Origin of the sequence: Micromonospora sp. NPDC047134 (assembly GCF_040643455.1) — a bacterium.
Lineage (GTDB): Bacteria > Actinomycetota > Actinomycetes > Mycobacteriales > Micromonosporaceae > Micromonospora.
Genome location: NZ_JBEYUI010000012.1, coordinates 1 through 54817 on the forward strand (window position 1 = coordinate 1; position 54817 = coordinate 54817).

57 protein-coding genes are annotated in these 54817 nt (G+C 71.3%); 39 read left to right on the top strand and 18 right to left on the bottom strand.

Going from position 1 to position 54817, the window contains the following annotated elements; all coding sequences use genetic code 11:
• Window positions 1-139: 139 nt before the first annotated feature.
• Complete coding sequence (locus ABZ795_RS16070) at window positions 140-781, bottom strand: class I SAM-dependent methyltransferase (RefSeq protein ID WP_357530890.1); 642 nt, start codon at window positions 779-781, stop codon at window positions 140-142.
• Window positions 782-955: 174 nt separating this feature from the next.
• Here ABZ795_RS16070 and ABZ795_RS16075 point away from each other — a divergent pair, with 174 nt between their 5' ends.
• A complete protein-coding gene (locus ABZ795_RS16075; RefSeq protein ID WP_357530891.1) occupies window positions 956-3106 on the top strand; it encodes a glycogen debranching N-terminal domain-containing protein in 2151 nt (716 codons plus the stop codon).
• Window positions 3107-3169: 63 nt separating this feature from the next.
• Window positions 3170-3496 (top strand): amphi-Trp domain-containing protein, encoded by a 327-nt coding sequence (locus ABZ795_RS16080; protein ID WP_327025281.1) that lies wholly within the window; start codon window positions 3170-3172, stop codon window positions 3494-3496.
• An 81-nt stretch (window positions 3497-3577) separates the two neighbouring features.
• On the opposite strand, the gene ABZ795_RS16085 is transcribed toward ABZ795_RS16080, so the two are convergent.
• Window positions 3578-3964 (bottom strand): hypothetical protein, encoded by a 387-nt coding sequence (locus ABZ795_RS16085; protein ID WP_327025280.1) that lies wholly within the window; start codon window positions 3962-3964, stop codon window positions 3578-3580.
• Window positions 3965-4144: 180 nt separating this feature from the next.
• On the opposite strand from ABZ795_RS16085, the gene ABZ795_RS16090 reads away from it, so the two are divergent.
• From ABZ795_RS16090 to ABZ795_RS16100, 3 genes are all read left to right on the top strand, one after another.
• A complete protein-coding gene (locus ABZ795_RS16090) occupies window positions 4145-4765 on the top strand; it encodes an L-threonylcarbamoyladenylate synthase (protein ID WP_357530892.1) in 621 nt (206 codons plus the stop codon).
• Between the two features lie 175 nt (window positions 4766-4940).
• Window positions 4941-6083, top strand: a complete 1143-nt coding sequence (locus tag ABZ795_RS16095; RefSeq protein ID WP_327025278.1) for an SPFH domain-containing protein — start codon at window positions 4941-4943, stop codon at window positions 6081-6083.
• Between the two features lie 25 nt (window positions 6084-6108).
• Window positions 6109-7194 carry a hypothetical protein gene (locus ABZ795_RS16100; RefSeq protein WP_357530893.1) on the top strand — a complete coding sequence of 362 codons (1086 nt, stop codon included), beginning with the start codon at window positions 6109-6111 and terminating at the stop codon, window positions 7192-7194.
• A gap of 1 nt (window position 7195) precedes the next feature.
• Here the strand turns inward: ABZ795_RS16100 and ABZ795_RS16105 are convergent, their stop codons facing one another.
• Together ABZ795_RS16105 and ABZ795_RS16110 are read right to left on the bottom strand one after the other, a co-directional pair.
• Entirely contained in the window at window positions 7196-8116 is a 921-nt protein-coding gene (locus tag ABZ795_RS16105) for a DJ-1/PfpI family protein (protein ID WP_357530894.1), read from the bottom strand.
• Window positions 8117-8123: 7 nt separating this feature from the next.
• Window positions 8124-8729: an isochorismatase family protein gene (locus ABZ795_RS16110; protein WP_327025275.1), complete on the bottom strand. Its 606-nt coding sequence runs from the start codon at window positions 8727-8729 to the stop codon at window positions 8124-8126.
• Window positions 8730-8960: 231 nt separating this feature from the next.
• On the opposite strand from ABZ795_RS16110, the gene ABZ795_RS16115 reads away from it, so the two are divergent.
• Both ABZ795_RS16115 and ABZ795_RS16120 read left to right on the top strand, forming a co-directional pair.
• Window positions 8961-10655, top strand: a complete 1695-nt coding sequence (locus ABZ795_RS16115) for an ABC transporter ATP-binding protein (protein ID WP_357530895.1) — start codon at window positions 8961-8963, stop codon at window positions 10653-10655.
• Entirely contained in the window at window positions 10652-12403 is a 1752-nt protein-coding gene (locus ABZ795_RS16120; protein WP_357530896.1) for an ABC transporter ATP-binding protein, read from the top strand. The genes ABZ795_RS16115 and ABZ795_RS16120 overlap by 4 nt, the downstream gene beginning before the upstream one ends.
• 88 nt (window positions 12404-12491) lie before the next feature.
• Here ABZ795_RS16120 and ABZ795_RS16125 read toward each other — a convergent pair whose 3' ends face one another.
• Both ABZ795_RS16125 and ABZ795_RS16130 read right to left on the bottom strand, forming a co-directional pair.
• Window positions 12492-13124: an HNH endonuclease family protein gene (locus ABZ795_RS16125; RefSeq protein WP_327025272.1), complete on the bottom strand. Its 633-nt coding sequence runs from the start codon at window positions 13122-13124 to the stop codon at window positions 12492-12494.
• Window positions 13125-13271: 147 nt separating this feature from the next.
• Complete coding sequence (locus ABZ795_RS16130; RefSeq protein ID WP_357530897.1) at window positions 13272-13937, bottom strand: YceI family protein; 666 nt, start codon at window positions 13935-13937, stop codon at window positions 13272-13274.
• A gap of 215 nt (window positions 13938-14152) precedes the next feature.
• Between ABZ795_RS16130 and ABZ795_RS16135 the strand changes: the two genes are divergently transcribed.
• From ABZ795_RS16135 to ABZ795_RS16155, 5 genes are read left to right on the top strand one after another with little or no spacing between them, the layout of a single operon-like run.
• Complete coding sequence (locus tag ABZ795_RS16135; protein ID WP_327025270.1) at window positions 14153-14692, top strand: RNA polymerase sigma factor; 540 nt, start codon at window positions 14153-14155, stop codon at window positions 14690-14692.
• Window positions 14689-15471: a zf-HC2 domain-containing protein gene (locus ABZ795_RS16140; protein WP_357530898.1), complete on the top strand. Its 783-nt coding sequence runs from the start codon at window positions 14689-14691 to the stop codon at window positions 15469-15471. Before ABZ795_RS16135 ends, ABZ795_RS16140 begins: the two co-directional genes overlap by 4 nt.
• Entirely contained in the window at window positions 15468-16226 is a 759-nt protein-coding gene (locus tag ABZ795_RS16145) for an ABC transporter ATP-binding protein (RefSeq protein ID WP_357530899.1), read from the top strand. Before ABZ795_RS16140 ends, ABZ795_RS16145 begins: the two co-directional genes overlap by 4 nt.
• Window positions 16223-17491: a hypothetical protein gene (locus ABZ795_RS16150; RefSeq protein ID WP_357530900.1), complete on the top strand. Its 1269-nt coding sequence runs from the start codon at window positions 16223-16225 to the stop codon at window positions 17489-17491. Before ABZ795_RS16145 ends, ABZ795_RS16150 begins: the two co-directional genes overlap by 4 nt.
• A gap of 41 nt (window positions 17492-17532) precedes the next feature.
• Window positions 17533-18186: a hypothetical protein gene (locus ABZ795_RS16155; RefSeq protein WP_357531016.1), complete on the top strand. Its 654-nt coding sequence runs from the start codon at window positions 17533-17535 to the stop codon at window positions 18184-18186.
• Here the strand turns inward: ABZ795_RS16155 and ABZ795_RS16160 are convergent.
• The gene (locus ABZ795_RS16160) at window positions 18179-18955 is read right to left on the bottom strand and encodes an IclR family transcriptional regulator (protein ID WP_357530901.1); all 777 of its coding nucleotides are present in this window, start codon (window positions 18953-18955) and stop codon (window positions 18179-18181) included. The two genes, ABZ795_RS16155 and ABZ795_RS16160, sit on opposite strands and share 8 nt — an antisense overlap.
• A 54-nt stretch (window positions 18956-19009) precedes the next feature.
• Between ABZ795_RS16160 and eda the strand changes: the two genes are divergently transcribed.
• On the top strand, window positions 19010-19666 hold the full coding sequence (eda, locus tag ABZ795_RS16165) for a bifunctional 4-hydroxy-2-oxoglutarate aldolase/2-dehydro-3-deoxy-phosphogluconate aldolase (RefSeq protein ID WP_357530902.1): 657 nt from the start codon (window positions 19010-19012) through the stop codon (window positions 19664-19666).
• A 6-nt stretch (window positions 19667-19672) separates the two neighbouring features.
• The gene (locus ABZ795_RS16170; protein WP_327025264.1) at window positions 19673-20773 is read left to right on the top strand and encodes a sugar kinase; all 1101 of its coding nucleotides are present in this window, start codon (window positions 19673-19675) and stop codon (window positions 20771-20773) included.
• Window positions 20774-20842: 69 nt separating this feature from the next.
• Here the strand turns inward: ABZ795_RS16170 and ABZ795_RS16175 are convergent, their stop codons facing one another.
• Window positions 20843-21040 (bottom strand): hypothetical protein, encoded by a 198-nt coding sequence (locus ABZ795_RS16175; RefSeq protein ID WP_357530903.1) that lies wholly within the window; start codon window positions 21038-21040, stop codon window positions 20843-20845.
• 73 nt (window positions 21041-21113) lie between these two features.
• Here ABZ795_RS16175 and ABZ795_RS16180 point away from each other — a divergent pair, with 73 nt between their 5' ends.
• From ABZ795_RS16180 to ABZ795_RS16195, 4 genes are all read left to right on the top strand, one after another.
• Window positions 21114-21671, top strand: coding sequence for a carboxymuconolactone decarboxylase family protein (locus ABZ795_RS16180; RefSeq protein ID WP_357530904.1), 558 nt, complete (start codon window positions 21114-21116; stop codon window positions 21669-21671).
• 96 nt (window positions 21672-21767) lie between these two features.
• A complete protein-coding gene (locus ABZ795_RS16185) occupies window positions 21768-22931 on the top strand; it encodes a M20 family metallopeptidase (RefSeq protein ID WP_327025262.1) in 1164 nt (387 codons plus the stop codon).
• Between the two features lie 47 nt (window positions 22932-22978).
• Complete coding sequence (locus ABZ795_RS16190) at window positions 22979-24130, top strand: glutamate--cysteine ligase (RefSeq protein ID WP_357530905.1); 1152 nt, start codon at window positions 22979-22981, stop codon at window positions 24128-24130.
• A gap of 165 nt (window positions 24131-24295) precedes the next feature.
• On the top strand, window positions 24296-24895 hold the full coding sequence (locus ABZ795_RS16195) for a nitroreductase family protein (RefSeq protein ID WP_327027080.1): 600 nt from the start codon (window positions 24296-24298) through the stop codon (window positions 24893-24895).
• Here ABZ795_RS16195 and ABZ795_RS16200 read toward each other — a convergent pair.
• Window positions 24879-26423, bottom strand: coding sequence for an NAD(P)-binding domain-containing protein (locus ABZ795_RS16200; RefSeq protein WP_357530906.1), 1545 nt, complete (start codon window positions 26421-26423; stop codon window positions 24879-24881). The genes ABZ795_RS16195 and ABZ795_RS16200 overlap by 17 nt on opposite strands.
• A 315-nt stretch (window positions 26424-26738) precedes the next feature.
• On the opposite strand from ABZ795_RS16200, the gene ABZ795_RS16205 reads away from it, so the two are divergent.
• A complete protein-coding gene (locus tag ABZ795_RS16205; protein ID WP_327025259.1) occupies window positions 26739-27323 on the top strand; it encodes a hypothetical protein in 585 nt (194 codons plus the stop codon).
• Window positions 27324-27412: 89 nt separating this feature from the next.
• On the opposite strand, the gene ABZ795_RS16210 is transcribed toward ABZ795_RS16205, so the two are convergent.
• Entirely contained in the window at window positions 27413-28384 is a 972-nt protein-coding gene (locus ABZ795_RS16210) for a hypothetical protein (RefSeq protein WP_327027079.1), read from the bottom strand.
• Window positions 28385-28843: 459 nt separating this feature from the next.
• On the opposite strand from ABZ795_RS16210, the gene ABZ795_RS16215 reads away from it, so the two are divergent.
• Genes ABZ795_RS16215 through ABZ795_RS16230 form a run of 4 tightly spaced genes read left to right on the top strand, consistent with a single transcriptional unit; the run spans window position 28844 to window position 32788 of the window.
• Window positions 28844-30079 (top strand): glycosyltransferase 87 family protein, encoded by a 1236-nt coding sequence (locus tag ABZ795_RS16215; protein WP_357530907.1) that lies wholly within the window; start codon window positions 28844-28846, stop codon window positions 30077-30079.
• Window positions 30076-31119 (top strand): glycosyltransferase, encoded by a 1044-nt coding sequence (locus ABZ795_RS16220; RefSeq protein WP_357530908.1) that lies wholly within the window; start codon window positions 30076-30078, stop codon window positions 31117-31119. The genes ABZ795_RS16215 and ABZ795_RS16220 overlap by 4 nt, the downstream gene beginning before the upstream one ends.
• Window positions 31116-32162 (top strand): lysylphosphatidylglycerol synthase domain-containing protein, encoded by a 1047-nt coding sequence (locus ABZ795_RS16225; protein WP_357530909.1) that lies wholly within the window; start codon window positions 31116-31118, stop codon window positions 32160-32162. Before ABZ795_RS16220 ends, ABZ795_RS16225 begins: the two co-directional genes overlap by 4 nt.
• Window positions 32159-32788, top strand: coding sequence for a class I SAM-dependent methyltransferase (locus tag ABZ795_RS16230; protein ID WP_357530910.1), 630 nt, complete (start codon window positions 32159-32161; stop codon window positions 32786-32788). Before ABZ795_RS16225 ends, ABZ795_RS16230 begins: the two co-directional genes overlap by 4 nt.
• A gap of 39 nt (window positions 32789-32827) precedes the next feature.
• Here the strand turns inward: ABZ795_RS16230 and ABZ795_RS16235 are convergent, their stop codons facing one another.
• The 3 genes from ABZ795_RS16235 to ABZ795_RS16245 form a co-directional block, all read right to left on the bottom strand.
• A complete protein-coding gene (locus ABZ795_RS16235) occupies window positions 32828-33634 on the bottom strand; it encodes an AfsR/SARP family transcriptional regulator (protein WP_327025254.1) in 807 nt (268 codons plus the stop codon).
• A 183-nt stretch (window positions 33635-33817) separates the two neighbouring features.
• On the bottom strand, window positions 33818-34534 hold the full coding sequence (locus tag ABZ795_RS16240; RefSeq protein WP_327025253.1) for a polysaccharide deacetylase family protein: 717 nt from the start codon (window positions 34532-34534) through the stop codon (window positions 33818-33820).
• Window positions 34531-35535: a glycosyltransferase family 2 protein gene (locus tag ABZ795_RS16245; RefSeq protein ID WP_357530911.1), complete on the bottom strand. Its 1005-nt coding sequence runs from the start codon at window positions 35533-35535 to the stop codon at window positions 34531-34533. Before ABZ795_RS16245 ends, ABZ795_RS16240 begins: the two co-directional genes overlap by 4 nt.
• A gap of 275 nt (window positions 35536-35810) precedes the next feature.
• Here ABZ795_RS16245 and ABZ795_RS16250 point away from each other — a divergent pair, with 275 nt between their 5' ends.
• The 10 genes from ABZ795_RS16250 to ABZ795_RS16295 all read left to right on the top strand — a co-directional run bounded on the left by ABZ795_RS16250 (window position 35811) and on the right by ABZ795_RS16295 (window position 46768).
• On the top strand, window positions 35811-37121 hold the full coding sequence (locus tag ABZ795_RS16250) for an aminotransferase class III-fold pyridoxal phosphate-dependent enzyme (protein WP_327027078.1): 1311 nt from the start codon (window positions 35811-35813) through the stop codon (window positions 37119-37121).
• Complete coding sequence (locus ABZ795_RS16255) at window positions 37115-38134, top strand: NAD-dependent epimerase/dehydratase family protein (protein WP_357530912.1); 1020 nt, start codon at window positions 37115-37117, stop codon at window positions 38132-38134. Before ABZ795_RS16250 ends, ABZ795_RS16255 begins: the two co-directional genes overlap by 7 nt.
• A 10-nt stretch (window positions 38135-38144) precedes the next feature.
• Window positions 38145-39113, top strand: a complete 969-nt coding sequence (locus ABZ795_RS16260) for a UbiA prenyltransferase family protein (RefSeq protein ID WP_357530913.1) — start codon at window positions 38145-38147, stop codon at window positions 39111-39113.
• A complete protein-coding gene (locus ABZ795_RS16265) occupies window positions 39110-40123 on the top strand; it encodes a glycosyltransferase (protein WP_357530914.1) in 1014 nt (337 codons plus the stop codon). The genes ABZ795_RS16260 and ABZ795_RS16265 overlap by 4 nt, the downstream gene beginning before the upstream one ends.
• The gene (locus ABZ795_RS16270; RefSeq protein WP_357530915.1) at window positions 40120-41157 is read left to right on the top strand and encodes a glycosyltransferase family A protein; all 1038 of its coding nucleotides are present in this window, start codon (window positions 40120-40122) and stop codon (window positions 41155-41157) included. The genes ABZ795_RS16265 and ABZ795_RS16270 overlap by 4 nt, the downstream gene beginning before the upstream one ends.
• Window positions 41154-42254 (top strand): endonuclease/exonuclease/phosphatase family protein, encoded by a 1101-nt coding sequence (locus ABZ795_RS16275; RefSeq protein ID WP_357530916.1) that lies wholly within the window; start codon window positions 41154-41156, stop codon window positions 42252-42254. Before ABZ795_RS16270 ends, ABZ795_RS16275 begins: the two co-directional genes overlap by 4 nt.
• 136 nt (window positions 42255-42390) lie before the next feature.
• Complete coding sequence (locus ABZ795_RS16280; protein WP_327025246.1) at window positions 42391-42609, top strand: hypothetical protein; 219 nt, start codon at window positions 42391-42393, stop codon at window positions 42607-42609.
• Between the two features lie 176 nt (window positions 42610-42785).
• Window positions 42786-44180 (top strand): DEAD/DEAH box helicase, encoded by a 1395-nt coding sequence (locus tag ABZ795_RS16285; protein ID WP_357530917.1) that lies wholly within the window; start codon window positions 42786-42788, stop codon window positions 44178-44180.
• Window positions 44181-44347: 167 nt separating this feature from the next.
• A complete protein-coding gene (locus ABZ795_RS16290) occupies window positions 44348-45340 on the top strand; it encodes a PaaX family transcriptional regulator C-terminal domain-containing protein (protein WP_357530918.1) in 993 nt (330 codons plus the stop codon).
• A 195-nt stretch (window positions 45341-45535) separates the two neighbouring features.
• Window positions 45536-46768, top strand: a complete 1233-nt coding sequence (locus ABZ795_RS16295) for a cellulose binding domain-containing protein (protein ID WP_357530919.1) — start codon at window positions 45536-45538, stop codon at window positions 46766-46768.
• Window positions 46769-46943: 175 nt separating this feature from the next.
• On the opposite strand, the gene ABZ795_RS16300 is transcribed toward ABZ795_RS16295, so the two are convergent.
• Window positions 46944-48362, bottom strand: a complete 1419-nt coding sequence (locus ABZ795_RS16300) for an MBL fold metallo-hydrolase (protein WP_357530920.1) — start codon at window positions 48360-48362, stop codon at window positions 46944-46946.
• Window positions 48363-48552: 190 nt separating this feature from the next.
• Between ABZ795_RS16300 and ABZ795_RS16305 the strand changes: the two genes are divergently transcribed.
• The 5 genes from ABZ795_RS16305 to ABZ795_RS16325 all read left to right on the top strand — a co-directional run bounded on the left by ABZ795_RS16305 (window position 48553) and on the right by ABZ795_RS16325 (window position 52252).
• Window positions 48553-49272: a thioredoxin domain-containing protein gene (locus ABZ795_RS16305; protein WP_357530921.1), complete on the top strand. Its 720-nt coding sequence runs from the start codon at window positions 48553-48555 to the stop codon at window positions 49270-49272.
• Window positions 49269-50222 (top strand): cytochrome c biogenesis CcdA family protein, encoded by a 954-nt coding sequence (locus ABZ795_RS16310; protein ID WP_357530922.1) that lies wholly within the window; start codon window positions 49269-49271, stop codon window positions 50220-50222. Before ABZ795_RS16305 ends, ABZ795_RS16310 begins: the two co-directional genes overlap by 4 nt.
• Window positions 50219-50614, top strand: a complete 396-nt coding sequence (locus ABZ795_RS16315) for a BlaI/MecI/CopY family transcriptional regulator (protein ID WP_357530923.1) — start codon at window positions 50219-50221, stop codon at window positions 50612-50614. The genes ABZ795_RS16310 and ABZ795_RS16315 overlap by 4 nt, the downstream gene beginning before the upstream one ends.
• A complete protein-coding gene (locus ABZ795_RS16320) occupies window positions 50611-51576 on the top strand; it encodes a M56 family metallopeptidase (protein ID WP_357530924.1) in 966 nt (321 codons plus the stop codon). Before ABZ795_RS16315 ends, ABZ795_RS16320 begins: the two co-directional genes overlap by 4 nt.
• Before the next feature lie 91 nt (window positions 51577-51667).
• Window positions 51668-52252 carry a TetR/AcrR family transcriptional regulator gene (locus ABZ795_RS16325; RefSeq protein WP_357530925.1) on the top strand — a complete coding sequence of 195 codons (585 nt, stop codon included), beginning with the start codon at window positions 51668-51670 and terminating at the stop codon, window positions 52250-52252.
• Here ABZ795_RS16325 and ABZ795_RS16330 read toward each other — a convergent pair.
• From ABZ795_RS16330 to ABZ795_RS16340, 3 genes are all read right to left on the bottom strand, one after another.
• A complete protein-coding gene (locus ABZ795_RS16330; RefSeq protein WP_357530926.1) occupies window positions 52236-52775 on the bottom strand; it encodes a hypothetical protein in 540 nt (179 codons plus the stop codon). The two genes, ABZ795_RS16325 and ABZ795_RS16330, sit on opposite strands and share 17 nt — an antisense overlap.
• A gap of 64 nt (window positions 52776-52839) precedes the next feature.
• Complete coding sequence (locus ABZ795_RS16335) at window positions 52840-53097, bottom strand: DUF4386 domain-containing protein (protein WP_357530927.1); 258 nt, start codon at window positions 53095-53097, stop codon at window positions 52840-52842.
• Window positions 53098-53109: 12 nt separating this feature from the next.
• Window positions 53110-53241, bottom strand: coding sequence for a hypothetical protein (locus ABZ795_RS16340; RefSeq protein ID WP_327025233.1), 132 nt, complete (start codon window positions 53239-53241; stop codon window positions 53110-53112).
• A 292-nt stretch (window positions 53242-53533) separates the two neighbouring features.
• Here ABZ795_RS16340 and ABZ795_RS16345 point away from each other — a divergent pair, with 292 nt between their 5' ends.
• Window positions 53534-54466, top strand: a complete 933-nt coding sequence (locus tag ABZ795_RS16345) for a hypothetical protein (RefSeq protein WP_327025232.1) — start codon at window positions 53534-53536, stop codon at window positions 54464-54466.
• Between the two features lie 128 nt (window positions 54467-54594).
• On the opposite strand, the gene ABZ795_RS16350 is transcribed toward ABZ795_RS16345, so the two are convergent.
• Window positions 54595-54801 carry a hypothetical protein gene (locus ABZ795_RS16350; protein ID WP_327025231.1) on the bottom strand — a complete coding sequence of 69 codons (207 nt, stop codon included), beginning with the start codon at window positions 54799-54801 and terminating at the stop codon, window positions 54595-54597.
• Between the last annotated feature and the right edge of the window lie 16 nt (window positions 54802-54817).

Sequence of the window (54817 nt, forward strand, 5' to 3'; positions counted from 1 at the left end):
CAATCCACGCCCGTTCGTCTGGACCAAGACCGCCGAAGAGATCCTCGAATCACTCGCCCGATTTTGTAGGCGAATTTCTGACGCAGGACACTAGCCAGCCGGCGCAATCAGGCGAACGGCCGCTGCCGATGGGGGCCGCTCAAGCCGGTTTCCGCGCGCGGCCCCGGATGTGCGGGGCCGCCGGGCCCACCGGGCCGGTCTCGGGAAAGCGGAACCGGTGCAGTTCCTCCACGGTGAGACCGGCGGCGGTGATCGCCGTGGCGGTGTCGCGGCCGGTGTGGCATCCGCCCAGCAGCAGCGGCCAGACGGTCGCGTCCACCAGCCGCTGGAGGCGACGCAGCCCGGTGCCCGGTGGTGCGGCGACATGTTCGAGGAAGCGCACCTGCGCGCCGGGACGCAGCACCCGGCGCAGTTCGCCGAGGGCGGCGGCCTGGTCGGGCACCGTACAGAGGACCAGGGCCAGGACCCCGGCGTCGAACTCGCCGTCCGCGCCGGGCAGGGCCTCGGCCAGACCCTCGACGACGGTGACCGGGACCGGGGCGCTGCGCGCCGCGGTGACCGCCGCGGCCCGCAGCCGGGGTTCCGGCTCGACGGCGACGACCTCGGTCACCTCGGGCGGATAGTGCCCGAACATCCGCCCGTTGCCGGCACCCACCTCGATCACCCGGCCGGACAGGCCGACCGTCAGGGCCCGGCGGTGCTCGGCGATCCCGGCCCGATCCAGTTGGGCGCTGAACCGCTCGTAGAGCCGGGCGAAGATCGGATGGGACACCCCTGCCACGACCACTCCCCCTGTCCCGCCGCCCGCTCGCACTGGCGTCGCCTGCCGACAGCATCCCCCGCTCGCGCCAGCGGGGTCGAGGCAGGCAGGCGGGCGGGTGTATCGGGGGCGCAGGGGGGTAACAACCGCACCCACCGTCGCTCGCGGCGCCGCACGGGAGGTCAGGGGGTCGGGATGAGCCGGGTGCGGAACCTGCGGGTACGCCCGGACCTGCTCTATGTGGCCAGCGGCTGGAGCACCCTGGTCACGGACGTACGCGGACGCATCACCGGTGTCGGTCCGCAGGGCTTCTTCGCCCGCAACACCCGGGTGCTCAGCGCGGAGCGGATCACCGTAGACGGTGGTGAGCCGGTGCCGTTCAGCACGGCCACCGTGCAGGGGCACGCCCAGTTGTCGTACGCCGAACTGGGGGACGGTGAGGTGCTGCCGTCCCGGGCGGCGTACCTGGCCGTCGAGCGTTTCGTGGCGGCGGGACTGCGTACCCGGCTGACCCTGTTCAGCTACGCCGACCAGCACCTGGACCTGTGCCTGCGGATCGGACTCGACGCCGACTTCGCCGACACGAGCGAGGCGGAGAGGGGCCGCCGCATCCAGTCCGGCACGGTCGAGAGCCGGTGGGACAGCCTCGGGCAGGAACTGCTGTTGACCTACCGGTGCGACGGGCTCGACCGGGCGGTGGCGATCCGGGTCCAGGCGCAGGCCCCGATCCGGTACGCCGACGGCACCCTCACCGTCGAGGTGGCCCTGGCACCCGGCAGCCTCAGCCGGGTCGACCTGGCCGTGGAGCCGATCTTCGACGGCCAGCGGCTGCCGGCTCCACCGGCGGACTTCAAGGACCCGGATGACGCCGCCGGATCGGCACGCCGCCGGCTGACCGCCGAACTGGCCCGGCTGACCAGCAGCAACTTCGACGTCACCGCAGCGTGGCGGTGCGCCCGCGAGGATCTGGCCGGGCTCCCCCTGGGGGAAGCGGCCGGCCCCACCGCGCCGATCGCCGGGCTGCCCATCTACCAGGAGATCTTCGGCCGGGACACGATGACCGCCTCCTGGCAGGCCATGCTGGCCGGGCCCACCATGCTCGCCGACAGCCTCCGGCTCAACGCCCAGCACTTCGGCCGGCGGATCGACGACTGGCGTGACGAGGAGCCCGGTAAACCGCTGCACGAGGCGCGCCGGGGCCCGCTGTCCGAGCTGAATCTCGATCCCTTCGCCCACTACCACGGCGACTGGTCGACCGCCCCGGACTTCCTGATCTTCCTGGGCCAGTACTACGCCTGGACGGCGGACCTGGACACCGTGCGGGAGTTGCTGCCGACCGCCGGCCGGGCCCTGTCCTGGATCGACCGGTACGGCGACCTGGACCATGACGGTTTCCTGGAGTACCACCGCCGGTCCCGGGGCGGTCTGAAGAACCAGGGGTGGAAGGACTCGGACACCGCCGTGGTCGACGAGCAGGGCCGGGTGGTGCCGAATCCGATCGCGACCAGCGAGGTGCAGGCCTACTGGTACTCCGCGCTGCGGCACGCGGCCGGCATCTACGCGGTGACCGGTCATCCTGCCGTGGCCGCCCGGCTGGCCGCTCGGGCCGTCGCCCTGCGTCGCCGGTTCCACCGGGCCTTCTGGCTGCCCGAGCAGGGCTGCTACGCGATGGCCCTGGGCCCGGACCGGCAGCCGGTACGGTCGGTGAACTCCAACGACGGGCACCTGCTGGCCACCGGGATCGTGCCGCCGCGGATCGCCCCCCTGGTCGCCGACCGGCTGCTGGCGCCGGACATGTTCAGCGGCTGGGGGGTCCGGACCCTGTCGGCCGGGCATCCGGCGTACAACCCGTTCAGCTATCACCGGGGCAGTGTCTGGCCGGTCGAGGCCGGCACCATCGGCATCGGGCTGGCCCGGTACGGCTGCTGGGAGCACCTGCACCGGCTGGCCGAAGGCATGTTCGCGGCCTCCGCCCTCTTCGCCGAGCACCGTCTGCCGGAGGTGCTCAGCGGGCTGCCCCGCGACGAGGCCCATCCCCACCCCGGGGTCTATCCGAGCGCCTGCTCCCCGCAGGCCTGGTCGGCCAGCGCGGTCATCGCGTTGATCCAGGCCCTGTTGGCGCTGCGACCCGCCGCACCCCTGCGGACGATCTTCGTAGACCCCCACCTGCCGCCCTGGCTGCCCGACCTGGTGCTGGAGGGGGTACGCCTCGGCGGGTACACGGTCGATCTGATCGTCCGCCGTCGACGGGGCGGCCGCACCTCCGTACGCACCCGGGGCGACCGGATCGCCGTGGTCCGCCGCCCCACCCGTCGGGCGCTCGCCACCGGTCGCCGACGCCGCTGAGGCGCGCGGCATGTTCCGGCACCCTGCCGACGGAGCCCGAGCGGGCAATGCCAGCATGTCGGCATGGATATCTACGAGGACGAGCGCACCGTGTCGCGGACGGATCTGGCGGCCTGGCTGCGGCAGGTGGCCAACCAGCTGGAGACCGGGCAGATCTTCTACGGTGCGGCCGGCACCCTGGCGGTGGCCGACCAGGTGAACTGCGAGTTGGAGATCGAGCAGGAGGGCAAGGACGAGTACTCGGTCGAGATCGAGTTCTCCTGGACCAACCCCAAGGCGACCCCGGAGGCGACCGCCGAGAAGGCCGAGGACAAGCCGGCCAAGGCCGAGGACAAGCCGGTCGAGGAGGACGCGGAGGACGAGGCCGAGGAGCCGGCAGCCGCCGCGTAACCAACCGGTAAGGAAGGGCCCCTTGTTAACGCCTGGCGTGGTGCAGGGGTCCCCTCTTAACAGATGTCACGGCGGCAGGCGTCAGCGCAGCCGGCGCCGGCCGCCGAACCAGTCGCGGGAGGCCCGGGTGTTCAGGGCCCAGAGCACCCAGGCCAGCAGGCCCGCCCCGACGCAGGTGATGGCGCCGAACAGCCCCAGCGAGGCCGCCGCCAGCAGACCCGCCAGGGCGTACGCCGGGAAGGGTGCCCAGGCCCGGCGGGTGGCCAGGGCGGTGGTCACCAGCAGGCAGGCGACCGTCATCACGGCGAAGAAGACCGCCGCGCCCAGCGAGCCGCCCTCGGTCAGCAGGCGATGGACGGTGGCCAGGGCGAACAGCAGCGACAGCAGCCCGAAGACGAGCACGGTGATCCGTACCGGGGTGGGCATGACGGGGTACCGGAGCACCTCCGGGTAGCCACGCGCGCTCATAAGACAACGATGGGTGTCGACCTGCACCGCCGGGGGACACTGTCGGCAAGGCGACAGTTGGGTGCGCCGGATCGCCGAAACGGCGGGGTGCCCGGCGGTGGGACACCGCCGTTTCGGCGGAACAGCGCTGATCACCGGAGGGCCGTCCCGCCCCGCCGCCCGCGCTCTAAGCTTCCGGTCATGGCCAGGTATTTCGACGTGCACCCGGACAACCCGCAGCCCCGGCTCATCGGGCAGGTCGTCGACCTCCTGCGCCGGGACGGGTTGATCGCCTACCCGACGGACTCCTGCTTCGCCCTCGGCAGCCAACTCGGCAACAAGGACGGGATGGACCGCATCCGGGAGATCCGTCACCTGGACAGCGGCCACCACTTCACCCTGGTCTGCCGGGACTTCGCCCAGCTCGGCCAGTTCGTGCAACTGGACAACGCGATCTTCCGGGCGGTGAAGGCGGCCACCCCGGGTCGGTACACCTTCATCCTGCCGGCCACCAAGGAGGTGCCGCGTCGGCTGCTGCACCCCCGCAAGCGCACCGTCGGGGTCCGCATCCCCGACCATCCCGTCACCCAGGCCCTGCTCGACGGGTTGGGTGAGCCCCTGCTGTCCAGCACCCTGCTGCTGCCCGGTGACGAGGAGCCGCTGACCCAGGGCTGGGAGATCAAGGAACGGCTGGACCACGCCGTGGACGCGGTGATCGACGCGGGTGACTGCGGCACGGAACCGACCACGGTGGTCGACTTCTCCGAGGGGGAACCGGAGATCGTGCGGGTCGGAGCGGGCGACCCGGAGCGGTTCGCCTGAGGGGTCCCGAGGAGGGGCGAGGGTACCCGATGATCTTCGCCTCCGATCAGCGACCCCGGTTCCATCGAGCGGGCCCCCGTACCGAGACGGCAGGTGGAACCGCAGCTAGCGCGCGGTTGCTATCGTCGCCGCCACACAGTTGATCTCGGTATGTGGAGGGGACACGATGGGGCTCATGGACCGCCTTAGGGGCGAGTTCGTAGACATCATCGAATGGCTGGACGACAGCCGCGACACGATCGTCTGGCGATTCCCTCGGTTCCAGAACGAGATCAAGATGGGCGCCAAGCTCGTCGTCCGGGAGTCCCAGACGGCGGTCTTCGTCAACGAGGGTCAGGTAGCCGACGTCTACCTGCCGGGCACCCACACCCTCGAAACCCGCAACATGCCGATCCTGTCCACCCTCAAGGGCTGGAAGTACGGCTTCAACTCGCCCTTCAAGGCCGAGGTGTACTTCGTCAACACCCGCCAGTTCACCGAGATGAAGTGGGGCACCCAGAACCCGGTGATCCTGCGCGACCCCGAGTTCGGGGTGGTCCGGGTGCGGGCCTTCGGCGCGTACGCGGCCCGGGTGGTGGACGCCCAGCGGCTGCTGAAGGAGCTGGTCGGCACCGACCCGCAGTTCCGCACCGAGGAGGTGCAGGAGTACCTGCGCCAGCTCATCGTGGGCCGCCTCGGCGGGGCCCTGGCCCGGGCCGGGGTGCCGCTGCTGGACCTGGCCGCCCACCAGGACACCATCGGCCGCCAGTTGGCCGGGGCGCTGACCGAGGAACTCGCCGAGGTCGGCATCGCGATCCCGAAGTTCGTCATCGAGAACGTCTCCGTGCCGCCGGAGGTGGAGCGGGCGCTGGACAAACGCACCGAGATGGGTGCGGTCGGCGACCTGGACCGGTTCACCCGGTACCAGGCGGCCACCGCCCTGGAGGCGGCGGCGAACAACCCGGGCGGCGAGGCCGGTGCCGGGGTCGGCATGGGAATGGGGATGGCCCTGGGGCAGCAGATGGCCCGGGCCATGTCCGGCGAGAGCACCGCACCGCAGGCTCCCGCACAGTACGCCCCCGCACCGCAGGCCGCAGCACCGCCGGCCGCCGCCGAGCCGCCGCCGCTGCCGGGTCAGGCCCAGTGGTTCCTCGGGGTCGCCGGGCAGCGTCAGGGCCCGTACGACCTCGGTGGGTTGGCCGCGCAGGCCGGTGCCGGCGCCTTCGGCCCGGAGACCCTGGTCTGGCGGGCCGGCATGGCGCAGTGGCAGCCGGCCGGGCAGGTGCCGGAGCTGGCGTCCGTGCTGGCCAGCGTCCCGCCGCCGCTGCCGCCGCAGTGACCATCGGGATCGGGAGGGTACACCGATGAGTGAAACCGCTGTCTCGCCCCCGTCGTACGGCTGCGGGGGTTGCGGTGCCCGGGTGGAGCACGCACCCGGCACCACCGCCCTGCAGTGCCCCTACTGCGGGCACCAGCAGCAGATCGCCGCCGCCACCCGGGAGGTGCGCGAGCACTCCTTCGACGGGCTGGCCACCCTGGCCCGCAAGCCGGCCGCCGCCGTGGGGGCGTACGTCTACCGGTGTCCGGGGTGTGGTGCCTCGACCGAGAGCGCGGCCCTGGCCGAGCGGTGCCAGTTCTGCGCCACCCCCCTGGTGCCGCAGCAGGCCGCCGACGAGCTGATCGCCCCGGAGGCGGTGCTGCCGTTCGCGGTGGACCGCAACGGGGTACGCACCGCGCTGAGCACCTGGTGCCGCAGCCGGTGGTTCGCCCCGAGCAGCCTGAAGAAGGTCAGCGAGGCGGAGACCCTCAAGGGCACCTACCTGCCGCACTGGACCTTCGACGCGCGGACCGTCTCGGACTACCAGGGCAAGCGCGGCGAGTACTACTACACCACCGAGACGTACACGGTGACGGTGGACGGCAAGACGGAGACCCGCACCCGGCAGGTCCGGCACACCCGGTGGCACTCGGCCAGCGGCACGGTGCGCCGGGACTTCGACGACGTGCTGGTGCCGGCCACCACACACCTGCCGACGGAGAAGCTCGACGAGTTGGCCCCGTGGCCGCTCAACGAGGCGGTGCCGTACGAGCAGGACTACCTGGCCGGGTACCACGCGCTGCGCTACGACACCGAGCCGGAGGCCGGTCTGGTGGAGGCCAAGGCCCGGATGGCGCCGGTCATCGAGGGGGACTGCCGCTCGGACATCGGCGGCGACGAGCAGCAGGTCGACGCGGTGGACACCAACTACTCCGATGTGACCTACAAGCTGCTGCTGCTGCCGGTGTGGATCGCCGCGTACCTGCACGGCGGGCGGTCGTACCAGGTGCTGGTCAACGCCCGTACCGGTGAGGTCATCGGGGAGCGGCCGTACAGCAAGGCCAAGATCGCCGCGGCGGTGCTGGCCGCCCTGGCGGTGATCGCGATGGTCGTGTTCCTGATGTCCCGATAGTTCAGGTCAGAGAGCGGGTCGAGTGGCGGGCGCGCAGTCGGCGGAGCATCCGGGCGTCGGTGAAGCCGACCGCCCGGGCCGCCGCCTCCACGGCCACCCCGTGGCCGATGAGGTGCTCGGCCCGCTCGACCCGCAGCACCTGCTGGTAGCGCAGCGGGGTCAGGCCGGTGGAGGCGCCGAACAGTCGGGTCAGGGTGCGCTCGCTGACCCGGGCCACACCGGCCAACTCCCCCAGCGGCAAGGTCTCGGTGAACCGTTCGTCGATCAGATCCTGGACCCGGTGCACCACCTCGCTGAGGTGCGAGCGGTAGCGCAGCATGGCGCTGTCCTGCCGCTCGTGTCCGTTGCGCCGGGCGTACACGACCATCTCCCGGGCGATCCGGGCCGCCGGCGCCGGGCCGTGCCGGGTGGCCACCAGGTGCAGGGCCAGGTCGATACCGCTGGCGATGCCGGCCGAGGTGGCCACCCGGTCGTCCACGACGTACAGCCGGTCGCGCAGCACGGTGGCCCTCGGATACCGGTGGGCCAGGTCCTCCTGGAGGTCGTGGTGGGTGGTGCACCGGCGTCCGGCCAGCAGCCCGGCGCGGCCCAGCAGGTAGGCGCCACCGCAGACGCTGACCACCGTGCCGCCCGCGGCGTGGTGCGCGCCGAGCCGGCGCAGCGTGGCGGGCTGCACCGGCTCGGCGCGGGAGGCGGGTGACCGCCAGCCGGGGACGACGACCAGGTCGGCCGGGTCCAGGTCGGGCCAGTCGACATCGGCGCGCACCGGCAGCCCCTGTGCGGACACCACCTCGCTGCTCTCCGCGACGAAGGACTGCCGGTAGTCGAGCCCTTCGTCCTGCGCCGTGGAGAAGACCTGCGCCGGACCGGCCAGATCCAGCAGATGCAGCTGGGGCAGCAGCAGAAAGACGACCCGACTCACGCGGGCCTCAGCGGTCGGCGCCGACCGGCACCAGGGCGGTCACCTCGTCGACCGTACGGATGGTGGCGAACCGACCGGACAGGGCGTACACCGTGCGCTCGATGATCTCCTCGGTGCCCAGGGTGCGGGGATCGGCGAGGATCTCCGTCATCGTCCGGCCGGGCGGGGCCTCCGGGTGCTCGATGGGCATGGTGGCGGTCGCGTCGACGACGAAGGTGACCTCGTAGCCGAGATCGGCGGCGAGCCGGGCGGTGGTCTCGCAGCACTGCTCGGTACGGATACCGCAGACGGTGATCTCCTGGATGCCGCTGGCGGTGAGCAACTGCTGGAGCCGGGTGGTGGTGAAGGCGTTGTGCACGTACTTGGTCAGCACCGGCTCGCCCTCGACCGGCCGCAACCCGTCGATCAGTCGGACGAAGCCGCGCGCCGGGTCGAACACGTCACCGCTGTCCGGCTCGGCGTGCAACACCCACACGACCAGGTCACCCCGGCTGCGGGCGGCCTCGACCAGCCGGTTCACCTGACCCACGATGTCCGGTTGTGAGCAGGCCGTCCAGTTCGCGCGCCGGCGGAAGGACTCCTGTACGTCGATCACGACGAGTGCTGCGGTCATGGGTCAATCCTGGCCCTCCCCGTCCGGGGCGCACCAGCCACGATCCCGCACCGCTGCGGAACGATCCGGTCAGCCGAGTTGGAGATCTTGGACAGTTGTCGTCAGCACATGACGGCAACTGTCCAAGATCTCTCCGGGCCGGCTGGATCCGCCGATGGGCGGGGTTCGAGCCGGTCGATCGGGGTTTCTGGTGGCAGGTTAGCCTGGCCTAACTTGAAGAGTGAGGGCTGGATGACGAAGACCCCTGCGGCGGCGCCGCCGACCGGCCGGTTGATCGGCGGGATGTTCCGACGGCAACGCCGCGACACCGCCCTGTGTGCCGGTTTCTGGTCCCTGCACCAGGTCTGTGAGGCGCTCGTACCGGTGGCCATCGGCCTGGTCATCGACCAGGCGGTGGGGACCGGCTCGACCTCGGCGATGCTCTGGTCGGTGCTGGGCATCTTCGCGCTGTTCCTGGCGCTGACCATGGGCTGGCGATTCGGGTTCTGGTTCCTGTCCCGGGCGGTGGTGCAGGAGTCCCACGACCTGCGGATGCAGGTGGTGCGGCGGGTGCTCACCGGGCGGGGCATCCGGACCAACCGGCAGAACGGTGAGCTGCTGTCGATCGCCACCTCGGACACCCAGGCCGCCGCCGACCTGCTGGAGCTGGGCAGTCGGATGATCTCCGCCTTCCTCGGCCTGACGGTGGCGACCGTGGTGCTGCTGCGCATCGACTGGTCCCTGGGGTTGGGGCTGGTGGTGGGGGTACCCCTGCTGGTGCTCGGGCTCAACGCCCTGGGGCCGATCGTGGAGCGGCACACCTCGGCCCAGCAGCAGGCCATCGGTCGGGCCGCCGCGACCGCCTCGGATCTGCTGCGCGGGCTTCGGCCGTTGCGCGGGTTCGGCGGGGTCGACGAGGCCGCCCGCCGCTACCGGACGGCCAGCCGCACCTCCCTGCGGGCCAACATCGGCGCGGTGCGCGCCGGCGCCACCTTCGTCGGGGTGTCGACCTTCACCACCGGCCTGCTGATCACCGTGGTCGCCGCGTTGGCCGGCTGGTTCGCCCTCCAGGGGCGGATCACCGTCGGTGAACTCATCACCATCGTCGGGCTGGCGACCTTCATCAGCGACCCGGTGCTCAACCTGGCCGACTGTGTCTTCCAGCTGGCGACCGCCCGGGCCAGCGCGGCCCGGGTGGCCGAGGTGCTGGCCGCACCCGAGCAGGCCGGTTCGGGCGACACGGCGGCGCGGCCCGGCCCCCTGGTCCTGGACGAGGTGCACGCTCCCGGTCTGGACGGCGTCAGCCTCACCGTACGGCCCGGGGAACTGCTCGGGGTGGTCACCGAACAGACCCGCACGGCCGACGCCATCACCGACCTGCTGGCCGGGGCACGCTCCCCCGAGCAGGGCGAGGTGCGGTTGGCCGGTACCCCGATGGGCGACCTGGACGTCGCCACACTCCGCCGGGTCGTGCTGGTCGAGCCGCACGCGGTGGACCTGTTCGGCGCCACCCTGCGGGAGGTGCTGCACACCGACCAGGAGCACGACGATCCGGCGCTGCGCCGAAGCATGAGCGCCGCCAGTGTGGACTCACTCACCGCCGGTGACGCCGGGCTGGACCGGGAGCTGCTGGACCGAGGGCTGGACCTCTCCGGTGGCCAGCGACAACGCATCGCCCTGGCCCGGGCCCTGCTGGCCGACCGGCCGGTCACCGTGCTGCGCGATCCGACCACCGCGGTCGACGCGGTCACCGAGCACGCCATCGCCGAGGGGGTACGCGCCTACCGCGCCGAGGGTGACCGGGCCACCGTGCTGGTCACCACGAGCGCTCCCCTGCTGGACCGCTGCGACCGGGTCGTCTTCGTGCACGGCGGTCAGGTCGCGGCCGTCGGACGGCACCGCGAGCTGCTGGCCCGGTCCGCGTACGCCGAGGTGGTGCTGCGATGAGCGACCCGACCTCGACCATCTTGCCGGTCGCCACCGGCCGGGCCGCCCTGGCGGCCTTCTGGCGGGCGCTGCGCCGCCATCCGCTGCTCGGCTGGTCCTCGATCGCGGCGGCCCTGGCGGCCAGTGCCGCCGCGGTCGTCGTACCCCTGCTGCTGGGTCGGCTGGTCGACCTGGTGGTGGCCGGCGGCACCACCCGGTCGCTGCTGCTGACCTCGGCCTGGATCCTGGCTGCCGGGTTCGCCGCCGCGGTGCTGACCGGCGCCTCCCGCTGGCTGGTCACCGAATGGGGCATGCGGGCCTGCGCCGATCTGCGGGAGGAGGTCCTGGACCACGCCCTGCGGATGGACTCGGCCCGGCTGGAGAGCGCGGGCTCCGGGGATGTCGCCTCCCGGGTCACCGACGACGTGGAGCAGGTCACCGACTCGATCCAGTTGGCCGCCGGGGTCTTCACCGCACTGGTCACCCTCGTGGTCACCTTCGCCGGGTTCGCGGCCCTGGACTGGCGCATCGCCGCGGCCTTCCTGGTCGTCTTCCCGGTGTACGCGCTGAGCCTGCGCCGGTTCATCCCGCAGGCCCGGCGGCTCTACGCCGCCGAACGGCAGGCCGCCGCGGTACGCACCCAACGCCTGCTGACCACCTTCGGCGGGGTCCGCACGGTGCACGCGTACGGCATGGAGCAGCGGCAGAGCCAGCGGGTCGACCGGGCCTCCCGCGAGGCGGCCGACGCCCGACTGCGGGCCGTACGCGGGTTCCTGTGGTTCGCGAACATGATGAACCTGGCCGAGGCGATCGGGCTGACCGCCGTCCTGGTGGCCGGGTTCCTGCTGGTGCGCGGCGGGGACAGCAGTGTCGGTGAGGTGACCGCCGCCGCCCTGCTGTTCCACCGTCTCTTCGGCCCGCTGGGGCTGCTGCTGCTGTCGTTCAACGACATCCAGTCGGCCGGGGCGGCCCTGGCCCGGCTGGTCGGGGTCACCGAGGTCGACCTGCCGGCGCGGCGGACCGCCGAGACCCGCGGCCGGGGTCCCGCCGGGATCATCGCCAAGTCGGTGTCCCACCGGTACGCCGGGGGCCCCACGGTCGTGCACGAGGTGTCGATCGAGATCGCCGAGGGTGAGTCGTTGGCGGTGGTGGGGGCCAGCGGCGCCGGCAAGACCACCCTGGCGGCCATCCTCGGCGGGGTGTTCCCGGCCACCGAGGGGGCGGTGTGGCTGGGCGGCCGGCCGATCGAGGACCTGGGCCCCGAGGAGCTGCGCCGCACGGTCGGGGTGGTGACCCAGGAGGTGCATGTCTTCGCCGGCACCCTGGCCGAGGACCTGCGGCTGGCCGCCCCGCACGCCACCGAGGAACAGTTGCACGCCGCGCTGCACCTGGTCGGCGCCGAGGGCTGGGTGACGGCGTTGCCGGAGGGGTTGGCCACCCGGGTCGGCGACGGCGAGCATCCCCTCACCCCCGGCCAGGCCCAGCAGTTGGCGCTGGCCCGGATCGCCCTGCTCGACCCGCCGATCGTCGTGCTGGACGAGGCGAGCGCGGAGGCCGGCAGCGCGGGGGCCCACCAACTGGAACAGGCCAGCCAGGCGGTGATCCGGGGTCGTACCGCCATCGTGGTGGCCCACCGGCTCACCCAGGCGCACGCCTGCGACCGGGTGGCGGTGATGTCCGGTGGTCGGATCGTCGAACTCGGCAGTCCGGAGGACCTGGTCGCCGCCGGTGGCCGGTACGCCGAACTCTGGGCGGCCTGGCGGCGCTGACCCGTCGCCGGGCGGCGCTGACCCATCGCTGGGCGGCGCTGGACCCGGGCCGGGCGGCACCGAGACCGGCGCCGCCCGGTTCAGCGGGTCAGCAGGTGTTCAGCATCGAGGCCAGGGCGGACTTCTCCGCGCTGTCCACGGAGAGGGCGTAGTACCACTTCACCTGGATCCAGGCGCGGGCGTAGGTGCAGTGGAAGGCGGCGCGCGGCGGCTTCCAGGCGGCCGGGTCCTTGTCCCCCTTGGCCTGGTTCACCGTGCTGGTGACCGCCCACAGCTCGGGGCCGCCGAGGTCGTTGGCGTAGGTCTGTCGCCGCGAGGTGGTCCAGGCCCAGGCCCCGGAGCGCCAGGCCTCGGCCAGCGGAACCACATGGTCGATGTCGATCTGGGTGGGGCTGGTCCGGGTCAGCCCGTCGTACGGGCTGTACCAGGAACCGGAGGTCGGGTAGCAGTTGGCGTCGACGGTGACGTTGGTGCCGTCCCGCTTGAGCACCTGCTCCCGGGTGTTGCAGGTGCCGGTGACCGTGCTCCAGTGCGGGAACAGGTCCCGGTTGTAGCTGGACTGGCGGGATTCGGCGGCCACGGTGAGCGAGTTGAGGCGACTCAACGCCGTGGCGTACGAGGGGATGTTGGGCGGGGTGGCATGGGCCGGCTGCGGGACCACCACCAGGGACAGGGCGACGGCGACCACCATGGCGAGGGCGGCCTTGGGTACGCGAGCCACGCGGCGACTCCTGACTGTCGCCTGCCACGGCGGGTGAGGGTGGCCCGCTGAGGGGCGTGACCGGCGACAGTGGGATTGTCGCAGACATCGTGATCTATGAATACGCAGAAGTGCTGGACCTGCCGTTAAATCCGGATGAAGACCGGCCTATGGCTGCCGGATGGCCTCGCCGGCGATCTCGATGCGGACGGTACGGCCGACCAGCACCCCGCCGCTGTCCAGGGCCACATTCCAGACCAGGCCGTAGTCCTCCCGGTTGAGCTCCGCCGTGGCGCTGAACCCGAAGATGTCCTGCCCGTACGGGTCACGGCGGGCACCCCCGAACTCGACCTGGCAGTCCACCGGGCGGGTGATGCCCTTGACGGTCAACTCACCGGAGAGCACGAACCGGGCGGTCACCGGCCGGGTGGGCAGGGCGGGCTCCTCCTCCACCGCCCGGCGACCGAGTCGGTGGTTCCTCAGCTTGGCCCAGAAGAAGATCGGATCGGTCTTGTCCAGGGCGGTGATGCCGGTGCTGCGGTACTCCAGGGTCGGGAACTGCTCCACGTCCAGGAAGTCGGCGCTGCGCAGGTGGGTGTCCCGGTCGACGTTGGCGGTGTCGATGCTGGCCGCCTGGATGCTCGCCACGATCGTGGACTCCAGCGGATCCTCGGCGACCGTGATGCGGGCACTGGCCTCACGGAACTCGCCGCGCACCGGGCTGACCATCATGTGCTTGGCGAGGAACCCGATCCGCTTGTGCCCGGCGTCCAGGTCGTACCTGCCGGGCGCGGGGATGGACATGCCGTTCCAGATGCGCGTGGCGCCGGTCATCGCTCGCCCCTTCCTACCCCGCCTTGTTCCAGGCCCAGCGGCCGGCACCGGACGGCCGGACGATCATCGGCGCTAAGCATAGGGAGGTCAGCGGGGGTTTCCCTCCCTCAGCCAGTGCTGATCGTGAGGACAATCACCAGGTCAGAGACCTTGGATCGGCCGACGGGTCGCGACGGGAGAGAACCGTTTCGGCCGCGGCTGCGTCCTAACCTTGCGTGATGGATTCAGACGACGCGGCATTGCTGCGCCGCGTCGGTGCGGGCGATCGGGGCGCGTTCGACGTGCTCTACGCGCGGCACGCACCCTGGTTGGCGCTGCGGCTGCGTCGCCGGTGCCGCGACCCGGAGTTGGCCCAGGAGTTGCTCCAGGAGACCTTCCTGACCGTGTGGCGGGCGGCGGCCGGCTATCGGGAGGACGGCGCGGTGACCGGCTGGCTCTGGACGGTCGCGTTACGCCGGCTGATCGACGCCCACCGGCGCGTCGCGGCCCGTCCGTCCACGGCCGGGTCGGTGTCGCCGGAGGCGGTGCCGGCCTGGTCGCCCTCGGCCGAGGACGAGGCGTTGGCCGGGTCCTACGACGCGGCTCTGGAACGGGCGCTGCACCGGCTGTCGCCGGAGCTGCGGGCGGTGTTGCAGGCCACCGTCCTCGACGGGTTGACCGTACGGGAGACGGCGACCCTGCTCGGCGTACCGGAGGGAACGGTCAAGACCCGGGCGATGCGGGCCCGCCGGGAATTGCGGGAGGCGCTGTCGTGACCGATTTTCACCTGGACCCCCGGACCCTGGCGGCGTACGCCGATGGTGGTCTGGACGACATCGACGCCTGGTCGGTGGAGGCCCATCTAGACCGGTGCGCCGACTGCCGGGCCCGGCTGGCCCTGGACGATCCGACCCGGCGGCTGGTCGAGGCGGCGGCGGTGGCGTTGGCCGCCCCGCTGCCACCACCGGGCCGGGTACGCCGGGCGACCCGGTGGCGTCGGATCCGGGTCCTGGTGGGTGCCGGCCCGGCCGCCCGCGCCGCGTGGCTGGTGGCGGTGGCCCTGACCGGACTGGCCGCGCTGGGGTTGGCGGTCACTCCGGAGCTGCTGCCACCGTGGCTGCTGTTGTTGGCCGCGCCGATGCTGCCGGCGGTCGGCACGGCCCTGTCGTACGGGTCGTGGTCCGATCCGTTGCACGAGATGGTGGCGGCCACCCCGCTGGGCGGACTGGAGATCATCCTGTGGCGCACCCTCGCGGTGCTCACGGTCACCGCGCCGGTCACCCTCGGCGCGGGTGTGGTGACCGGCGTCGGTACGCCGATGCTGTGGCCGTTGGTCGGTCTCGCTCTCACCGCCCTGACCCTGGCGCTCGGCTCGCTGATCGAGCCCGGCCAGGCGGCGTCGGCGGTGGCCGGTGCCTGGGCGGTGATCGTGCTGGCCCCGATCGGCGAGTGGATGGTGCTGGTGCAGGCCGGGCCGGTGTGGCTGGGAGTCACGGCGGCGGCCGTGCTCGTGGTGTGGACCCGACGGGATCTGGTAGGGAGACGAACCGCGTGAGCGTGACCGTTAGCGTACGGGGGTTGCGGGTCAGCTACGGCCGACGGACCGCCCTCGACGAGTTAAATCTCGACCTGGGTCCGGGGGTGCACGGCCTGCTCGGCCCCAACGGGGCCGGCAAGACGACCCTGATGCGGGTACTGGCCACCGTGCGGCGACCCGACCGGGGGCAGGTACGGCTGCTCGGGCAGCCGCTGTCCGACGCGGCGGGGCTGCGGTCGGCCCGTCGCCAACTGGGTTACCTGCCGCAGTCCTTCGGGTTCTATCCACGGTTCACCGTTCGGGAGTTCGTGGAGTACTTCGCCTGGCTGAAGGAGATGCCGTCGGAGCAGATCCCGTTGGCGGTGGACCGGGCGATCGAGCGGGTCGGGCTGCTGGACCGGGCCGACGACCGGATGAAGCACCTCTCCGGTGGGATGCTCCGCCGGGCCGGTATCGCCCAGGCCATCGTCAACGATCCTCGGCTGCTGCTGTTGGACGAGCCGACCGCCGGGCTGGATCCGGAGCAGCGGGTGGAGTTCCGGGCCCTGCTGCGGGAGTTGGGGCTGGATGCGATCGTGCTGGTCAGCACCCACCTGGTCGAGGACGTGGTGGCCGCCTGCGCCCGGGTCAGCCTGATGGACGCGGGACGGCTGGTGTTCGACGGACTGCCCGAGGAACTCATCGCGGCCGGCGGGGTCGGTGACAGCGGCGACTCCCCGATCGAACGCGGCTACGCCGCCGTGCTGCGCGACGCCCGGGCGGCGGCCCGGTGAGGCGGATCCTGCGTACCGAGCTGCGTCGGGGCACGGCGCCGTTGGCTGCGGCGGCGATGTGCGGGGCCGGGGTGTGGATGCTGGTCGTGCATCCGGAGGACTGGGGTGGTCGGTGGGCCGGGCTGGCCAACTACCTGCGTACCTCGCTGTTGATCCTGTGCGCGCTGATGATCGCGGCGGGGGCCTGGCAGGCCGGCCGGGAGCGGCGGCGCGGCATCGACGAGATGGTGGGTTCCACCTCCCGTCCCGGTTGGCAACCCGTCCTGGTGGCCTGGCTGGCGGTGACCCTGGCCGGCACCCTCGGGGTGCTGCTGGCCTTCGCCGGGGCGGCGGCGCTGGTCGTCCCGGTGGCGACGTACTCCGGGGGTGGCTGGTGGTGGACCCTGCTCGGCGGGGTGCTGGCGTTGGGCGTGGCTACCGCCGGTGGCATGTGTGTCGGGCGGCTGGTGCGGTGGCGCCTGGCCGCACCGGTCGCCGGGTTGGCCGCGTACCTGTTTCTGGGGATCCTGACCTACTGGGACACCGAGGGCGTGGCGTGGCTGATCCCGGTGCAGGACGGTCGGTCCGCCTACCAGGTGGCGCCGGGTCCGGTGGTGGCCGGGCAGGCGGGGTGGCTGCTGGCGTTGACGGTCACCCTGCTCGCGCTCGCCGCCCGGCGCTGGATGGCCGCAGCCCTGGCCGGTGTGCTCGCGATGGGGGTAGCGGTGCCGACCGCCACCGGCCCCGACCCGTACCGGCTGCCCGTCGACCCGGAGGCGGTCGCCCTGGTCTGCACGGACACCGGACCGCAGGTGTGCGTGGCCCGGATCCATGCCTTCCTGCTCGACGACGTGACGCCACTCGTGCAGCCGGTCCTGACCCGGCTCGACGGTATTCCTGGTGCCCCCGACCGGGCGGTCGACGATGCCGCCCGACCGGTCGACCAGCCGCAGGTGCCCGGCGACGGGACGATCTGGCTGCACCTGGACCAGCAGGCCACCGTCCGGGGTGGCCTGGCCAACCAGGACTGGCTGGAGTACGACCTGTGGGCGGTGACGGGGTCGAACTGCCCACACGATGATGACGACCGCGAGGCCGAACGGGCGCACCTCGCCGGCGAGCTGGCCCACGCCTGGCTGTTCGAGGTGCCAGCGAGTCCCGACGTCCCGATCGACTGGCTCTACGCGCTGCCGATGCCGGCGCAGCGGGCCTGGTTCGCCGACTACCTGCGTGCGGCGGCCGACTGTGACCTGCCCACGCTGATCCGGCTCGGGCAGCCTCGGTGAAGGGCAGCACCGCCGACCGGCCTCGGTCGGGCCGCAGCGAGATGGACCGGCCTCGGGGCGCGTGGGCCGGCCGTCGGTTCGCGTTGCATCTGACCGCACGGGGCGGGCATGCCTTCCTGGTCGGCCTGGTGGTGCTCGCGGTGCTGGCCTGGGTAGCGGGGAGTTGGTTGGCCTCCCGCCCCTACTTCGGCGGACCGGTCGCCCGCATCCCGGTGGTCGCCCTGGCTCCCCTGCTGGCCGCCATGCTGCTCGGTCCCAGCCTGGCTGGTGCCGACGAGGAGTTGGAACGCGGCTCCCCGCTGCCCTGGCGGATCTGGCGGGCGGGTCATGTGCTGCTCGCCGCGATCGTCAGCGCGGCCGTGCTCAGCCTGGCCGGGCTGGTCGACCCGCACACCTTCGGCGCGTACGCCCTGGTGCGCAACACCCTCGGGCACACCGGTCTGGTCGCAGGGGCGGCGGTGCTGCTCGGTGCCCGCCTGGCCTGGCTGCCGGCCTTCTGCTACGGCTGCGCGGTCTATGCCGCCGCACCCCGGGGCACCGACCGGGTCACCGCGATCTGGGCCTGGCCGCTGCAGCCCTCGTCGGCCACGCTCTCCTGGCTGGTGGTCGGGGTGCTGTTTCTCGCCGGGACGGCCGCCTACCTCCTGTTCGGTGCCGGCGGCCGGTGGTCGGTCCTCCGCTCCCGGCTCAGCTGACGGTGAGCAGGCCGCGGGCGGCCCGGACCTGGTCGACCGCGTGGCCCAGCGCCGCCACCACCCGCTGCTGCACCTGCTCGTCCAGGCGGGCCGCCGGGATGGAGAGGCTGATCGCGTCCACCGCGGGGGTGTGCAGGGGCACCGCGACGGCGAAGCAGACGATGCCCTCGGTGTTCTCCTCGTGGTCGACGGCGTACCCGCGTTCCCGGCTGGCCGCCAGGTCGGCGTGCAGGGCGGCCAGGTCGGTGATGGTGTGTCGGGTCAACGCCGCCGGGGCGGACCCGATGATCGCCTCGACCGCCTCGGGGGTGCGTTCGGCGAGCAGCACCTTGCCGAGGGCGGTGGCGTGCGCCGGCAGGCGTCGCCCGATGGCGCTGTAGAGCCGCAGCGGATGCGAGGACTCCCGCTTGGCGGTGTAGACCACGTGGGCCCCGTCGAGTCGGCCCAGGTGCACGGTCTCGCCGAACTGCCGGGACAACTCGTCGAGCACCCCGGCCAGCAGCCCGACCGCGTCGTCCGTGTCCAGGTACGCCGCCCCTACCTGGAGGGCGCGTACCCCCAGCCCGAAGCGGGTACCGGTGTCGTCGGTCTCCACCCAGCCGCGCTGCACCATCGTGCGCAGGATGCCGTGCAGGCTGCTCTTCGGGATGCCCAGGTCCCGGGCCAGGTCGCCGAGGGAGCGTCGCCCGCCGGAGGCCGCCAGGGTCTCCAGCACCTCCAGCGTGCGCCCGGCCGACTTGACCGGTGAGAAGCCCTCGGCGGATGTCATGGCGCTCACTGTAGCGGGATTGACATCCCCGGGATCAGCAGTAGGGTCACATATGTGACCACCGTTCATCCTTCTGAACAGCCCGCCGACGTCTCGCAGACCATCGCCGCGGGCCGGATCCTGCCGGTCGTCGTGCTCGACGACGCCCGTGCCGCCGCCCCGCTGGGTGCCGCCCTGGCCGCCGGGGGCCTGCGCAGCGTGGAGGTGACCTTCCGCACCGACGCCGCCGCCGAGTCCATCCGGACCATGTCCGAGGACCCGCAGCTGCTGGTCGGCGCCGGCACCGTGCTCACCCCCGGCCAGGTGGACGAGGCCGTCGCGGCCGGCGCCCGGTTCATCGTCTGCCCCGGCTTCAGTGCCCGGGTGGTGGCCCACTGCCAGCAGGTGGGCGTGCCGGTCTTCCCGGGCGCGGCCACCCCGACCGAGATCCAGATGGCCCTCGACGCCGGGCTGGACACGGTCAAGTTCTTCCCCGCCGAGCAACTCGGCGGCACCACGATGATCAAGGCGCTGGCCGCGCCCTTCCGGTCCGTACGCTTCATCCCGACCGGCGGGGTGAACACCGCCAACCTGCGCGACTACCTGAGCCTGCCCCCGGTCCTCGCCGTCGGCGGGACCTGGATGGTCGCCCCCAGCCTGCTCGCCGAGGGCCGATGGGACGACGTGACCGCCCTGACCGCCGCCGCCGTGACCGCCGCCCGGGAGGCCTGATCCGCCATGTCCGTTCTCGACCTGCGTCCCGCCGAGGACTGCCGCTACGACCTGGTCTCCCTCGGCGAGGTGATGCTGCGCCTGGACCCCGGTGAGGGACGGGTGCGCACCGCCCGCGCCTTCCGGGCCTGGGAGGGGGGCGGTGAGTACAACGTCGCCCGAGGGCTGCGCCGCTGCTTCGGGCTGCGCACCGCCATCGTCACCGCCTTCGCCGACAACGAGGTGGGACGGCTGCTGGAGGACCTGATCCTCCAGGGCGGCGTCGACCCGTCGTTCATCCGCTGGATGCCGTACGACGGCATCGGCCGCAGCGTGCGCAACGGCCTGAACTTCACCGAGCGGGGCTTCGGGGTGCGCGGGGCGGTCGGCACCTCGGACCGGGGCCACACCGCCGCCAGTCAACTGCGCGCCGAGGACGTCGACTGGGACCACCTCTTCGGCGACCTGGGGGTGCGCTGGCTGCACACCGGCGGCATCTACGCCGCCCTGTCGGAGACCACCCCGGAGACCATCGAGGCGGCCATGGCCGCCGCCCGACGCCACGGCACGATCATCTCGTACGACCTGAACTACCGGCCCAGCCTCTGGAAGGCGGTCGGCGGGCAGGCCCGCGCACAGGAGGTCAACCGGCGACTGGCCCGGTACGTCGACGTCATGATCGGCAACGAGGAGGACTTCACCGCCTCCCTCGGCTTCGAGGTGCCCGACACCGACGCCAGCCTGTCCGAACTGGAGGTGACCAACTTCCAGCGGATGATCGAGGAGGTCACCAAGGAGTTCGACAACTTCCGGGTGGTGGCCACCACCCTGCGCACCGTACGCAGCGCCACCGTCAACGACTGGGGGGCGATCGCCTGGGCCGGCGGCCGGTTCGTCGAGGCCACCCACCGCCCTGGCCTGGAGATCATGGACCGGGTGGGCGGCGGGGACAGCTTCGCCTCCGGGCTGATCTACGGCCTGCTGGAGCAGCACGACCTGGCCACCGCGGTGGAGTACGGCGCGGCGCACGGCGCCCTGGCCATGACCACCCCGGGCGACACCTCGATGGCCAACCGCAAGGAGGTCGAGGCGCTGATGCGCGGCGCGGGCGCCCGCGTCCAACGCTGACCTGACTGGCGGGCGGCACTCGTGGGCCCCGCCGGGGTGCGACGCTGACCCGGCGCGGCCGGCGGCCCGTCACGCCGATGCGGGAAGGATCACCTGGTCCAGCAGCATCGCCGGGGTACGCCAGTGCTCCGGGTCGTCGTAGTTGCCGGCGGCTAGGTGGCCGGGCCGCGCCGGCCCGGACAGCGCACGTATGAAGAAGCGCGGCCGGAGATCGGATGTGATCGTGGCTGCGCGGCGTCGCTCACGCCGTCCCGCACGGGCAGCCATCCTCGACAGGGGCCCGCGCCCCTCAGGTGAGCGTCACCCCGTCCGGGCCACAGTGGTGAAGGGCAGGACGAGCATGGCGCACATCGATCTCGGAGCCGATGAGAAGACTTTCCCCGGCATCAGCGGCCTGATGCGTTACCGCCGGGAGACGGCCAAGCCGCTCAGCGAGTTGGCCGAGGTGCTGCTGCGGGCCCCCAACACCCTCCCGGCCGGTGAGCGGGAGCTGATCGCGGCGTACGTGTCCGGGCGCAACGACTGCGACTTCTGCTGCGCCTCGCACTCGGCGTTCGCGGCCGCGCAGCTCGACGAGGGGTACGACCTGGTGGACCAGGTGCGCGCGGACCTGGACAGCGCCCCGATCTCGGCCAAGCTGCGGGCCCTGCTGCGCATCGCCGGTGCGGTGCAGATCAGCGGCCGTGAGGTCACCAGTGAGCTGGTGGACGCCGCGCGCGCCCAGGGCGCCACCGACATGGAGATCCACGACACCGTGCTGATCGCCGCCGCCTTCTGCATGTTCAACCGGTACGTCGACGGGCTGGGCACCTTCGCTCCCCCTGGTCGGGAGGCCTACGCCGAGTCGGCGCGCCGGATCGTCGAGCACGGGTACGGCGCCGCGATTCCGGCTGAATGAGCATGCAGCACGGACAAGGGTGACCCCACCCGGTTCCCTCTGCGAGGGTCGATGGACACGCCTGGCCAGGCCCCTCACCCGAGTTCGGAGGGATCGATGGACCACGCACGTCGTCTGCGCGATGCCGCTGACAAGCTCCAGGCAGACATGGTCGACCAGTTGGCCACCCTGGTCGGGCACGAGTCGGCACCGGGCTCGCTGCCCCACCTGGAGTCCTGTGCCGACCTGCTCGCCGAATGGGGCGAGCAGGTGCTCGGCCGCCCGGCCGAGCGGGTCGTGCTCGACGGTCTGCCGCACCTGCTGTGGCCGGCGGTGGACCAGCGGGTGCTGCTCCTCGGCCACTTCGACACCGTCTTCCCGGTCGGCACGACCCGGATCAGACCCTTCACCGTACGGGGGAACGTGGCCACCGGCCCCGGGGTGTGCGACATGAAGGCCGGCATCGTGCAGATGTTCACCGCCCTGCGCCTGGTCGAGGACACCTCCACGGTGGGGGTGCTGCTCACCTGCGACGAGGAGAGCGGATCGGTAACCTCCCGACCGTTGATCGAACGGGAGGCCCGGCGTTCCGGCGCGGTGCTGGTCTGCGAGGCGGCCACCCCGGAGGGCCAGGTGAAGGTGGCCCGCAAGGGCGGGTCGGTGTACCGCCTGACCGTCCAGGGCCGTGCCGCCCATGCCGGGGTGGAGCCGCAGCGTGGCGTCAACGCCACCGTCGAGGTGGCCCACCAGGTGCTCGCCCTGGGCGCCCTGGGAACGGCGGACAGCGCGGGCACCTCCGTCACCCCCACCCTGCTCTCCGCCGGAACGACGACGAACACCGTGCCGGAGATCGCCAGCCTGGCCGTGGACGTGCGGGCCTGGACCAGGGCCGAGCTGGAGCGCGTCGACCAGGCCATCCGCAAGCTGGAGCCGCACCTGCCCGAGGCGGCCCTGGTCGTACGCGGGGGCATCAACCGCTACCCCATGCCGGCCGAACTCGCCCAGCCCCTGCTGGAGCTGGCCCAGTCGACCGCTGAGGCACTGGAACTGCCGAAGGTCGTCGGGGCGTACGCCGCGGGGGCCTCCGACGGCAACTTCACCGCCGCGCTCGGCGTACCCACCCTGGACGGTCTGGGTGCGGTCGGGGGTGGGGCACACTCCGCCGAGGAGTACGTGTATCTGGACCGGATGCCGGAGCGGACGGCGCTGCTGGCCGGGCTGGTGCAAGAAGTGTCCTCAATGGAGGTTGCGAACCCACAACTGGTCGGCGGAATCCCGTAACCTGCTCAGCGTCGGCGCACGGCCGACAGTGAGAGGTCGGCGGTGGCATGACTACGGGACAGGGTCCAGGATCGGCCATTCCCCGGTTCGGGGTCGAAGAGGAGTTCTTCGTCGTGGACACCGATCGGGGTGCGGTCGTCCCGGAGGCGGCCACCGTCATCGATCGCGCCCGGCCGGTGCTGGGCACCCGGGTGGGCGGCGAGATCACCAAACTGCACGTCGAGACCCGCACCGATCCCTGTCTGCGCCTGGCGGACCTGGGAGCCCAGCTTGCCGAGGGGCGGTGGGCCGTGCAGAGCGCCGCCCGGTCGGCGGGGCTGCGGGTGATCGCCAGCGGTTCCCCGGTGCTCGGTGATGTCGTACCACCGCCGATCACCGAGGGACCCCGCCAGGACCGGGGCAACGCCACCTTCCGGGGCCTGCACGACGACCTGGCGATCTGCGCGGTGCATGTGCACGTGGAGGAGCCCGACCGGGACCGGGCCGTGCTGATCGGCAACCACCTGCGCCCCCACCTGCCGGTGCTGCTGGCCCTGACGGCCAACTCGCCGTACTGGTGCGAGCGGGACACCGGGTACGCGAGCTGGCGCAGCCTGACCTGGGGCCGGTGGCCGGTGGCCGGGCCCCCGCCGTACCTGACCTCCGCCCAGCAGTACGACCGCCACATCGACATGCTGCTGGAGGCGGGCGCCCTGGTCGACCACGGCACGATCTTCTGGGACCTGCGCCTGTCGGTGAACCAGCCCACCCTGGAGGTGCGGGTGGCCGACATGCCGGTCACCGCCGGCGAATCCGAGGCCCTGGCCGCTCTGGTGCGGGCGCTGGTGGTCGTCGCCGGGCAGGCGGTCGACACCGGCGACGAGGGGCCGCAGCCGGCAGCTGAGCTGTTGCGGCTGGCCTACTGGCGGGCGGCCCGCGACGGGATGGGCGGCCAGGGGATCGAGGTGGCGACCGGGCGGCTGCTGCCCGCGGCCACCCTGGCGCAGCGGCTGGTAGAGCTGGCCGGACCGGCCCTGGAGGAGGCCGGCGACCGGCAGCGGGTACAGCAGTGGCTGGCCTGGCTCGGCACGGAGGGCGACGGGGCGACCCGGCAGCGGGCCGTCGCGGCGCGACACGGACGACTTTCCGATGTGGTCGACGAGATGGCCGCGCACACCGCCCCCGGGGTACTGGCGGAGCAACAGGGCACACTTACGTAACGACGACACGCACCCCCCTGGGCAATGCTGGATGAACCGAACGTCGCACGGCCGGCCCGGCCTGTCGGTGACGCCGGTCCACCTGGTTCAGGGAGGCCACAGGTGACCCACACGAAGCTGTTACCGAGGGTTCCGATCCAGCACAGCCGTCGCCGACCGGCGGACATGGTCCGCGAGGCGGAGGCCTTCGCGGAACGGATGGCGCAGCGCCGATCCGTGCGTGACTTCGCTGCCGATCCGGTGCCCGAGGGGGTGATCGAGGCCGCGATCCGGGCGGCCTCGACCGCGCCCAGCGGTGCCAACGTGCAGCCGTGGCGGTTCGTGGTGTTGACCGACCCGACCCGCAAGCGTCGGCTGCGCGAGGCGGCCGAGGCCGAGGAACGCGCCTTCTACGACCACCGGGCCTCAGACCAGTGGCTGGATGCGATCTCCGGGCTCGGCACGGACTGGCGCAAACCCTTCCTGGAGACCGCCCCGGCCGTCATCGTCGTGTTCGAGGTGCACCAGGGGCCGCACAGCCCCAAGCCGTACTACGTCAAGGAGTCCGTCGGCATCGCGGTCGGTGTGCTGATCACCGCCCTGCATCACGCCGGTCTGGTCACCCTGACCCACACCCCCAACCCGATGCGGTTCCTCAACGAGGTGTGCGAGCGACCCCGGGAGGAGCGCCCGTACGTGGTGATGCCGGTCGGCTATCCCGCGCCGGACGCCCTGGTCCCGGAGTTGGCCCGTAAACCGCTGGAGGAGGTCATGATCCGCCGTTGAGGTGCCCGGTGAGGAACCCGGTCAACGGCTCGACATGCCGGTCCGGTCGGCGCCACTCGGCCAGCAGGTCCTCCAGCAGATGCTGCTCGGCGATCAGTTCCCCGCCCCGGTAGCGCCGGATCACCGGGTGGATGAAGGCGCTCTCCCGGGCCCGGTCGGGAGTCGGATGACGCTCGATGGCGAAGACGTCGCCGTACTCGTCACGACCCCACCGCAGCGCCAGGGTGTACCAGTGGGTGGCCTCGGCGAAGCGTTCCACGGCGTAGTCCTCCGGCAGGTCCTCGTAGTGCCGGAAGTCGCCGGTGGCCTCGTCGCGGACGAACACGTCGCACAGGTACTCGAACTGGGTCCACAGCGCCGAACTCCAGTTGACCCGGTCGAGCATCAGCTTGGTCAGGGAGGCCGGGTCGGCCGGGGTGGTCGCGTACGACAACGGCACCTGCTCGTAGCGCTCCCGCAGCAGCCGGGTGAAGGTACGCAGGTTGTACCGGAATCCGTCGATGAAGGGTGAGGAGGCGTGCTTGACGTCGCGGGCCTGGGCGATGGTGCCGGCGAAGTACAGGCCGTCGACGTTCGTGGACTGCCAGTCCGGACGCAGGTCGGGCATCCGGCCCTCGCGCACCATGTCCGGGCGGCAGGTCTCGTCGAACAGGGCGGTGTCCATCTGGAAGCCGGTGCACCGCAGCACCTTGTGGTAGTCGAGCACCGCGGTCTCGCCGTCGGCGTGGGTGTAGGTGATCGACACCTGGAAGCGGCCGTCGACCGGGCGGATCTCGTCGATGGTGCAGTCCAGCACGGAGTGCAGGGTCTTGAACTGGTAGCTGTCCAGGATCGCGCCGTACTGGCCGCGTACGTCGCCGGGGTGTTTGGTGTTCCAGGCCAACTTCAGGGGGTGCCGGCTGGCCAGGTGCACCATCGAGGCCCGGCCGAGGATGGCCGAGGCGGTCTCGAAGGCGGAGTTGCCCTTGCCGATGATCAGGACCCGCTGGCCCTCGTACTCCTCGGGGTCGATGACCATGTCCTCGTACCCGGTCGCGTGCTCGATGCCGGGGATGGCCGGCACGAACGGCCTGCCCCAGCCGGTGGCCACGATCAGGCAGCGCGCCCGCACCTGACCCTGGTCGGTGTCCAGGGTGAACCCCTCCTCGGTCCGGGTGATCCCTTCGACCCGGGTGCCGAAGCGGATGTTGAGCTGGTAGTGCCGCTGGAACTCGGCCAGGTAGCGCACCAGGTCGTCGGCGGCCGGCAGGTACTCCTTGCTGAAGTTCGGGAACAGCAGGTCCGGGGAGTCGTTGAGCAGCGAGTTCCAGTCCCAGCGCAGCCGGATCTCGGGATCGGTGCTGTCGGTGTGCACCTTGTTCAGGGAGATCAGCCGGCGGTGGCGGGGGAACCGGCGGAAGAACCCGCCCGGTGAGTCTTCACTCTCGAGCGTCAGGTAATCGGCGCCGTGCTGCTGGAGGTAGTAGCTCAGCTGAACACCGGCGGGACCCGCCCCGACGATGACGTACCTGTGCTCGTTCCCGACCATCGTATGGCCCTTTCGACGGAGAGCTAGATCTATTGACCATGAGATGCACGAGGGCGTGTGTCAATGCTGGGTGGGCATCAGCCGGCGCTGACACAGTTGCCGGAGTAGGTGAAAGCGTGCTGGAATGGCTCACATCGCCGCAGCGTGGGGGCAACCACGCTGGGAACGGCCAGCACGGGAGCATCGCGTGGGGCAGCGCGCCGGTGGGCGGACGCTGCGCGCCACAGCGCCGGGCCGCTCCCCGACACCGGGCACATCCATCCCTGGGCACGTCCTGCCGACTCGGCAGTATCGGCGACGAGGTGAGAAGCAGTCATGGTTTCCCGAGCAAGTTTCGCGGGGTGGTACCGCAACCGTTACGTGTTGGTCGCGGTGATCCTGCTGACGGTGTCGACCGGCGCGGTCGTTCTGGTCAGGACGGCCGGCTCGGAGGCGAGGCCGACGGATCTGCGTGCACAGATCATGACCCGGATGCGGACCATCCTCGAACAGGCAGACCCGGAACAGCACAACCACGCGGGGCACTACCCCCAGCAGGCGGCCGATGGTGAGCAGGCGAAGCCGGCCGTGATCTGCGGGGTCCACGTCTACGGCTTCGAACCCTCCGAGGCGAGCAGACTCACCGACGTGCAGACGGTCTACGGCTTCCACCTGTGCGGGGTCGCCGAGCAGAAGCGCACCTGGGACTGGGCGGTCAAACTGGCCGGTCCGGTGATCATGGACTTGTCGACCGATCCGCCGGGCATCCAGGTGGTCGAGGCGACCGAGGACGTCATGTTCATCGACCGGCTGCGGCAGATGTTCCCGCCGAAGTACGCCGAGCCGGCGCAGAAGGAGGCCCTGGCCCCCGCGGAGATGGCCGACCTGCGCCGCCGGTACGACGCCGCGGCCGGGCTCTGACCGTCGTCCGTCAGGCATCGGCATCCGTACGCCATTCGACGCCGCATCGGCCCCGGCCAGCTGGCCGGGGCCGATGATTTCACGGACCCCTATGCCGGAGAAATTCCTTCGGCGAAGTCGTAGAGGCTCTTGATGTCGTCGTCGAAGTAGGGGCCGTCGAATTGGCCGTTGCCGGGATTGTCACCGTGGCTCACGACACTGTTGATGAATCCGTACCCGGTGCTGTCGTTGTATTCCTGAAGCCAGGGTCCGCCGCTGGAACCGTAGGTCATGTTGCACCACATCCGGATCTGCTGACCGCCGGCATTCCAGGTGGTGCCCTGGCAGAAGTACTGACTTTCGCCGCCGCCCAGGTTGGACGGGTAACCGAGGGCGGTCACCGAGACGCTGTAGCCGTAGTTCCAGCGCAGGCCGTGACCACCGACGGTGTCGACGACCTTGAGCCCGTAGGAGCCGCCGTTGTTCATGACGGCGATGCCCATGTCCTCGGCGAAGCTGCTGTTGTTGATCCACGCGGTGCGGGTGTTGAGGCTGGACGCCACGAAGGTGCCGAACGGACGGGCCCCGTTGCGGTATCGCGGGACGAACTGCCAGTTGCTGTACCACTGCCCGCCGGCGCCCCCGTGCACGCAGTGGCCCGCGGTCACCACCAGCCGCCGCTTGCCGCTGGCGACCGTGCTGGCCGAACAGGAGGCGGTGCCACCGCCGGGGACGGTGAAGTAGACCTTACCGACGGCCAGCGACTCGTTGACCATGGTCCGGACGTCGTCCGTGCCGGTGATCCTCGGCGCCATCGGCGCCACCGCGCCGGCCGGACCGGTGGGCTTGGGTGCGCGGGCCGGTGACTCGACCGCGCCGCCCGGCCGGGCGAAGGTCAGGTCGACGGCCGAGGCCATCCGCTCCGGCGTCCAGAACTCCGCTACCTCCTTGGCGATCTTGTCGTTGGTGATCGCGCGACCGTCCAGGGTGCGGGCCACGGTGCTGGTGTTGCCGTTGCTCTCGGTGGTGGTGGGATTTGCACTGACGGCCGGTGCGCCCCCCAGGACCAACGCGATCGACATTCCGGTGATCGCGGTCCAGCGCAGGGTCGATTTCAAAGAGGACCTCCCTTGTCCTTCGTACTCCCTATTGGGAGCAGGCACAGCGTATTGATTGACAGACATTGATCGCAATGAACGGGAAGTGACGCGTAGCGGACTAGATGGGAATCGCTTCGGACACAAAAGCGACAGCATTCGCAATCGAAATCGACCACGTACCAGCGCAGTGGCGTGAAGCTGTCACGACTTTGTCGCAATTGGTGTGATCCACAGCCGATAATTGCGACCCGGGCTAGTTGAGGAGATCGCCATTCGCCGGATCACCCCCTTGCGGGGAGGGCGGTTCCCGCCACGACCGGCGCCAGGCCGTGCGCCCGCCCGCTGTCCAGCCCGCCTGCCGTCAGTAATCCAGATCAGTTACAGGAAGCGTTGACGTGTCGATTGTTACCGTCTGCCAACTGACCTTCGAAGGGGGCTGCCGTGACGATAATCGCGCCGCCGGCGGCCCCTCGGGCTGACCGGATTCGCAGGGCGCTGTCGGTCACCGCGCTGCTGCTGCTGGCCGGTGCGGTGGCCGCCGCGGCAGTGGTGGTGCATCGGAGCACCGGCCGGTTCTGGGGGGACCTGGCCGTCTACCGGACGGCCGCGATCGCCGCCGCCGGTGGGGACGGCAGGCTCTACGACGCCACCCACCCGGGCGCCGACGGCGGCGTGCTGGGCTTCACGTACCCGCCGTTCGCCGCACTGGTCCTGCAACCCCTGGCCTACCTCGGCGCCGCGACCGGGATCGGCATCTGGTCGGCGGTCACCGTGCTCGCCCTGGCCGCCGTGGTCCGCATCGCGCTGCGGGCCGCCGGTACGGCTGCCGACCCCGGTGCCGTGTTGCTGGGCACGGTAGCGCTGCTGCCGGTCTTCCCGGTGGCCGGTCACCTCCAGGTCGGTCAGGTGGGCCTGTTTCTGATGCTGCTCGTCCTGCTGGACCTGACCGGTGACCCGGGCAGCCGCTGGCGGGGGTGGGGGGTGGGTGTCGCCGCCGGCCTCAAGCTGACTCCGCTGATCTTCGTGGCGTACCTGCTCTGCCTGCGCCGGTGGCGGGCGGCCGGGGTGGCGACCCTGGCCTTCGGTGCCACCCTCGGGCTCGGTTTCGCCTGGCGGCCGGCCGACTCGCTCCGGTTCTGGGGCGGCGGTCTCTTCGACACCGCCCGGGTCACCGCCGACCCCCGGACGGTGCTCAACCAGTCCCTGCACGGTGCGCTGGCCCGCCTCGGTGACACCGCCGAGGTCACCGCCGTCTGGCTGCCGCTGGCGATCCTCACCGGGGCGGCCGGGCTGGTGGTCGCGGTGCGGTGTGTCCGCGCCGGCGAGGAGTTCATCGGCGTGCTGGCCTGCGCGACGACCGGTCTGCTCGTCTCGCCGATCGCCTGGCACCACCACTGGGTGTGGTGCGTACCCGCCCTGGTGCTGCTGGCGGTGCGCGGCCGGCGCGCGGGTGACCGGGTAGCGGTGGCTGCCGGCGCGCTGCTCTGGGCCGCCCTCGTGGCCAGCGCGGCCTGGACCCTGATCGGGTTGCGCGGCACGGATCTGCACTTCCGGGGCCTGGAGTTGCTGCACACCAACCTGTACGTGCTCGTCGGTCTGCTGGCGCTGGGCTGGCTGGCGCTGCGCCCCCGGGGCGGACGGGCCGACCATGACGACCTCGAGAGGTGGGCCCGGTGAGGGTGTCCGTGGTGGTACCCAACTACAACAAGGAACGGACCCTGCGGGACTGTCTGTCGGCGGTATACGCCCAGACCCCACCGCCGGCAGAGGTGATCGTCGTCGACGACGCGAGCACCGACCGGTCCCGGCAGATCGCGGCCGAGTTCCCCTGCACCCTGCTGGCCTTCGACGCCAACCGGGGGGTCTCGGCGGCCCGTAACGCCGGTGCCGTACGGGCCGGCGGTGAGGTGGTGTTCTTCGTCGACTCGGACATCGCCCTGGCACCCGGGGCCCTGGCCGCGGCCGTACGCACCCTGACGGCGTACCCGGACTGCGGTGTCGTGCAGGGCATCTACGATCTGCGTCCGCTCTACGACGACGGGCCGGTCGAGGCGTACAAGACCTTGTTCGAGCACTTCTGGCGACGCCGGGCCACCGGGCTGACCAGCACCACCATGTTCGCCCTCACCGCCGTACCCAAGGAGGTCTTCGACCTGGTCGGGGGCTTCGACGAGCGGCTGCGCGACGCCGAGGACGTGGAGTTCGGCACCCGGCTGCCGCAGCGGTACACCATCCGGGTCAGCGACGAGATCGTCGGCCGGCACGACGACGTGGATCGGCTGCGGCCGTACCTGTCGGAACTGTTCCGCCGCGCGGTGACCTACGCCGGGGCGGTCGTCGCCACCCGGTGGGAGCGCCCGGCCGCCACTGCGGGCGACGACCGTGCCGACCGGGCGCCACACCAGGTCGACCTCGGCTCGGTGGTCGGCATGGTCTCCAGCGGCCTGACGGTGGCCAGTGTCCCGCTGATCCTGCTGTCACCCTGGTGGGCCGCCCTGCCGGTGGCCCTGATCGGCGCCGCCGTGGTGGCGGACCGGCACCTGCTGGCCTTCGCCCTGCGGCACCGCGGCCCCCGGTTCCTGCTCTACGCCGCCGGTCTGCGGTGGCTGACCCACCTGACGGAGTTCTTCGGCATGGGGATCGGGGTGTCCGGTGCCCTGCTGCGGCGGATCCGGGCGCTGGGGGCCCGACCGGCCACGGTGGAGTCGCGCCGATGAAGGGCCGCTGGTGGCGGTTGGTCAACCGGGCGTTCACGGTCGCCTTCGTGGTGGCCCTGAGCGTCGGTCTGGTGCTGTTCGTCCGCTCCCAGGACTGGACCCCGGTGGCCGCCCTGGCCGGTCAACTGGACCCGTGGCGGGTGGCGGTGGCCGTGACCGGGGCCCTGCTGATCAACGCCGCCGGTCTGCTGCTGGGGATCGTCTCCTGGCGGGCGATCTTCGTCGACCTGGGGGCCCCGGTGGACCGGTGGACGGCGTACCGGCTGTTCTTCGTGGGTTTCCTGACCAAGTTCGTACCGGGCCGCTTCGTCGCCCTGCCGGTCCTGCTGCGGATGGGCAAGGAGATCGAGGTGGGACCGATCCGGCTGGCCGGGGTGTTCCTGCTCAGCTGGGCGGTGGTGGCGATGACCGGGATGACGGTCGCCCTGGCGGCCGGGCCGGCGGTGCTCTCCGGCGCCACCTGGTGGCTGGTGCTCGCCACGGTCCCCCTGGTCGCCCTCGTGGTCCGCCCGGATCTGCTCAACCGGGGGATCGGGCTGGCCGCCCGGCTGCTGCGCCGGCCGCCTCCGCAGGTCGCCGCCTCCGCCTCCGGCCTGCGTCGCGCCGTGGCCGCGCAGACCCTGTCCTGGTTCATCTCCGGGCATCACCTGTGGCTGCTGGCGGTGGCCGCCGGTGCCCCACCGGTGCGGTCGTACCTGATCTGTGTGGCGGGGTTCGCCGCCGCCGCGGTGGCCGGTCTGGCGGTGGTCGTGGCCCCGGACGGGCTGGGGGTACGGGAGGCGGTGCTGATGCTCGGGCTGGCCACCGTACTGCCGGTGACCGTGGCCACTCCGGTGGTGCTGATCAGCCGGCTGGTCTGCGCGCTCAGTGAGGTGGCCGTCGGCGGGGGCGGACTGGCGCTGGCGCAGTACCTGCATCGGCGGCGGCTGCGACTCAGCCAGCCCACCGAGGCCGGGCCGCAGCAGAGTTCCGTCGAGGGGCCGGTCGGCGGCCCGGTGCACACGCAACTGTCCGGCATGAGCCCGGCGGAGAGGGGTCGGTGACGACGGTGTCGAAGCTGAGGATGATCGCGGGGCGGATGGGTGCACCGGTCCGGGCGCTGGTACGACGCAGCCCACGGTTGAACGCGGCACTCTGGGACGCCCAGTACGCCCTGGGTTTCTGGGGCTACCTGGACGAGGCCGGGGGTGGCAGTGTGCCGCTGTCCCTGATCGAGGAATGGGCACCGCACCCGACGATTCTCGACCTGGGCTGCGGCACCAGCGCCAACCTGACCCTCTCCCCCGGCCGCTACCGGCACTACCACGGGGTGGACATCAGTCGGCGAGCGATCCGGACGGCCCGGTCGCTGAATCGCGCGGACGCCTCGTACGCGGTGGCCGACATCCGGGGGTACCTCCCACCGGACCGGTACGACGCCATCCTGCTGCGCGAGGTGATCTACTACCTGTCCGTGGACGAGGCGGCCGAACTGCTGGGTCGGTTGCCGGGGCTGCTCACCCCACGCGGCCGGATCCTCGTGCAGATCTACGACGTGCAGCGGTCCCGGCAGTTCGTGCAGGTGATCCAGGACTGCGGGCTCGACGTGACCACCTGGCAGGCCCCGGGGTCCGGCGAGGACTCCCCGGACGCCTTCTTCGTGCTGACCCCCGCCACGGTCGAATCCTGAACCAGTTGCCGGGTGGTCCGCCCCGGGCCACCCGGGCGGTCAGACCCGCACTCGCCGCTCCCACCACGGGAAGACCGTGACCGGCTCGCTGCGCAGCAGCCGGCGATGCAGGTCCTGGAGCCGGTGGCCGGGTTCCACTCCCAGCCGGTCGGCGAGGGTGGTCCGGGCGTCCTGGAAGGCGGTGAGAGCCTCCGCCCTTCGGGAGGTCTGCCCGAGCGCGACCAGCAGCAGTTCCCACAGCCGTTCCCGCATCGGATGCTCGGCCAGCATCCAGCGCAGCTCGGCGACGACGTTCTCGATGTCGCCGACCAGCAGCCGGACCCCGGTCATCTCCTCCAGCACATCCTGGCGAAGCTCGGCCAGCCGGATCCGTTCCGCCTCGGCCAGCGGGCCGGTGGCCTCGTGCAGGGCCCGCCCGGACCATCGGTCGAGGGCCCGCTGGAACAGGTAGAGGGTCCGGGGCAGATCCTGCTGGGAGCGGGCGGCACGGGCGCTGCGGACATCCTGCTCGAAGCGGACGATGTCCACCGCGTCAGCCGGGATGTCCAGGGTGTAGCCGGGTCGGGTGGAGCGCAGCACCCGGGCCAGGGCGGGCCGGTTGCCGGGGGGTTCCAGGGCACGGCGCAGCCGACCGATGTAGGTGTGCACCATGTTCTCGACCGAGTCGGGCCGCCGGCCCACCCAGATCGCCTCGACGATCTGAGCGACCGACATCACCGTGCCGCTGCGGATCGCCAACACCGCCAGGACCTCCCGTTGCCGGGGCGTGCCCAGATACAGCTGGGTGTCGCCCCGACAGGCCCGCACCGGCCCCAGGAGCTGTATGGACAGTTCATCTTGCGACATCAGTGTCTCCCCCACCCCGCCGGACCGGGGCGTCATGACCCGGATCGGCGATCTTCGGCGGCTCCGTCCTGGCAGCGGACGCCCACGACACTGAGGGCGGCCCGGTCTGACCAGTGAGCCGACTGATTGACGTGTGACTATCCGGCTCCATGCACGGGCAGGCCATGGCAAGGTCCACGGCAGCTACCGCTGGTCCGGGACGGTGACGAAGCGGAGCCCCTGGTCGGCCAGGCGCGGCAGCACCTCGGCCAGGGCCGCGACGGTCTGTGACCGGTCGCCACCGCCGTCGTGGCAGAGCATGATCTGCCCCGGTCTGGTACGCGACAGCGACCGGGCGATCCGGGCGACCCCCGGAGTACGCCAGTCACTGGGGTTCACCGTCCAGTCGACCGGGGTGAGGCCGAGCGCCGCGGTGGTCCGCAGGACCCTCGGCGACCAGTTACCGCCCGGCGCCCGAAACAGCGCGGGGGTGACCCCGACGGCGTCCTCGATCTCGCGTTGGGTGTGCACGATCTGGGCCCGCAGCTCCTGCCGGGTGAGGGCGGCGAAGGGCTGCGGGTGGGACATCGAGTGGTTGCCGATCAGATGACCGGCCTCATGCACCAGGCGGGCCAGGTCCGGTCGTTCCCGTACCCGGTCCCCGATCAGGAAGAAGGTGGCCCGTATCCCGTGCTGGTGCAGCAGGTCCAGCAGCGCAGGGGTCCACTGCGGATGCGGACCGTCGTCGATGGTTAGGGCGATCTCCTCTCCGGCCAGCCCGAAGGCCGGCCAGTGCCGGCCACCGGTGGTGGGACGACGGCGCAACGCCTGCTGCCCGCGGTAGGCGAAGAGCAGATAGTGCAACGTCTGGGCGTGCAGGTGGGCACAGAACCGGGTGAGGGGCCCACGACCGGTACTCATCGGGAGGTCTTCGCCGCGAGGCTGGCCCGGGTCGGTCCGAAGTCGCGATCAAGTAGGTGGCGTACCCCGCCCACCAGTGCTCCACTGACGACGGCCAGTTGGACCAGCAGGTGCACCCCGATGAAGAAGGCCGTGAAGGCGGGCCCACGCTGGCGCAGTACGAAGCGCAGCAGAGCCGGCTCGGCGACGGTGAACAATACGAGGAACAGCAGGGACAGCACCGGCCAGCCACCGGTCAGCAGCGCGGTCGGCAGGGTGGCCGGTACCAGGGTCGCGGTCAGCAGACCGGCCCGGGTGTTGGCGCGGATGCCGGCCGGTCCGCGTTCGGCCCGGGCGACCGGGATCAGCATCTGCGAACGGCGGAACTGTTTGTGCAGCAGTGCCCCGAGCCGATCGTCGTCGTCGTGGCGGCAGACCATCGTGTCGGTCAGGACGATGCCGTACCGGTCCCCCATCCGGTCGCCGATCTCCACGTCCTCGGAGGCGCGCAGCTTCTCGTCGAACAGACCGACCGAGGTGAAAACCTCCCGCCGGATGAGACAGATGGCGAAGAGGGTGGTGCGGACCCTACCGACATTGCGCAGTCGCCAGTAGTGCCCGTGCAGCAGCCGGTACGCCTCGACCGGGCCGTCGTCGATCAAGGGTTCGAGCGAGTAGATGCCGTGTACGCAGGCCACGTCGGGCTGATCGCGGAGGATGGCCAGGGCGTTGCCGAGGGCGTCCGGTTCCGGTGCGCAGTCGGAGTCCAGGAAGAAGATCAGGTCGCCGGAGCTGGCCTGGATGCCACGGTTACGGGCGGCAGCCGGTCCCACATTGCGGTCGGTGACCAGCAGTCGGCAGGGGAACCGCCGCGCGATCTCCCGGGTGTCGTCGGTGCTGGCGTCGTCGACGACGATCACCTCGGTCACCGGGTGTCGCTGCCGATGGATCGCGGCAAGGCACGCAGCCAGAGTCTTCGAGCTGTTGTGGGTCGGAACGACGACCGACACCGTCGGCGGCATGACGAACACCTCAATGGGGTTTGGATAATGCGCGAGAATTGATCGTCGGTAATTGGATCAGGCCCTGACCCAAGTTATCGAGCGGCCACCGACCACGCAAGGGTTGCCTTGCGTAGTCAAGGTTGCATCCAGCGAGGGTCCAGGAAAGATCGCGGGGCAATAGTTAGCGTCGCACCATGCCCAATCTCGTCAGTATCGAGGAATGCGAGCGGCTCACCGTTCGTGAGGTGCACGATCTCTATCGGCAGTACGTGAACGCCAGCCAGGTCAATCTGATGACGTCGTTCGGGTTCGGCCGGGATTTGGTGGACAGCGCCGAGGGCGCCTACCTGACCTTAGGTGACGGCCGGCGCATCCTTGACCTCACTGGCGGAGTGGGGGTGCTCAACCACGGCCACAACCATCCACGGATCCTGGCGGCCCGACAGCGGTTCGCCGAGCGTCGCCGGATGGAGGTGCACAAGACGTACTTCTCCCCCTACCTGGCTGCGCTGGGGCACAATCTGGCGCAGCTGCTGCCCGGCGACCTCTCCATGTCGTTCCTGCCGAACTCCGGTGCCGAGGCGGTGGAAGGGGCCGTGAAGCTAGCCTATAAATACCACGGGGGCCATCGGGGTACCATCCTTCGAGCAGACTGCGCCTTCCACGGAAAGTTGCTCGGCTCCGGCGGACTCACCGGCCAGCCGCACTTCAACTTCCCGACAATTCCGGGAATCGCCACATTTAGCTACGGCGATCTGGATTCTGTTCGGTCGGCTATCGAGCAGCACGCCGGCGATGTCTATGCCCTGATCGTGGAACCCTTCAGCGCCTCCACCATTCAGTGGTGCGACGAGGATTTCCTTCGCGGGGTACGGGAACTGTGCGACCGACACGACATCGTGCTCATCTTCGATGAGATCTACACCGGTTGGGGCAAGACGGGCAGCTTGTTCTATTTCATGCGCTATCCCGGTCTGATCCCGGACGTGCTAACCACCAGCAAATCGTTCGGCGGCGGCAAATCGTCCATATCGGCCTTCGTGGCCCGCAAACCGGTGTTCCGTAAGGCGTACGACAACCTGACGGACGCCCTGCTCCAGAGCACCAGCACCACCTACTACGGCATGGGCGAGGAGTGTGTGACCGCCCTGGAGGCGATCAACATCGCGGTGGAGGACGACTATCCGGCCCGGGCCCGCGCACTGGAGCGGGTCCTGGAACCCGCCCTGCACCGGCTGGCCAAGGAACACCCGGAGGCGGTGGGCCGGGTGGCGGGCGCCGGGGCGCTCTGGGGCGTACACATCGACGGCGGCCCCAAGATCCTCGACCTGGTCTCCCGGCTGGCCCCCGCGGGCATGGCCCGCGACCCCCGGTTCAAGGCCAAGCTGGTGACCTGCGCCGTGATCAACGCGCTCTACCGGGACCACGACATCTTCACCTACTACACCCTCAACGGGCTGAACCCCCTGATCATCGGCCCCTCCCTGGTCACCGAGCCGGCCGATGCCCAACGCGCGGTGGAGGCCCTGGACGAGGTGCTCGGCCAGGGGTTGACCCGACTGGTCACCCGGTTCGTCGCGCAGAAGGTGGGTTCGCTGTGGTGATCGCGATCACCGGCGCGGCCGGCATGCTCGGCTCCCGGCTGGCCGAACGTCTGATCGCCGACGGCCACCAGGTCCACGGGGTCGACCTGCGGTCCGAGCCCACGGTCAGTCACGTCGGGGACATCCGCGACCCCGAGCTGTTGACCCGCGCCTTCACCGGAGCCACCGCGGTGATCCACTGTGCCGCCGCCCTGCCCAGCTACCCGGCCGACCAGATCCGGTCGATCATCATCGACGGGACCCGCACCGTCTTCGAGGCCGCCCGTCGGGCCGAGGTGGGGCGGGTGCTGCACATCTCCTCGACCGCGGTCTACGGGCTGCCCAAGCAGGTGCCCACCCCGGAGGAGCATCCCCGGATGCCGGTCGACACCTACTCCGCGGCCAAGGCCGCCGCCGAGGAGATCGCCGAGCGGCACCGGGCCGAGGGCCTGCCGGTGGCGGTGCTACGCCCCAAGACCTTCCTGGGCCCCGGGCGGATGGGGCTGTTCGCCATGCTCTTCGAGTGGGCCGAGGAGGGCCGCAACTTCCCGGTCCTGGGCCGTGGCGACGTGCGGATCCAGATGTTCGCCGTGGAGGACCTGGTGGAGGCGGTGCTCACCGTGCTCACCGCCGACGACGACCTGGCCAACGACACCTACAACCTCGCCGCCGAGCGGTTCGGCACCCTCCGGGAGGACTTCCAGGCCGTCCTGGACGCCGCCGGTCACGGCCGGCGGGTGGTCTCCCTGCCCGCGCGGCCGGCCCTGTTCACCCTCAGCCTGCTGGAACGCAGCCGCCTGTCACCGGTCTACGGTCGGCTGCTGCACAAGCTGATGGCCGACTCGTACGTCAGCATCGACAAGGCCCGGCAGCGGCTGGGTTTCCATCCGAAGCTGTCCAACCAGGACGCCATCCTGCGCACCTACGAGTGGTGGCGGGCCGAGCGGCACCGTGAGCAGCCCAGGGGCGAGGGCCGGACCAGCCGTGATCCCTGGCGGCAGGGTCTGCTCGCCGCCACCAGGATCTTCTTCTGACGGGGCCATGATGACAGCCGCCGACACCGTCGTGGAGCCGGTCGCCCCGGTCGCAGCCAACCGTGACACCCGCCTCCGACCGCTGCCCCGCCACCTGCTCGCCCTGGCCCGGCCGGGTCATGTCGTCAAGAACCTGTTCGCCGTTCCGCTAGCCCTGATCGACACCCCGGTCTGGACCCTCACGGCGCTGTGGCGGTGCGTCTGGGCGGTGGCCGCTTTCACCCTCGCCTCCTCGGTCATCTATGTCCTCAACGACATCGCCGACCGGCACCGGGACGGGGCACACCCGGAGAAGCGGCACCGACCGATCGCCGCCGGGCACGTCCCGGTCCCGGTGGCCTGGGGGTACGCGGGCCTGCTCGCCGCCGGACTGATCACCCTGACCGTCAACGCTCCCCCGATGGCCTGGTGGCCCCTGGTCGGCTACCTGCTGCTGAGCGCCGCCTACAGCAGGTGGCTCAAACACCAGCCGCTGCTGGACGTCTGTGTGGTCGCCACCGGCTTCGTGCTGCGGGTGCTGCAGGGCTACGCCGCGGTCGAGACGCCGCCGTCCAGCCTGCTGCTGACCGCGGTGTTCAGCGGCTGCCTGGTGCTGATCCTCGGCAAACGCCGACACGAACTGGCGGTCCTGGGCGCCAGGCACCGGCCCGCCCTGGACGGCTACAACCTGCTGCTCGCCGACCACCTGCTCGGCCTGACCACCACCCTGGCCGGGGTCTCCTTCCTGCTGTACCTGCACCTCGACACACCGATCGACGCCTACCCGCCGGCCGTGCTGGCCCTCGTCGTACCCCTGGGGCTGCTGGCCGCCTTCCGGTACCTGCAGGCGGTACTCGTGCAGCGCACCGGCGGCGATCCGATCCGGATCCTGCTGCGCGATCGGACGATCGTCGGTTGCGCCGTACTGGTCGGTGTCGTTCTCGCCGTAGCACAGCTCAACGCCCGCTATCCACACCTGCTGACCTGGACGGAAAGATGAGCCCTCCTCTGGTGTCGGTCATCGTGCCGAACTACAACTACGCCCGCGCACTGCACCTGTGCCTCGACTCCCTGCGGGCCCAGACATACCCGCAGCTTGAGATCATCGTGGTGGACGACTGCAGCACCGACGACTCGGTGGCGGTCGCCGAGGCCCACGGGGCCCGGGTCGTGCGTACGCCCAGCAACAGCGGGCCCGCCGCGGCCCGCAACCTCGGCGCCGCGGTGGCCGCCGGTGAGATCCTGTTCTTCATCGACTCCGATGTGGCCGCCCGTCCCGACGCGGTAGCCAACGCGGTCGAGGTGCTCACCGAGGACCCGACCATCGGCGCGGTCTGCGGCAACTACGACCCGGTCCCGCTGATCCGGGACAGCCTCCTGGAGGAGTACCGCTGTCTCCAGCAGTCCTACTGGCTGATCGCCGACGAGGGTCGCATCAGCACCCTCTACACCGCTCTGCTGGCCATTCCGACCCGGGTGTTCGAGGAGATCGGCCCCTTCAACCCCCGGTTGCGGGAGACCGAGAACGCCGACTACGGCCTGCGGCTGGCGGAGCGCTACGGGATCCTGCTCACGCCCAGGGTGCGCGGTGTGCACGACCACGACCACGAACTGGGGGTGCTGGTCCGCAAGGTCTTCACCCGCACGGCACTGCACATCCCGATGTACGCCCGCAAGCCGGAGTTTCCCGGCGGACTGCGCAGCGGCCCCCGCGCCTGGGTCAGCATCGCCGCCCCGCTGGCCGTCCTCACCCTGGTGCTGCCGGTGCTGTTCGGCCCGGCGTTCCTGCTGGTGCCGCTGGCCGCCTTCGCCGCCTTCGTCGCCGGTGACCTGCCGATGCACCGGTTCGTCCTGGCCGAGCGCGGCTGGTTGTTCCTCTGCTACTTCATCGCGATGCACTTCTTCCTTAATCTGGTCATCGCGGTCGCCGCGGCCTCCGGGGTGATCGCCTGGTTGTCCTCACCCCGCTTCCGCCGGCTCTACGATCGTCCGGAGGTCGCCACCCGATGAACGCGTTTCCGCTGGTCTCGGTGATCGTGCCGAACTACAACTACGCCGAGTCCCTGGATCTCTGCCTGCGGTCCATCCTCGACCAGACCTACCCGAACATCGAGCTGGTGATGGTCGACGACTGCAGCACCGACCAGTCCGTCGCGGTGGCCGAGGCCCTGGGGGTCCGGGTGCTCAGCACGGGCACCAACGGCGGCTGCGGCACCGCCCGCAACGTCGGCGCCGCCCACACCAGCGGCGAGCTGATCTGCTACGTCGACTCCGACCTGGCGCTGGCCCCGGAGGCGATCGCGACCGCGGTGAGCATCCTGCGGGCGGAGCCGACCGTCGGGGCGGTCTGCGGCATCCAGGACCCCGAGCCGCTGCTGCACGACACCCTGGTCTCCCGCTACCGTGGCCTCCAGTATCACTACTGGTCGATCAGTTCCGAGGGTGACATATCGTTCCTCTTCCCCGCCGTGTGCATGATCCGGCGCTCCGTGTACGACGAGGTCGGGCCGTTCAACCCCGCGCTGCGGCAGACCGAGGAGGTCGACTACGGCTACCGGCTGACCCGTCGGCACCGGATGCGGCTGACCTCCGAGGTACGCGGACGGCACGACCACGACCACGAGCTGCGGGGGCTGCTGCGCAAGCTGTTCCACCGGGGACGGTTGCGCATCCCGCTGTACGCGCGGGCCCGACGCTTCGGCAAGGGCTTCGAGACGGCCTCTCGCGCCTGGGGCTCCCTGGTCGCCTTCCTCAGCCTGCCGGCCCTGGCCGCGCCCCTGCTGCTGGGTGGCTGGTGGGCCCTGCTGCCGGCCCTGCTGTTCGGCGCCTCCCTGGTCTGCGACGCCGGGATGTACCGCTTCGTCCTGCGTCGGCAGGGGCCCCTGTTCCTGCTCGGCTTCGTCGTGTTGCAGTTCATGGTCAACGTGACGATCACGGCCGGGGTGGCCAGCGGCGCCGTGCAGTGGCTGCTGTCCCGGCCCTTCCGCGAACTGTACGACGCCTCGTTCCCGATCGACGGCAACCGCCAGTGGAAGTCGGCGTGACCACAGCGGCTTCCGCCGAGACCGTAGCCGACCAGGCCCCGTCCCCCCACCCGCCCCGGCGGCGGTGGGCGGGGCGGGTCCTGGTCGGCGCCGCGGCGCTCTGGCTGGTGTTCACCCTCGCGCATGTGATGATCAGCGGCCGGTCCTGGCTCTGGCTGGCGGTGGACACCGTGCCACCACCGGCCTTCCTCCTGATGCCCCTGGTGCTGGGCCTCGGCGCGATCGTGAGCCGACACCCCCGGGCGGTGGCGCTGCTGGCCGCCGCCGGGCTGCTGCTCGGGGCGGGCCTCAGCGGGGTGAACCTGCGGTGGTGGCAGGGCGGTGACGGCGCCGCCCCGCCGGACGCCCTGCGGGTCTTCTCCTGGAACACCGGCTACTGGGACGAGTGGGGCCAGACCGAGGCGCTGTACCGGGTGCTGCGCGAGGCCGACGCCGACGTCTACCTGTTGCAGGAGTACTGGTACGAGCAGGGCCACCCGACGGAGGAGACCCTCGCCCGGCTGCGGGCCGAGTTCCCCGAACACCAGGTGGTGGTCCTGGGTGAACTGGTGACCCTCTCCCGGGTGCCGGTGCTGCGGCAGGTGCCGGTGGAGGCCCCCGACCTGCCCGCGGCGGTGGCCGAGGCCGGCGACGAGTGGCGGTACAAGGCCCTGCGTACCGATCTGGACCTCGGCACGGGTCGGGTGCTGTCGGCATACAACGTGCACCTGCCGGTGCAGATCTCCCCCGAGCACGGCCCGTTCGACGGCGACTTCTACCGGATCATGCGGGAACAACGCGCCCAACGGGAGCCGCAGTGGCGGGCCCTGGCCCGCGACGTCCGCGCCAACCCCCATCCGGTGCTGCTCGCCGGAGACCTGAACACGACCCCGGCGATGGGTGACCTGCGCAAGGTGCCCGACACTCTGCGTGACGCCAGGTACGCCATGTCGTCGCCGTATCCGGCCAGTTGGGCCCTTCGTCCCGGATGGCCGCACTGGTGGCGATTGGACTGGGCGTTCGTCTCACCCCAGGTGCGGGTGCACGACTACCGCTTCGGTACGGCGGGCGGGGCCTCCGACCATCGAACGCAGGAGTTACTGGTTTCCCTGTCGTGACCGAGGCCACGCACCGTGCCCCACCGGTCACCCTCTGATCAGGCAATTCCCGCCGGGACACCTCGGCGCCGCGCAGCCACCCCTCGCCAAGATCGTCAACATTCCATCCTCGGAAGTTCTGCTATACGGTCGAGGGGTGAAAACCGAGCGTCACTGGTGGAACGGCAACCGCACCGTGCGCGGACGTCGCGATGTGTACATCCGCACTGACGGTCAGTCATGGGAGGTGGAGGCCCGAGCCGGCGGCGAAGCCGGCCGGTCGAAGATCCACCAGTGTCCCGGGCGACAGTCGGCGGAGATCCTGGCCCGCGCCTGGATGGACGAGCAGAGCCGCTGGCAGGTGGTCTCCCCCTGAGCGGCACCGGGTTACTCCTGGCCGCTTCCCGGCGGCCAGGAGGCCCCTGCGGCGGCTTCGAGTAGACTGGCAGCACGGCCGGCCCACCATGGCGGCCTGGTTCGATGTCCCACGCCACGCGCCGCGGCCGCACGGTCAGCGCCGGGCGGGACGTCCCTTCGACGTTCGGAGCCTTCATGGCGGCACGCCGCCCACACCAGAACACCTCATCTGACTCGCCCACCTTCGCCGACCTCGGCGTGCCCGACGCGCTGACCCGCGTACTGGCCGCGAGCGGCGTGGACCGGCCGTTCCCCATCCAGGCCGCCACCCTGCCGGACGCCCTGGCCGGGCGGGACGTGCTGGGCCGGGGTCGCACCGGTTCGGGAAAGACCTACGCCTTCGTCCTGGCGGTGTTGAGCCGCCTCGCCGCCAGCCCCACGCCACGGCGGGCCGGGCGGCCCCGGGCACTGATCCTGGTGCCCACCCGTGAGCTGGCCACCCAGATCGACAGCGTGATGGCGCCCCTGGCCCAGGCCCTGTCGCTGCGCACCATGACCATCTTCGGCGGAGTCGCCGCGCGGCCTCAGATCGCCGGGCTCCGGGCCGGGGTGGACGTCCTGGTGGCCTGCCCGGGCCGGCTGGCCGACCATGTCGGGACCGGCAACGCCCACCTCGACGCCGTCGAGATCACCGTCCTGGACGAGGCCGACCACATGGCCGACCTCGGCTTCCTGCCGACGGTACGGCGGCTGCTGGAGCAGACCCCCCGGGGCGGGCAGCGCCTGCTGTTCTCCGCGACCCTGGACGCCGGGGTCGACGTCCTGGTGCGGCGGTTCCTGGTCGACCCGGCCACGCACAGTGTCGACTCGACGCTGTCGCCGGTCACCGCGATGGCCCACCACGTGCTGCACGTCAACGCCGAGGACCGGTTCGAGGTGCTCGTCGAGCTGACCGCCGCCCCGGGCCGTACGGTGGTCTTCACCCGCACCAAGCGGGGCGCCAAGACCCTCACCCGTCGGCTGGTGGCCGCCGGGGTGACCGCGGTCGAACTGCACGGCAACCTGGCCCAGGGTGCGCGTACCCGCAATCTCCAGGCCTTCTCCGACGGCCAGGCGCACACCCTGGTCGCCACCGACATCGCCGCCCGGGGCATCCATGTCGACGACGTGGCCCTGGTCGTGCACGCCGATCCGCCGGTGGAGCACAAGGCGTACCTGCACCGCTCGGGCCGTACCGCCCGGGCCGGCGCCGCCGGGACGGTCGTCACCCTGATGACCGACGGGCAGGTGCCCGAGGTGCGGGAGTTGACCCGCAAGGCCGGCATCAAGGCGACCACCACCCGGTTGCGCCCGGGTGACGCCCTGCTGCGGGAACTCGCTCCGGGGGAACGGATCCTCGCCCCCCGGCCGGTGACCCCGGCGGCCGAGCTTCGGCACGAGGTGCCCTCCGCCAACGGCGGCCGGGGCCGACGCGGCGGCGGCAAGCCGGCCACGGCCGCGGCGACCTCGACGCGGTCCGCACCGGCGCGCGGCGGCGCGGCTGCCTTCTCCGCCCGGGCCCGGCCCAGCGCCCGCCGCAGCGGGCGCTGACCCCACCGGTCGAGCCTCCCGGTCCACCCCGGCCGCCGGTTACCGGGTGAAGCGGTCGGCGGCGTCGCCTTCCAGATGTCCTGGTGGGAGGCGACGGCCGCAGATCACGCCGGGTCGGGCGACCGCCTGCGGTCACGGTGGGCGACCCGGTGCGGCACCCTGATGAGGTGCACGCCGAAGAATCCGCCGATCACCTCCGATTACCCCGGGCCCAGGTCGGGTCCAGCCCGCAGCACCTGCTGGCCACCCTGCTCGGCGAGTATCTCGACTCCTCGGAGGCCGAGCTGCCCTCGACCGCGGTCATCGCGATGCTGCGGGAGTTCGGAGTCAGCGAGCCCAGCGCCCGGGCCGCGCTGTCGCGACTGGTCAAGCGCGGTCTGATCGCCGGGCGTGGGGATGCCCGGCCGCCGGTCTACCACCTGACGGCGCAGGCGATCGCCAAGCATCGCGCACGGATCCAGCACTTCCTGAACTTCGGGGCCGGTCCCCCACAGTGGACCGGGGCCTGGGTGATGGTGTCCTTCTCGATTCCGCGCTCCGGTCAGGCCTTGCGGCACACCGTACGCAGGGCGTTGAGCGCGCTGCGCTTCGTGGGCCTGTACGACAGCGTGTGGATCCGGCCGGGCTCCGACGCCGCACCGGTGCGCCGGACGTTGGCGGAGCTGCTGCAACACGTCAAGGATGCCCGGTGGTCGGTCATGCATGTCCGGTTCGACGAGGAGTCCGGGCCGCACGGACCGGCCGGGGCGTACGACCTGGCCGCTCTGGCTGCCGGGTACTCCCGGTTCATCCAGCAGTACGCCGAGCTGCGCAGGGCCGCCCGCAGCGGAGAGGTTGATCCGGTCCGGGCCCTGGTGGCCCGCACCTCCGCGATGAACTCCTGGCGCAGGTTCGCGGACTCCGATCCGGATCTGCCGCAGCATCTCCTTCCGCAGCCGTGGCCGCGTCAGCGGGCCAGAGACACCTTCCTGGACATTCACACCGCGCTCGGCGCGCTGGCACAGGCCCGCCTCATCGAGGTGGTCACCCCGTACTGGCCGGACGCCGCTTCGTGGATCACCTACTTCCAGGCATCGAGGGACCCCGCACGGCCGGAACCGGTCCGCGGCGAGCCGGCCGGCCAGCCCCCGCAGGCCGAACAGAAGCAGACCTCACATTGACACTTTTCGTTGCTCTGGTAATAGTTACTGCACACACCGCTCCCCTTGAGTCGCCTGTGGGGACCGCAGCCGGGCGGTCAGGGCAGCCACACCGATTCGACTCGTTGGCCGGTGCCGACCTCGGTCAGGGCACGGATGGACAGCGGCCACCGCCACCGCAGGGAGTGCCACCAGTGACATCCCCCTGGAGGGTGCATGAAAAGGAGAACGAAGGTCTACGCGGGACTCGCCGCCCTCGTCGTCCCGGTCACCTCTGTGATCATGGCGATCAGCGTGGCCCCGGCCAGCGCCGCGGTCGGGGGCTCCGGCCCCTACCCGGCCGACTACGAGACCTCACCCAGCCTGGCCAACCACACCATCTACCGGCCGCAGAACCTCCCGGCCGAGCGGCTGCCCATCCTCGCCTGGGGCAACGGGGCCTGTTCGGGCAACGGCCTCTCGCAACACAACTTCCTGCGTGAGATCGCCTCGCACGGCTTCCTCGCCGTGGCCAACGGGGCACCGAACGGTGGCGGATCCACCAACGCCCAGATGCTGACCCAGACCATCGACTGGGCGGTGGCGGAGAACTCCCGGGCCGGCAGCAAGTACTACAACCGGCTGGACACCACCAAGATCGCCGTGGCGGGCTTCTCCTGCGGAGGTGTGGAGGCGTACGCCGTCTCCAACGACCCCCGGATCACCACGACCGGCATCTTCAACAGCGGCCTGCTGAACGACGCCGACGACTACCAGCTCAGGCGGTTGACCAAGCCGATCGCCTACTTCATCGGCGGGCCCAGCGACATCGCCTACCCCAACGCCATGGACGACTGGGGCAAGCTGCCGGCCGGGCTGCCCGCCTTCATGGGCAACCTGAACGTCGGACACGGTGCCACCTACGACCAGCCCAACGGCGGTGAGTTCGGTCGGGTGGCGACGCTCTACTTCAAGTGGCGGCTGAAGGGCGACACCGCCGCCGGGGCCAACTTCGTCGGCCCCAACTGCGGGTTGTGCGGCACCCAGTGGCAAGTCCAGCAGAAGAACCTGACCCTCGACACCACCCCGCCGCCGACCACCCCACCACCGACCACCCCACCACCGACCACCCCGCCGCCGACCACCCCGCCGCCCGCCAGCCCGCCGCCCGGCGGAAGCGGCTGCACGGCGGTCTTCACGGTGCAGGACCAGTGGAACGGCGGCTTCGTCGCCAACGTCAACGTCACCGCGGGAAGCACCGCCCTCAACGGCTGGACAGTCACCCTGAACCTGCCGAGCGGCGTGTCGGTCAGCAACGTCTGGAACGGTGTGTCCACCGGCAGCAGCGGCATCATCACCGTGAGGAACGAGCACTACAACGGACAGGTGGGCGCCGGTCAGACCACCAGTTTCGGTTTCCAGGGCACCGGAAACGGTAGCGGAACCGCCGCCGTCTGTAGCGGTAGCTGAGGGCACCGGTAACCAACCAGGGCCTCGAACGGGCCGATGCCACGGCACCGGCCCGTTCGAGCGTGTTCCGCGCCACGAGGCCGGACTCAGAGTTGGGACGCCGCTGGTTGATTGATCACCGGCAGGCAGGCGGGCAGCCGGAACGAGACAGCCGGTCCCGGCGTGCCTCTTTCGGTCACCGACCGCCGGTCGGCGTCGTCGGCGCGACCATGGCAAGGCCCGCCGCCTCGGCCCGGTCGAACCTGTCGTCGATGACGACGACCTCGCGGCCCGCGTTGACCAGCAGCGACGCTGCGGCGGTGGCGCGGTAGCCGGAGCCACAGTGCACCCAGACGGTGCCGGCGGGCACGTCGGCGAGCCGCTCGGGCAGGTCCGGTAACGGGACGTGCACGGCCCCGTCGACGTGGCCGCCGCGCCACTCGTTGGTCATCCGCACGTCGAGGACCACGTCCGGGGCGGCCAGGCCGGCCGGCAGTCTCCCCTTGCGGGCGGCGGCGAGAGCCGGAAAGTCGGCCATCCGCAGTTCGCGGAGCTGCCCGGGCTCGGCCGCCCACTGCTCGGCCTCGCCGGTGGCCTGCGCGGCCGGCCGGTCGATGCCGATGCGGACCAGCTCCCGCTGGGCGTCGGCCACCTGTTCCGGGGTCTCGGCCAGCAGAGTGACCGGGGTTCCCCAGTCGATCAGCCAACCCAGCCAGGTCGACATCGGGCCGTCCAGCCCCAGGCTGACCGTTCCGGTCAGATGGGAGGCCGCGTACGCCTTGCGGTGTCGCAGGTCCACGACCCACTCGCCGGCGGCGATGCGCTTCCGCAGGGCGGCGGGTTCCGCCCGGGTCACCGGGCTGAGGTCCACCGGGGCCGGGCCGGCGAAGTTCGCCACCCCCATGTGGGCGTAGTACGCCGGGTAGTCGTCCAGCCCGGCCAGGGTCTGTTCGACGAACTCGTCCGCCGCCAGGCGCAGCACCGGGTTCACCTGCTTCTCCCGGCCGATGGTCGAGTCCGGGGCGTCGGCCTGGCCGGCCGAGCAGAAGCTGCCGAAGCCGTGGGTCGGCCACACGTGCACCCCGTCCGGCAGCAGGTCGGCCAGTCGCTTCGCCGAGGCGTACTGCTGGTGGGCCAGGTCCTGGGCGTACTGCTTGCCGAGCAGGTCGGTGCGGCCGGTCGTGCCGAACAGCAGCGATCCGCCGGTGAACACCCCCACCGGCCGCCAGTCACCACCGGTCGCCTCCTCCAGGACGTACGACAGGTGGTGGAAGGTGTGACCCGGGGTGGCGACCACCCGCAGGCGCAGCTGGTCCGAGACCGGCACCACCTCGCCGTCGACGACCGGGGAATGCCCGAAGTCGACCTCGTCGGCCGCGGCGACCAGGTACTGCGCCCCGGTCATCCGGGCCAGTTCCAGACCACCGGAGACATAGTCGTTGTGGATGTGGGTCTCCAGCACATGGGTGATCCGCACCCCCTTCTCGCCGGCCAGATACAGCACCCGGTCGATGTCACGCTGGGGGTCGACCACGACCGCCTGTCGCCCGTCCGAGGCCAGGTAGCTGCGGTCGCCGAGTGAGGATGTCGCGATGACGAACACCTCTACCGCCATTACCGCTCTCCCTTCCCATCCCGCGTACGCCCAAGGGGATGTGCTGCGCGGACAGCCTTCTCCGCACCGGCTTGACTACCCGCCCCCGCCGCCGGCACGCGCGTGGGGATGTCGCTACTAGCATCCTTAGTACTAAGCTACCTAGTACTAGGGATGCTAGTAGCCTTCGATCAGGCTGGAGGAGACGCCGATGAAGCCGACCCGTGCAGGCTCCGGGAAGACCCGGCCGCCGATTCGCCGGGCAGCCGGATGGCTGGGTCCAGTCGTGGTCATCGCGATCGTCGCGGTCCTGGCGATCATCGCCAGGCCGTCCGACCAGCCCGCCGGCCCGGCCGCCGCCGGTGAACAGGAGGAGAGCCCCTTCGCCAGCCTGGCCCGGCGTACCCCCGGCGATCCGCTGGCCCTCGGCGCACCGGACGCCCCCGTCGTGGTCATCGAGTACGCCGACTTCCAGTGCCCCTTCTGCGGCAAGCACGCCCGGGAGACCACACCCCGGCTGATCCGGGACTACGTCGACCAGGGGCTGGTCCGCATCGAGTGGCGTGACCTGCCCTACCTAGGCGAGGAGTCCCGGGCCGCCGCCACCGCCGCGCGAGCCGCCGCCGCCCAGGGCAGATTCTGGGAGTTCCACGACGCGCTGTACGCCAGCCAGCGCCGGGTCAACAGTGGAGCGCTCAACGACGCCGCCCTGCGGGACATCGCCACCCGGATCGGGCTGGACCTGACCCGCTTCGACGCCGACCGGGCCTTTCCGGGCATCCGGGAGGCCATCGACCGGGACCAGCGGGAGGCCACCTCGATGGGTCTGACCGGCACTCCGGCCTTCAGCATCGGGGACACCCTCATCATCGGCGCCCAGCCGTACGAGGCCTTCAAACAGGCCATCGACGAGCAGCTGGACACCCCGTGAGCGAGATCGGCTACCTGGCCGCCCTGCTGGGCGGGGTGCTCGCCCTGCTCAGCCCGTGCAGCGCCATGCTGCTGCCGGCCTTCTTCGCGTACGCCTTCCAGAACCCGCGTCGGTTGCTGGCCCGCACCGGGGTCTTCTACCTGGGCCTGGCCGCCGTCCTGGTGCCCCTCGGGGTGGGGTCCACCGTGGTGGCCAACGCCTTCTTCCAACACCGCGACACCCTGATCCTGGTCGCCGGCTGGTCGATCATCGCCCTCGGGGTCGTGCAGCTGGCCGGCATGGGGTTCGCCTTCGGGCCGGCGCAACGGCTGCTGGGCCGGATCACCGGGAACTCCCCCCTGTCGGTCTTCGCGCTGGGCGCGGTGTACGGGCTGGCCGGCTTCTGTTCCGGTCCGATCCTGGGCGGAATCCTCACGGTGGCCGCCACCTCGGCGCGACCGGCGATCGGTGGTGCCCTGCTGGCCGTCTACGCGCTGGGCATGACGCTGCCCCTGCTGCTGCTGGCCCTGGTCTGGGACCGGTGGCGCATCGCCGAACGGCGCTGGTTGCGCGGCCGGTCCTTCACGGTGGGCCGGCTGCGTCTGCACACCACCTCGGCCATCTCCGGCCTGATCTTCATCGCGTTGGGCGCCTTCTTCCTGGCCTTCGACGGCACGGCCGGCCTGGCCGGGGGCCTCGGCCTGACCGACCTCGAGAGCACCGCGCAACGGTGGGTCACCAACACCCTCGGTCAGGTACCGGACGAGTTGGTCCTCCTGGCCGTGGCGCTGGCCGCAGCGGCCGTCCTGGTACGTCGCCGCCGTCGCGCCGCCGCCGACCGGCAGAGCACCACCGCCGAACAGGCAACCAGCCCGCAGAGCACCAGCACCGCCCCGGCGGCCGGCGAGCGGGCCTGCCCCACTCCGGCCGGGTCGAAGCTGCTCGCCGCCGACGGTACGGTCGACCGGTGAGCCGAGATCGACGGAAGGACCCGGGCAACGACCGTCCACTGGGTCCACTGGAAGCCGCGGTGATGGACGCGCTGTGGGCGGCGGCCGAGCCGCTGACCGTACGACAGATGGTCGACGCGATGGCGGACCGCAACCTCGCCTACACCACGGTGATGACGGTGCTGGACAACCTGCACCGCAAGGGCTGGGCGGACCGCGACCTGGCCGGCCGGGCCTACCGCTACCGCCCGAGGGCCAGCCGGGAGGAGCATGTCGGACAGCTCATGGCCGAGGCGCTCTCCTCGGCCGCCGACCAGCACGCCGCGCTGGCCCGGTTCGTGGACGCCATGCGACCCGAGGAGGCGGCGGCGCTGCGCGAGTTGCTGGATCAGCGTGGGGGGTCGGATTCGTGACCAGCCTGGTCCTGCTGGCCTGGGCGACCCTGGTGGCGGCCCTGGCCCCTGCTGCCCTGACCGGACGGTGGACGACCTCCCTGCCCCGGTTCACGATCGGGCTGTGGCTGGGTGCGGAACTGTCCGTGACCGTAGCCGTCCTCTCCGCCGGGCTGTTCGTCGCCGTACCGCCGGCCACCCTGGCCGCCGGCCTGGACGGCATCGTCACAGCGTGCGTACGGGCCGTGGCGGGCCTGGGCGCCCTGAACGAGACCCTGGCGGTGACCGCCCTGCTGGCCACCGCGGTCCTCCTGGCCCGCCTGGTGGTCAGTTTCCTCCGCACCTTCGGGTCCGCCTCCCGCTGGCGCCGACGGCACCGGGCCGCGCTGCTGCCCCTGAGCCAGCAGGAGGCCGAGGGTTGGACGATGGTCGACCACTCGGCGGCGGCGGTCTACTGTCTGCCCGGCCGTCCGGGCACGGTCGTCGTCACCAGCGCCGCGGTGGAGGCCCTGACCCCGGAGGAGTTGGCGGCCGTACTGCGGCACGAGCGGGCCCACCTGCGCGGCCGGCACCACCTCCTGGTCGCCCTGGCCGCCGCCTTCCATCGCACGCTGCCGGGACTGCCGATGGCCGAGACCGCCGAGCGGGAGATCCGGCGGCTGGTGGAGCATCTGGCGGACGACCGGGCGAGTGAGCAGCACGGACGGCAGGCGGTGGCCACCGCCATCGTGCGGCTGGCCGACCGCACCCCCCGGCACGCCCTCGGCGCCGCTACCGGTGCGGTGGAACGGGTACGCCGGATGCTGGCCCCGCCGACCCGGCCCCGCATCCGCCACCGCCTGGTCGCCGCCACCGTGATCGCCCTGCTCCTGGCCGGGCCCACGGCCGTGACGGTGGCCTCCGCCGGGGTGGCCTTGGAGGGCGCCACCTGTCCGATCGGCCCGCCCCCGCCCGGCGGAGGTACCGCCACCCACCCGAGGTGAGCGGGCCGCGTCGCGCGGTCGATCGGCGCGGCGCGGACCTCCGCGCCCTACACTCAAGGCGTACATCCCTGTTCAAGATGGGTGAGGCGCGATGGCTACCGAGGGGACGGCCCGGCGCGCGGACGCCCGGCGCAATGTCGAGTCGATCCTTGAGGCCGCGATCACCCTGCTCGCCACCGACCCGGCGGTGAGTGTCAACGAGATCGCCAGGGCGGCGGGGGTGGGCCGGGTGACCCTCTATGGTCACTTCCCGTCCCGGGGGGCACTGGTCGAGGCGGTCAGCCGCCGGGTGATCGCCAGTACCGACCAGGCCCTGGGTGCGGTCGATCTCGACGGTGATCCACGGGAGGCGATGGCCCGCCTGCTGGAGGCGACCTGGCAGCTGACCTACCGGTTCGGGGCGATCGTGGTCGCGGCGAGCGATGCCCTGACCCCGGAGGAGATGCGGCGGGTGCACGAGGAGCCGGCTCGCCGGATGCGTGCGCTGGTCGCCCGCGGTCGGGACGAGGGGGTGTTCCGGGCCGACATGCCGCTGTCGTGGCAGCTCACCACCATCCAGGGGGTGTTGCACGGGGCATCGGCCGCGGTGCATCGGGGGGACGTGACCGCCGAGGAGGCCACCGGACTGGTCCGCGACACCCTGCTGGCGGCGCTGGCCGTCACAACGTCAGGGTGACGACGAGCACCCCCACCCCGACCAGCACGTCCAGTACGCAGCAGAACTCCGCCAGGGAACGCGCGACGACGCGCCCGGTGCGGTGGTGCCACACATCCCATGCCGCGTGGGCGAACAGGGCGACACTGACGATCACCCCGGCGATGACCGGGTCGGCCCGGACCGCCAACAGCGCGGCCGCCCCGAGCACGACCATCGCCGCCGACTGGAGCGGCAGCGACCACACTGGACGTACGCCCGCCCGCAGGAGGCCGATGACGGCTAGGGCGGCAGCCGCGACGCAGACCCAGAGCACGGCATCGAAGCCGGTACGAAGGCTCAGCCCGATGAGCACGAAGGTGACACCGAAGGCGGGCCATGCCGCGCCGGGGCGCCCGATGGCCGCTGCGGCGAGGTAGACGAACCCGGAGGCCGCCACCACGGAGGCGATCTGGCCGCCATGCTCGACGCCGAGCACGGTACCGGCCGCGACCAGCACCCCCAGGGCAGCGGGCCAACGTCGCAGGAGCTTGTCGCCGGTCATGCCCCGCACCTCCATCTCGAACATTCATGTTCGAGATAAACCGTACGCTGTTGTACGAGTTATGTCACGGGCTCGGTTCCCGGGCAGGGGTGCCGGCGGCGCGGTTTCCCGCCGTGATCGCGGACGGCCGGAAGCCCCGGACGATCAGGTAGACACCCAGCGAGAACTCCCAGACGGCGATGGGCAGGGCCCCGATCGCCGTCACCGGGGACAACCGGTCCCAGAGACCGAACAGCACGCACAGGTCCGAGACGATGAGCAGGGGTGCCCCGACGAGCCCGAGCACCGGAAGAACCCTGGGCACCAGGCGTGCCTGGTACAACAGCGACCACCGTCAGCAGACTCGCCACGCCAGCAGGTAATCCGCGTCGCGTACCGGCCGGTAGAGCGCGACGGTCGGAATCGAGACGAAGGTGAGCACATAGCACCCACCCGCGACCAGTGAGGTCTTTCTCAGTACGTCCATCGGCGCTCCTCTTCGGTGCGGCCACTCAATAGACGGTGGTCGTACCGCAACCCTCGGGCGGATCGCCGCCACGGCGAATCGGCCACTTGGGCGATCCTGGGCCATATGGAAGGACGACAGTTCTCTCGAAAGCCGCACAGTGCTACCGAACGGCGACCGTTGTCGCTGTTCAGGGCCGAAGTCCGCACGATACGAGACGTCTTCGGAGAGCGAACCTTCGATGCTGTCTGCGCAAGCACTGCGACGAGCGCAACGCGTCATCGGAAAAGAGCACGAAGGAAGGACTATCGACATGGCCCACCTTGACAGCCGCCACAAGGCGCTCATAGACCCACCGAGGTCCCGGCCACCGGTACGGGCGGCACTCATCGCCACCCTCGGAGGCATCCTGCTGGCGGTGGTGTGGTCGTTCGAACTCGTCGACTCGGTCATCGGCGACACCGTGGCCAACGCGGCGCTGGGCCATGACGCGAAGACCACCCCCATCGCGGGGACGGCCGCCGGCCTGCTGTTCGCCTTCGTGTCCGGGCTGGCCGGCACCTTCACCGCCTGCAACATCGCCATGATGGCCTCGGTCGGCCCGCTGACCCAGGCCAGTACGGAACGCACCGGGAGGGCCCGGCACACCATCGCCGCCCTCCTGCGCCCGGTGGGCTGGATGACGGTCGGCATGGTGACGGTGTCCGCGCTGTACGGCGCGGTCGGGGTGATGCTCGGTGACCGGCTGCCGCAGCTGTCGACCGAGACGATCGGCGAGATGCCGGTCCGGATCATCCAGTCGTCCGTCGTGTTCGGCCTCATCGGGCTGGCCCTGGCCTACCTGGGCCTGGCCGCCCTGGGCTTCCTGCCGGACGTGTTCGCCCGTCGTCCGGTGGCCCGGGTGGTCACCATCGGTGCCCTCATCGGCGGCTTCCTCATCGGCCGGCCGTACCCGCTGTTCAACAAGCTGTTCCACTGGGCCGTGGACACCGGCAACCCGCTGAACGGCGCCATGGCCTTCGTCCTTCAGTCCCTGGGCAACATCCTGATCGTGGCCCTGCTGTTCGCCCTCATCGTGCTCGTCACCCGGGGACGTTTCCTGGCGTGGGCCTCCGACCCCTCGCGCAGCGTCGTGGTGACCGGAGGGCTGATGCTCATGCTGGGGGTCTTCACCGTCGTCTACTGGGATCTGCGGGTCCCGGCGATGTTCGGGTTCGGCTGGTTCCCGATGATGCCGTACCGCTGATCCGCATCCGTCCACTCCATCGTCGCGGTGGGGCCTTGCCGGTGGCATCTTCCATGCTGCTCGACTCCCCGACCCCTCGGTGACCGGCGGCGAGGTCCTCGGTGCGGCCGAGGACCTCGCCGTCTAGGTCAGTCCCGACGATTGCGGTAGTGGTGCACTACCAGCAGCACCGCGCAGGTCAGGGTGACCAGTCCGAACCCGGCGCCGACGAAGACGTTCGCGTCGGCGATCGACATGCTGGCGTTGATGACCGCGCTGACGATCAGCACCAGCCAGAGCACCGGGCGGAACAGGCTGCGGGTGGCGGTCTCGACGGGGGCGATGCGGTCGGCCATGGTTGCTCCCTGGGTT

What these genes read in the sequence shown, in the direction of transcription:
- ABZ795_RS16085 (WP_327025280.1), bottom strand. Translation starts at nt 3,964, where the DNA reads ATGAGCGCGCGTGGCTACCCGGAGGTGCTCCGGTACCCCGTCATGCCC.
- ABZ795_RS16350 (WP_327025231.1), bottom strand. Translation starts at nt 54,801, where the DNA reads ATGGCCGACCGCATCGCCCCCGTCGAGACCGCCACCCGCAGCCTGTTC.
- ABZ795_RS16100 (WP_357530893.1), top strand. Translation starts at nt 6,109, where the DNA reads ATGAGTGAAACCGCTGTCTCGCCCCCGTCGTACGGCTGCGGGGGTTGC.
- ABZ795_RS16300 (WP_357530920.1), bottom strand. Translation starts at nt 48,362, where the DNA reads ATGGCGGTAGAGGTGTTCGTCATCGCGACATCCTCACTCGGCGACCGC.
- ABZ795_RS16250 (WP_327027078.1), top strand. Translation starts at nt 35,811, where the DNA reads ATGACGTCGTTCGGGTTCGGCCGGGATTTGGTGGACAGCGCCGAGGGC.
- ABZ795_RS16095 (WP_327025278.1), top strand. Translation starts at nt 4,941, where the DNA reads ATGGACCGCCTTAGGGGCGAGTTCGTAGACATCATCGAATGGCTGGAC.
- ABZ795_RS16340 (WP_327025233.1), bottom strand. Translation starts at nt 53,241, where the DNA reads ATGGACGTACTGAGAAAGACCTCACTGGTCGCGGGTGGGTGCTATGTG.
- ABZ795_RS16285 (WP_357530917.1), top strand. Translation starts at nt 42,786, where the DNA reads ATGGCGGCACGCCGCCCACACCAGAACACCTCATCTGACTCGCCCACC.
- ABZ795_RS16190 (WP_357530905.1), top strand. Translation starts at nt 22,979, where the DNA reads ATGACTACGGGACAGGGTCCAGGATCGGCCATTCCCCGGTTCGGGGTC.
- ABZ795_RS16160 (WP_357530901.1), bottom strand. Translation starts at nt 18,955, where the DNA reads ATGACATCCGCCGAGGGCTTCTCACCGGTCAAGTCGGCCGGGCGCACG.
- ABZ795_RS16080 (WP_327025281.1), top strand. Translation starts at nt 3,170, where the DNA reads ATGGATATCTACGAGGACGAGCGCACCGTGTCGCGGACGGATCTGGCG.
- ABZ795_RS16305 (WP_357530921.1), top strand. Translation starts at nt 48,553, where the DNA reads ATGAAGCCGACCCGTGCAGGCTCCGGGAAGACCCGGCCGCCGATTCGC.
- ABZ795_RS16295 (WP_357530919.1), top strand. Translation starts at nt 45,536, where the DNA reads ATGAAAAGGAGAACGAAGGTCTACGCGGGACTCGCCGCCCTCGTCGTC.
- ABZ795_RS16200 (WP_357530906.1), bottom strand. Translation starts at nt 26,423, where the DNA reads ATGGTCGGGAACGAGCACAGGTACGTCATCGTCGGGGCGGGTCCCGCC.
- ABZ795_RS16325 (WP_357530925.1), top strand. Translation starts at nt 51,668, where the DNA reads ATGGCTACCGAGGGGACGGCCCGGCGCGCGGACGCCCGGCGCAATGTC.
- ABZ795_RS16330 (WP_357530926.1), bottom strand. Translation starts at nt 52,775, where the DNA reads ATGACCGGCGACAAGCTCCTGCGACGTTGGCCCGCTGCCCTGGGGGTG.
- ABZ795_RS16115 (WP_357530895.1), top strand. Translation starts at nt 8,961, where the DNA reads ATGACGAAGACCCCTGCGGCGGCGCCGCCGACCGGCCGGTTGATCGGC.
- ABZ795_RS16245 (WP_357530911.1), bottom strand. Translation starts at nt 35,535, where the DNA reads ATGCCGCCGACGGTGTCGGTCGTCGTTCCGACCCACAACAGCTCGAAG.
- ABZ795_RS16345 (WP_327025232.1), top strand. Translation starts at nt 53,534, where the DNA reads ATGGCCCACCTTGACAGCCGCCACAAGGCGCTCATAGACCCACCGAGG.
- ABZ795_RS16110 (WP_327025275.1), bottom strand. Translation starts at nt 8,729, where the DNA reads ATGACCGCAGCACTCGTCGTGATCGACGTACAGGAGTCCTTCCGCCGG.
- ABZ795_RS16185 (WP_327025262.1), top strand. Translation starts at nt 21,768, where the DNA reads ATGGACCACGCACGTCGTCTGCGCGATGCCGCTGACAAGCTCCAGGCA.
- ABZ795_RS16120 (WP_357530896.1), top strand. Translation starts at nt 10,652, where the DNA reads ATGAGCGACCCGACCTCGACCATCTTGCCGGTCGCCACCGGCCGGGCC.
- ABZ795_RS16090 (WP_357530892.1), top strand. Translation starts at nt 4,145, where the DNA reads ATGGCCAGGTATTTCGACGTGCACCCGGACAACCCGCAGCCCCGGCTC.
- ABZ795_RS16205 (WP_327025259.1), top strand. Translation starts at nt 26,739, where the DNA reads ATGGTTTCCCGAGCAAGTTTCGCGGGGTGGTACCGCAACCGTTACGTG.
- ABZ795_RS16240 (WP_327025253.1), bottom strand. Translation starts at nt 34,534, where the DNA reads ATGAGTACCGGTCGTGGGCCCCTCACCCGGTTCTGTGCCCACCTGCAC.
- ABZ795_RS16265 (WP_357530914.1), top strand. Translation starts at nt 39,110, where the DNA reads ATGAGCCCTCCTCTGGTGTCGGTCATCGTGCCGAACTACAACTACGCC.
- ABZ795_RS16210 (WP_327027079.1), bottom strand. Translation starts at nt 28,384, where the DNA reads ATGTCGATCGCGTTGGTCCTGGGGGGCGCACCGGCCGTCAGTGCAAAT.
- ABZ795_RS16270 (WP_357530915.1), top strand. Translation starts at nt 40,120, where the DNA reads ATGAACGCGTTTCCGCTGGTCTCGGTGATCGTGCCGAACTACAACTAC.
- ABZ795_RS16170 (WP_327025264.1), top strand. Translation starts at nt 19,673, where the DNA reads ATGTCCGTTCTCGACCTGCGTCCCGCCGAGGACTGCCGCTACGACCTG.
- ABZ795_RS16175 (WP_357530903.1), bottom strand. Translation starts at nt 21,040, where the DNA reads ATGGCTGCCCGTGCGGGACGGCGTGAGCGACGCCGCGCAGCCACGATC.
- ABZ795_RS16195 (WP_327027080.1), top strand. Translation starts at nt 24,296, where the DNA reads ATGGTCCGCGAGGCGGAGGCCTTCGCGGAACGGATGGCGCAGCGCCGA.
- ABZ795_RS16260 (WP_357530913.1), top strand. Translation starts at nt 38,145, where the DNA reads ATGACAGCCGCCGACACCGTCGTGGAGCCGGTCGCCCCGGTCGCAGCC.
- ABZ795_RS16180 (WP_357530904.1), top strand. Translation starts at nt 21,114, where the DNA reads ATGGCGCACATCGATCTCGGAGCCGATGAGAAGACTTTCCCCGGCATC.
- ABZ795_RS16075 (WP_357530891.1), top strand. Translation starts at nt 956, where the DNA reads ATGAGCCGGGTGCGGAACCTGCGGGTACGCCCGGACCTGCTCTATGTG.
- ABZ795_RS16155 (WP_357531016.1), top strand. Translation starts at nt 17,533, where the DNA reads ATGGACCGGCCTCGGGGCGCGTGGGCCGGCCGTCGGTTCGCGTTGCAT.
- ABZ795_RS16130 (WP_357530897.1), bottom strand. Translation starts at nt 13,937, where the DNA reads ATGACCGGCGCCACGCGCATCTGGAACGGCATGTCCATCCCCGCGCCC.
- ABZ795_RS16225 (WP_357530909.1), top strand. Translation starts at nt 31,116, where the DNA reads ATGAAGGGCCGCTGGTGGCGGTTGGTCAACCGGGCGTTCACGGTCGCC.
- ABZ795_RS16235 (WP_327025254.1), bottom strand. Translation starts at nt 33,634, where the DNA reads ATGTCGCAAGATGAACTGTCCATACAGCTCCTGGGGCCGGTGCGGGCC.